A 57,671-nucleotide genomic window follows, 5' to 3' on the forward strand; every position below is an offset into this window, starting at 1 on the left:
CGATGGTACTGCAGGGGGGACCCTGTGGGAGAGTAGGACACCGCCGGACTTCCTTTAACGAAATGGCCACCCAACGCTGGGTGGCCATTTCGCATGTACGGGCACATTCCGCCCGCACGGTGACAGCGCCGGTACGCACCCCCCCCTTGTTTTCGGTATCGAAGGGGGACGCGTACCGGCGCTTCGCCGTACCCGGACGGCTAAGGTCGACGGAGTGAGCGAATTCGCGGGGCACCTTCCCGGCAGCCGCGACTATCGGCGGCTTCTCATCGGGCTTTTCTTCGGCGGAGTGGCCACCTTCGCGCAGCTGTATTCGACGCAGGCGCTTCTGCCGGCGATCTCGGCGGACGTGGGGACGCCTCCCGCCGGTGCCGCGCTGACCGTGTCGGCATCCACGATGGGTCTGGCTGCGGCAGTGATCCCGTGGTCGATCGTCGCCGATCGCATCGGACGCGTGCCTGCCATGGCCATCGGGCTCATCGCTGCGACGGTGCTCGGGGCGCTCACTCCCGTGGCGCACGACATCGTCGTCCTCCTCGTGCTGCGCTTGCTCGAGGGGGCCGCCCTCGGCGCCGTCCCGGCCGTCGCCCTGGCTTACCTGAGCGAGGAGGTCGATGCCCGCCACGTCGCCGCAGCGGCGGGCTCCTACATCGCGGGGACCACCGTCGGCGGCCTGAGCGGGCGCGTGCTGTCGGGCTGGGTAGGAGAGGCGGCCGGTTGGCGGTGGGGGGTGGCATCCGTCGTTCTTCTTTGCGTGATCGCGGCGGTGCTGTTCCTCACGCTGGTCCCGGCAGCCCGGGGCTTCGTCCCGGGCCGTCATCGCGCGGTGCGGGGGCCGTCGATCCGTCGCCGCCTGGCGGTGAATCTGCGTTCATCGATGCAGCTGGCCCTGTACGCGCAGGGCTTCCTGCTGATGGGGGCTTTCGTCGCGGTCTACAACTACCTCGGCTTCCACCTGAGCGCGCCACCGTTCTTGCTCGCCCCGGCGGTCATCACTCTGCTGTTCCTCGCATATCTGGCGGGGACGGTCTCGTCTCCTCAGGCAGGAGCACTGGCGGTGAGACACGGTCGCCTTCCCGTTCTCGTCGCGGGAATCGCGGTGATGGCAGCCGGGGCCGCACTGATGCTCGTGCCCGCGGTCGTCGCCGTGCTGGCGGGCCTGATCGCCTTCACCGCCGGATTCTTCGCGGCGCACGCGGTGGCATCCGGATGGACGCCGGTCGCGGCGGTACCGGAGGCGCGGGCGCAGGCCTCGTCGTTGTACTACCTCGGCTACTACGCCGGCTCGAGCCTGTTCGGCTGGGCACTGGGCATCGTGTTCGGCGCCGCGGGGTGGGGTTGGTTCCTGGGGGCGGTGCTGACGATGTGCGCGGCGGCCCTCATCCTGGCTCTGCTGGTGCTGCGCGGCGGGCGCCGGCCGGTCGCATCCGCCTGAGCATTCGTGCCGATTCATCGACACGCGGCATCCGGAGGTCAATGCCCACGTCCGACACGGAGGGAACCGACTAGCGTCGAAGGTGACGTGAGGGAGGTCGGGAGTGGACGACGCCGAAGAGCGCACCATGACGGATGACGAGCTGGTCGACGCGCAGCAGCACGCCGCCGCGGACGACATCGACGAGGCGGGCGAGACCGTCACCGAGATCAGTTACGACGAGCAGCGGTATCCGGCACGCCCGCGACGACTGCGTCCGCGGGATCAGTTCCGGGGCGGGACGCTGCGACGCTTCCTCACCGACCCGCGCAACGCCAACGGCGGCAATCCGTCGTACGTGGAGTGGCTGGTTCGTCAGTCGATGCTCAAGGACGCCGACGTGCTCAGTCGGCAGTTGTCGGGCCAGCCGTCGATGTGGCGGAACCCCTACGCGCGTCCGGACGCCCGACGGGCGATCGAGTCGACCGACGTCTGGTTCACCGCGTACCCCATCTCGCTGATCACTCGGCCGGGGGAGTCGTTCCTCGACGCGCTCGGTGACGAGGCGCTGTGGGAGGCGTTCGAATGGGTCGGGATCAACGGCATCCACACGGGTCCCGTGAAGCGGGCGGGCGGCATCACGGGCTGGCAGGAGACGCCCAGCGTCGACGGGCACTTCGACCGCATCAGCACGCAGATCGATCCCGAGTTCGGTGACGAGAACGCGTTCCGCCGCGTCGCGGACGTCGCGGAGTCGCACGGCGGCAGCGTGATCGACGACATCGTGCCCGGGCACACGGGCAAGGGGGCGGACTTCCGCCTCGCCGAGATGGCGTACAAGGACTACCCCGGGATCTACCACATGGTCGAGATCCCGCGCGAGGACTGGGCCCTGCTGCCGGAGGTCCCGGCCGGGCGCGACTCCGTCAACCTCGACGCGGAGACCGAGCGCGAGCTGAGCGCCCGGGGCTACATCATCGGCGAGCTGCAGCGCGTGATCTTCTACACGCCCGGCGTGAAGGAGACCAACTGGAGCGCCACGGCGCCCGTGGTGGGAACCGACGGGCTCGAGCGCCGCTGGGTGTATCTGCACTACTTCAAGGAGGGCCAGCCCTCGATCAACTGGCTCGACCCCACGTTCGCGGGGATGCGCCTGGTGATCGGCGACGCCCTGCACTCGCTCGGTGACCTGGGAACGAGCGCGCTGCGACTGGATGCCAACGGCTTCCTCGGCGTCGAGAAGAGCGCGGAGGGTCTACCGGCGTGGTCGGAGGGCCACCCCCTGTCGCACGCGGCGAACCACATCATCGCCGGGATGGTGCGCAAGGTCGGCGGGTTCACGTTCCAAGAGCTCAACCTCACGATGGAGGACATCCGCGATACGGGTGCCGTCGGAGCCGATCTGTCGTACGACTTCGTCACCCGGCCCGGGTACCACCACGCGCTCGCGACGGCGAACACGGAATTCCTCCGCCTCGCTCTGAACACCGCCCTCGAGACCGGTGTCGAACCCGTGCAGCTCGTGCACGGGATGCAGAACCACGACGAGCTCACCTACGAGCTCGTGCACTGGGCGACGACGCACCGCGACACCGTCTACCCGTTCCGCCACGAGGAGCACACCGGTGGCGAGATCGCCGAGATGGTGCGGGCCGACCTGACGCAGAAGCTCACGGTCGACGCGGACTACAACCTCGTCTTCACGCAGAACGGCATCGCCTGCACCACGGCATCGCTGATCGCCGCGACGCAGGGGAAAGCGACGCTCGACGACATCACGGATGCGGACATCCCCGCGATCCGCGACGCGCACCTGCTGCTGGCCAAGTACAACTCGTGGCAGCCGGGGGTGTTCGCGCTCTCGGGATGGGACCTCACGGGTTCGCTCACGCTGCCCGCTGACGACGTGCGCCATCTCATCGCGTCGGGCGACACCCGGTGGATCGAGCGAGGCGGCCACGACCTGCTCGACGTCGCTCCGGAGGCGGTGTCCTCGGTCTCGGGGATGCCGCGGGCCCGCTCGCTGTACGGATCGCTGGGCGATCAGCAGGCGAACCCGGAGTCGTTCCTCTCCGGGCTGCGCGACGTGCTCCGCATCCGCAGGGACCACGGCATCGCCATCGCCACGCAGGTCGACATCCCGCAGGTGGGGCACCCCAGCATGCTCGTGATGGTGCATCGCCTGGACGGCGGGGATCGACGCGCCGAGGACGCCCCGCTGCAGATCACGGTGCTCAACTTCTCGGGCGAGACCATCGAGGGCACCGTGCGTTCGGAGTTCCTCGTGCCGCAGAGCACGGCCGTCGACGCCGCCACCGGAGACGTCGTCGGTCGCGTGGACGAGCTGCAGAGCTTCTCGCTCGAACTCGGCCCGTACGCGGGGCTCTTCCTGGTGCTGGAGGCGCCCGAGACCGACGACTGAGTCGCGGCGGGGAGCGGTGGCCCGACCGGCCGCTCTCCCCGCCCCGTTCGGCGGGCGCGACGATGTCGGGGGCTCGGCGTAGCGTGTTCGCGTGCCCACCTCCGCCTGCCTCGTGCCCGGCTGTCGACGAGACGTCGATGCCGACGCTCCCGTGCGCGTCTGCACCTGGCACCTCGCCGTCGGGGCGGACTGGGCAGCGGCGACCGACGGCGTCACCGACCTGTTGCCCACGCCGTGCCGGCTCTGCGGGTCGCGGCTGGGCGTGCGCTGGCCGAGCGGCTGGTTGTGCGCCGTGTGCGAATGGCGTCACGGTGAACCCGTCGACGGGGAGCTCCCCCCGCCCCGGGTCGATATCGTCTACTACCTGAGATTCGAGGACCGCATCAAGATCGGAACGAGCGCGCAGCCGCGACAGCGTCTCGCCGCCGTGTGGCACGACGAGCTGCTCGCATTCGAGCCGGGGGACCGCCTCGTCGAGAGACGCCGTCACGCCCAGTTCGCCGACGCGAGGTTCGGCCGCACGGAGTGGTTCCGGCGCAGCGCGGCGCTGGACGCGCATGTCTCCGGGTTGTCCGCCGGGGTCGACGACCCGTGGGCGCTGTACGCGCGGTGGACGAGCGAGGCGATCGCGCGTCGCGGCTGACACCGTCGCGGCTGACATCGGTGCGGGTGACGGCGTCGGGGGAGTACGACGCGGTGAGCGCGGTGACAACCCCTCCCTCCTCCTCCGATCCGCGTCGTAGCGTGAAGCGACGACGAGGAAGGCCGAGACATGGGACTTTTCGACCGGTTGTTCGGATCAGGGGACGACGCGTCAGACCGCACCCCGCCCCCCGCACCCCGTGGCGGGGCGAGCGGGATGCGCGATGCGGGGGGACGATACGCGCCCCCGCCGCCCGCCCAGGCCGACTCGACGGCATCCGGTTCCCCGGACGACCAGCGGGCGATCGAGCGCTACCGCTATCTGCTGCGTACGGCGCCGCCCGAGACGGTGGAGCAGGTGCACGCCGAGGCCTTCGAACGCCTCACGCCGGCGCAGCGCCGTCAGGTGCTCGACGAGATGTCGTCGGGGTTGGCGGCGTCGGAGCGGCCGGCGAGCGATGACCCTCGGGCCCTCGCCCGTGCGGCCACGCGTGCGGAGTACTCGCAGCCGGGCTTCATGGAGCGGACGTTCGGCGGTCGCTCGTTCAGCGGCGGCGGGGCGGGGCCCGGGTTCGGGTCGATGCTCGGCGCGTCGATGCTCGGCACGATCGGCGGGTACGTCGTGGGCTCCGCCCTCGTGGGCGCGATGTTCGACCCCGGATACGACGCCGGCTACGCGGACGGCGTCGCCGCGGACGCGGGAACCGATGGCTCCGGAGGCGATGCTGCGGCGGATATGGGCGGCGGCGATGCCGGCGGCTTCGGTGGGGGAGATCTCGGCGGAGGCGATTTCGGGGGAGGGGACTTCGGCGGCGGAGACTTCGGGTTCTGATCCGTGAGACCCGCGCCGGCGGCGAACGTCGGCGTGCCGCGGTCCGAGGGCGCGTCCGAGGCTCGGTGAGACGATATCGTCGAGGCCATGGCGCCCCGCATCTCCCGTGTGCGCCTCGGCCTGCGGCGCAGCATCGTGGCGAACCAGATGCTCCTTTCGGCGGCCGCCCTCATCGGCATCCTGGTGTCGATCACGGTCGGGCACGTGGTCGACCCCACCCTGTTCCTCGCGGGTGCGTCCCTGCTCTTCGCCGGGGCGATCGCCGCGGTCCTGCTGCCCTGGGACCGCGTGTCCCAGCTGTGGGCCGCCCTGCTGCCGATCGTCGACGTCGTGGCCGTCGCCCTGATGCGCGAGAGCGCGCCGCTGGCGGGTCTCGGACTGCTCTGGGCCTTCCCGGCGCTCTGGATCGGCACGGTGTTCGGGGTGTGGGGCATCGTCGCGATCTCGGTCTCGGTGACGATCGTGATGGTCCACCAAGCCGTCGTCATCGACCTGCAGCGCTTCACCGCCTCCACGCTGCTGCTGCCGTTCGTCGTCGCCGCTCTGTCGACCATCGCCCACTTCACCGCGCGTCGCTCGCAGGCGCAGCGCGAGCTCCTCGAGAAGCAGTCCGCGGAGCTGCGCCGCGCCGTGGAGCGCGCGCGTCGGCAGGAGGATCTCGTCACGGAGGTTCTGGATGCCGTCGATTTCGGCGTCACCCGCGTCACGGCGGCCGGAGAGTTCGCCGTCACGAACGCCGCTCACGCGCGACTGCTGAACACCACCGACGTGCTGGGGCGGGAGGTCGAGGTCTTCGCCGCGGACGGCTCGACGCCGATCGCCGCGGATGCCACGCCTCTCGCCCGTGCGCGAGCCGGCGAGGTGTTCGAGGGCGAGATGGTCTGGTACGGCGGGCCGGGGGAGGACCGACGCGCGCTGAGCGTGACCGCGCGCCGCCTGCCGGCGGCCGAGACCGGCGAGATCAGCGCGGTCATCGTCTCGCGCGACGTCACGATCGAGGAGCAGGCGCGACGCGCACGGGAGGACCTCGTGGCGAGCGTGTCGCACGAGCTGCGCACGCCGCTCACCTCGATCATCGGCTACCTCGAACTCGCGCTCGACGACCCCTCCATCGCCCCCGGCACCCGCGACCGGCTGACCGTGGCCGAACGCAACGCGTCGCGTCTGCTGGAGTTGGTCGCCGACATCCTGGCTCTGTCGGCCACCTCGCGCGAAGGAGTGGGGGTGGAGCTCGAACTCCGGTCCGCCGATGTCGCGGCGGTGGTGCGGGCTGCGATCGAGTCGATCGCCCCACGCGCCGTGGACCACGGCGTGCACATCGACGCCTCGGGCGTCGTCGAGGCGCGAGCGGTGATCGACGCGCGCCGGGTGCGTCAGATCGTCGACAACCTCCTGTCGAACGCGATCAAGTACATCCCCCGCGACGCGGCGGTGAGCGTGTCCGTGCAGCAGGACCTGCACTCGGTCTCGATCGTCGTGGCCGACGACGGCCCCGGGATCTCCGTCACCGAGCAGGGCCGCCTGTTCGAGCGCTTCTTCCGCGGAGACGCCGTGCGCAATTCCTCTGCGCACGGCAGCGGCCTCGGTCTGGCGATCAGTCGCGACCTCGCCCGGGCCCACGGTGGCGAGATCACCGTGCGGACCGCCCCCGGCGAGGGCGCCGTCTTCACCGTGCGGCTGCCTCGAAACCCCCGGGAGGGCGAGTGATCTTCGACGTTCTGACGCTGCAGGCCTCGGCAGCCCTCGTGATCGTCGTCTCCGCGGTCATGTACCTGCTCGACACGATCATGCTCAAAGACGGCCTCCCGGGGCGGCTGTGGGCGAGCGCCTACCTGTCCGGCACCTTTTCCGCCGTCTGCTACCTCGCGTGGCTGCTGCTGCCCGACGTGTTCGTGGCGGTCGCCGTGGGCAACGGCGCGTTCGTCTGTGCGACGGCGTTCATCTGGCTGGGGTGCGTGGCCTTCAACGGCCGCCCCCTTCGCGTGCCCTCGCTTGTCGTCGGCGCGGTCATCCTCCTCGTGGTGGTGTCCGCCCTGGCAGCCGGTCCGGCCGGTGGCGACTGGGCAGGTGCCATCCCGTTCTTCCTGGGCAACGCGCTGTTCGCCGTTCTCGGAGCCGTCGAGACGCGCCGCGGCGCCATCGCGAGGCGGTGGAGCGCCGTGGGGCTCACCATCATCCTCGCGATCGAGGCGGTGTGGTTCGTCAGCCGCACGGCGGTGTTCGTCGTCAGCGGCCCCGAGAGCGACCTCTTCCGGACGGTGTTCGACACCCGCGTCTCCGCGCTGCTGACCATCACCCTCGTGATCGCCGCGGTGACGGTGACCTCCGTGCTCCGGGCGAACGAGTCGACGCTGCGCGGTTCGCCCGACGTCCGCCGACTGTCGGTGGATGCCAACGGCGTGCTGTTCCGCGAGTCGTTCGAGGCGACGCTCGCCATCGTCTGCGCACGGGCGGAACTGGCCGGTGAGGGCGTGTGCGTGATCGGCATCCGGATCGACGACCTGAAGCGCGTCTCGGTCGCCTTCGGCCCGGAGGATGCCGAGCAGCTCGCCCGTGAGCTGCGCGGAGCGGTGCGTCGGTACTCGCCCACGATGGCGCTGGTGGGGGAGGCCGATGCAACAGGCCTCGCGGTCGCCTTCACGACCGGTCCGACCACCGACATCGGGCGCGTCGCACGCGCACTGCACGACAGCGTCGTGAGCGATCTCTCGCGCCTCGGTACCGCGGTGGTGCCCGTGGTGGGGGTCGGCGTCGCTGTCACGGCGGACCACGGTCACGATTCCCGCGCGCTCACGCTGCGGGCCGACGAGGCGGCCGCGCGGGCCGCCGTCACGGGCGAGCAATCCTTCCGGATCGGCTGAGAGCGGCCGTCAGGCCCCGGCGGCCGCGGCCAAGTCTTCCACCCGCTGGCGCAGCTCGCGGGGTCGGAACGGTTTCGTCAGGTAGTCGTCGGCTCCGGCCTCCCGCCCCGTGCGCTGCTCCGCCTCGTCGGCGCGGGCGCTCACCATGAGGATGCGCGTGTCGCTGAAGGCCCTGATGCGCCGCGCGGTCTCGAAACCGTCGATTCCCGGCATGCTCACGTCGAGCGTCGTGACCACCGGCGCGTGGAGCCGGACCAGTTCGATGCCGTCGAGTCCGGTGCTCGCGGCGTGCACCGTGAAGCCCGCGCTCTCGAGCACGGTCGACACGAGCGTGCGGATGTCGAGGTCGTCCTCGATCACCACCGTGGTGCGGGCATCGGGCATGGCGGAGCTTTCGTCGGGCGGGTCCGGGAGCGATCCCACCTGGGGGAATCGTAGACGACTCAGCGCGGTGACGCTCGGGGGTGCCCGCGACGTCGCGATGTGGCATCCTCTTCGGGTGCCTCTTCTCGCGCTGACGGGTGGGATCGCCTCCGGGAAGTCCACCATCGCCGCCCTCCTGGCCGGACGCGGCGCCGTGGTCGTCGACGCCGACGCCATCGTGCGCGAGGTGCAGGCGCCCGGATCGCCGGTTCTGTCGGCCATCGCCCGTGAGTTCGGAGACGACGTGCTCACGGCCGAGGGAGCACTCGACCGGCCCGCTCTCGGAGCGCGGGTGTTCGGTCACCCCGACCGATTGGCCGTTCTCAACGCCCTCGTTCATCCCGCGGTGCGGGAGGAGTCGCAGCGGCGCTTCGAGGAGGCCTTCTCCCGCGACCCCGCGGCCGTCGTGGTCTACGACGTCCCGTTGCTCGCCGAGGCGCGCGCCGGGGACGCGTGGGATCTCGTGATCGTCGCTCATGCGCCGGCCGGGACGCGCGTGCGGCGACTCGTCGAGGGCCGTGGGCTCTCCGAGACGGACGCCCGCGCGCGCGTGGGCTCGCAGGCGTCCGACGAGGACCGCCTGGCGCTCGCCGACGTGGTGATCGACACCTCGACGACGATGGATGCCACGCGGAGCCAGGTCGACGACCTCTGGGCGCGGATCTCCCCGGCGGACTGACCGCGGTCACGGGGCACGTCGGCGCCGCGGTCGCATCCCGGCCGTCGACGGACCGAGGAGCGGCGAGAAACTCGCGCTCGCCCACGGCGAACGCAACCCGACCCCGATGTCGGAGGCCCCGCCTACGCTGGAATCATGCAGCCCACTCGCTCCGTGCGTCCCTTCGAGGTCATCAGCGAATACTCCCCGTCCGGCGATCAGCCGCAGGCCATCGCCGAGCTCGCGGGGCGCATCAACGCGGGCGAGACGGACGTGGTTCTGCTCGGCGCCACCGGAACCGGCAAGTCCGCGACCACCGCCTGGCTCGTCGAGCAGGTGCAGCGTCCGACCCTGGTGCTCGCGCACAACAAGACCCTCGCGGCGCAGCTCGCGAACGAGTTCCGCGCCCTCATGCCGAACAACGCGGTCGAGTACTTCGTGTCGTACTACGACTACTACCAGCCCGAGGCCTACGTGCCGCAGACCGATACGTTCATCGAGAAAGACAGCTCGATCAACGCCGAGGTCGAACGGCTGCGTCACTCGACGACGAATTCATTGCTGTCTCGCCGCGACGTCGTGGTGGTGTCGACGGTCTCGTGCATCTACGGCCTCGGTGCGCCCGAGGAGTACCTGCGCGCCATGGTCGCCCTGCAGGTGGGGGAGCGGTACGACCGAGACGCGCTCATCCGCAAATTCATCTCGATGCAGTACAACCGCAACGACGTCGACTTCTCGCGCGGCAACTTCCGCGTGCGGGGCGACACGATCGAGATCATCCCGGTCTACGAGGAGTACGCCATCCGCATCGAGATGTTCGGTGACGAGATCGAGGCGCTCTACACGCTCCATCCGCTCACGGGCGACGTCATCGAGAAGATGGACTCCGTGCCGATCTTCCCGGCGTCGCACTACGTCGCGGGGACCGAGACGGTGCAGCGCGCCATCGGCACCATCGAGCACGAGCTCGACGAGCGGCTCAAGGAGCTCGAGTCGCAGAACAAGCTTCTCGAGGCGCAGCGTCTGCGCATGCGCACGACCTTCGACCTCGAAATGCTGCAGCAGCTCGGCTTCTGCTCGGGTATCGAGAACTACTCGCGTCACATGGACGGCCGCATGGCTGGTGATCCGCCCCACACGCTGCTCGACTTCTTCCCCGACGACTTCCTGCTGGTGATCGACGAGTCGCACGTGACCGTCCCGCAGATCGGCGCGATGTACGAGGGAGACGCCTCGCGCAAGCGCACCCTGGTGGAGCACGGCTTCCGTCTGCCGAGCGCGATGGACAACCGTCCGTTGCGCTGGGACGAGTTCAAGGAGCGCGTGGGGCAGACCGTCTACCTCTCAGCCACCCCGGGGCGCTACGAGATGGGGATCGCAGACGGAGTCGTCGAGCAGATCATCCGCCCGACCGGACTCGTCGACCCCGAGATCATCGTCAAACCGTCGAAGGGGCAGATCGACGACCTGCTCGAGGAGATCCGGGTGCGCGTCGAGCGTGACGAGCGCGTGCTGGTCACCACCCTCACCAAGAAGATGGCGGAGGAGCTCACCGACTTCCTGGGCGAGCACGGAGTGCGCGTGCGCTATCTGCACTCGGACGTCGACACCCTGCGCCGCGTCGAACTGCTCACGGAGCTGCGCGCCGGCGTCTACGACGTGCTCGTCGGCATCAATCTGTTGCGCGAGGGTCTCGACCTGCCCGAGGTCTCGCTGGTGGCGATCCTCGACGCCGACAAGGAGGGCTTCCTGCGCAGCGGCACTTCCCTCATTCAGACGATCGGCCGTGCCGCGAGAAACGTCTCGGGCGAGGTGCACATGTACGCCGACAAGGTGACCGACTCGATGCGCAACGCCATCGACGAGACGGAGCGCCGTCGCGAGAAGCAGATCGCGTACAACACCGAGCACGGCATCGATCCGCAGCCGCTGCGGAAGAAGATCGCCGACATCACCGAGGTTCTCAACCGCGAGGCGACGGACACCAAGAAGCTGCTCGCCCGTAACGACAAGGCGGGCAAGGGCAAGTCGCCCACGCCCTCGCTGCGTCGCACGGGGATCGCGGCCGAGGGCGCGGACCAGCTCGAGTCGACGATCGCCGATCTCACCCAGCAGATGCTCGCCGCCGCGGCGGAACTCAAGTTCGAGTTGGCCGGGCGTCTGCGCGACGAGGTGCAGGACATGAAGAAGGAGCTTCGCGCGATGGAGCGGGCCGGGCACGCCTGAGCCGGGGGAGCGACCGGTGGACCAGCGCGTCACCCTGATCACCCTCGGAGTGCAGGATCTCGCCCGTGCGATCACCTTCTACGGGGCGCTCGGTTGGCAGGCCCATCCGACGTCCGTCGATGGAGAGGTGGCTTTCTACGACACCGGCGGGCTCGTCGTCGCGCTGTGGGCTCGAGATGCCCTCGCCGCGGACTCCGGGGTCACCGACGGCGGCGGGTGGGGTGGCGTCACCCTCGCGCACAATGTCGGCACCCCGGCCGAGGTCGACGGCATCCTGGAGGCGGCTCGATCGGCCGGGGCGCGGCTCGCGCGCGGCGGAGCCCTCACCGTCTGGGGCGGCTACTCCGGGGTCTTCGTCGATCCGGACGGCCACCTCTGGGAAGTGGCGGTCAATCCTGGATGGCCGTTGGACGACGGGGGCCGTCCACAGCTGGGGTGACGAAGGCGAACGAGGAGCTCGCCGTGGTCAGGGGCAATGCAGCAACGGCTTCGGTCCCGTCCGGTCCACCGAATGCTCGGCCATCGCGTGGCCGCACAGGGGGCAGGGGCGTCCGGTTCGCACGGGCTCGGGCGTGGTCTCGTAGGGGCCGACCGACGCCGGCCCCGCGACGCGGATGAGGCGGGTGTTGAGGTACTGGTACCAGCCGCCGGCCTCGCGTACGCGTGCGCGCAGGGACGGGCGGTCGGCATCCTTTCGTGTCATGATTATTAGTGTACTAACTGTTCGAAGGAGAAGGCCGTGGACGATCCGCTGAAGCTGGAGAACCAGGTGTGCTTCGCCCTCGTCACGGCCGCACGGAACGTCGTGTCGATCTACCGGCCCGTGCTGGAGCCGCTCGGGCTGACGCACCCGCAGTATCTCGTGATGCTCGCCCTGTGGGAGGACGCGCCGCGGTCGCTCGGGACGCTGGCCGCGGAACTCGCCATGGAGCCGGCGACCCTTTCACCCTTGGTGAAACGCCTCGAAGCGCAGGGGCGGGTCGTGCGTCGGCGTCGTGTCGACGACGAGCGCGTCCTCGACATCGACCTCACCGACGAGGGGCGGGCGCTCCGCGCCGCGGCGCTCGAGGTGCCGGGCAAGATCATGGAGCGCATCGGCGCCGACGAGCGCTCGCTCATCGCCCTGCGCGACGGTCTCGCGCCGTTCGCGTCTCCCGTGCGGGACTGAGCGACCTCGCCTTCCGAGCACGGCGACGGTGCGCGAGCCTCGCACATCCGTGCGCTCGGGGCGAACCCGGGGCCGATGTCGGAGGGTCGACCTAGACTTAACAGGTGCCGATCGTTCCTGTCTCTTCGCCCTCGTCGTCCGCGAATTCCGCCACCAGCGGCAAGCTCAGCGTCCGGGGTGCGCGCGTCCACAACCTCAAGGACGTCGACCTCGACATCCCCCGCGACTCGCTGGTCGTCTTCACGGGACTCTCGGGCTCGGGCAAGTCGAGCCTCGCCTTCGACACGATCTTCGCGGAGGGTCAGCGGCGGTACGTCGAGTCGCTGAGCGCCTACGCCCGTCAGTTCCTCGGGCAGGTCGATCGCCCCGACGTCGACTTCATCGAGGGCCTCAGCCCCGCGGTGTCGATCGACCAGAAGTCGACGAACCGCAACCCCCGCTCAACGGTCGGCACGATCACCGAGATCCACGACTACATGCGTCTGCTGTGGGCCCGTATCGGTGTGCCCCACTGCCCGGACTGCGGCGCGCGCATCCAGCGCCAGACCGTGCAGCAGATCGCCGACCAGCTCATGGAGCTGCCCGAGCGCACGCGGTACCAGATCGTCGCCCCCGTGGTGACGCAGAAGAAGGGCGAGTTCGTCGACCTCTTCAAGGAACTCAGCGCGAAGGGGTACGCCCGCGCGGTCGTCGACGGCGACCTCGTGCAGCTGTCCGAGCCGCCGACTCTCAAGAAGAGCTACAAGCACGACATCGCCGTCGTGGTCGACCGTCTCGTGGCATCCGGAGACATCCTCAGCCGCGTCACCGACTCGGTCGAGACGGCGATGGGGCTGGCCGGCGGCATCATGCAGGTCAACTACGTCGACGAAGAGGGCGACGACGCCTGGCAGTCGTTCTCCGAGAAGCTCGCGTGCCCGAACGGCCACCCGCTGCAGCTGACCGAGATCGAGCCGCGGACGTTCTCGTTCAACGCCCCCTTCGGCGCCTGCCCCGTCTGCTCGGGCCTGGGCACCCGCATGTCGGTCGACGTCGACCTCATGCTCGGCGACGAAGAGCTCTCGATCCGCGACGGCGCCATCCTTCCCTGGACGACGCAGGGCAAGGGCCTGTTCCAGTACTACGAGCGGCTGCTCGAAGGTCTCGCGCGCGACCTGAAGTTCTCGCTCGACACCCCGTGGAAAGACCTGTCGAAGGACGTGCAGCAGGCGGTGCTGCGAGGCGAGAACTACAAGGTCACGGTCAAGTGGAAGAACCGCTACGGGCGTGAGATGCGGTACTCCTCCGGGTTCGAGGGCGTCGTGCCCTACATCGAGCGTCAGTACCTGCAGGCGGAGTCCGACACCCAGCGGCAGCGCTGGGCGGAGTACCTGCGCGAGGTGCCCTGCGCGGTGTGCGACGGCGACCGCCTGAAGCCCGAGGTGCTCGCGGTGCTCGTCGACGACACGTCCATCGCCGCAGCCTCGCGCATGAGCCTGGCCGACGCGCGCGAGTTCTTCTCCCAGCTCACCCTCACCGACCGCGAGGCGACCATCGCCGCGGCCGTGCTGCGCGAGATCCGCGCACGCCTCGATTTCCTGCTCCAGGTGGGTCTGAACTACCTGAGCCTCGGCCGCGCGGCCGGCACGCTGTCCGGCGGCGAGGCGCAGCGCATCCGTCTGGCCACCCAGATCGGCTCGGGCCTGACGGGCGTGCTGTACGTGCTCGACGAGCCGTCGATCGGTTTGCACCAGCGCGACAACCGCCGCCTCATCCAGACGCTCGAGACCCTGCGCGACCTCGGCAACACGCTCATCGTCGTCGAGCACGACGAGGAGACCATCCACGCGGCCGACTGGGTGGTCGACATCGGACCCCGCGCCGGCGTCGACGGCGGCAACGTCGTGCACTCCGGGCCCCTCGCCGAACTGCTGACCGACGAGCGCTCACTGACGGGGGCGTACCTGTCGGGCCGTCGCGCGATCGAGGCGCCCCAGACGCGTCGCAAGATCGACAAGAAGCGTCAGGTCACCGTCGTCGGGGCGCGGGAGAACAACCTCAAGAACGTCACCGTCGACTTCCCCCTCGGCGTGCTCACCTCGGTCACCGGCGTGAGCGGTTCGGGCAAGTCGACGCTGGTGAACGGCATCCTGTACGAAGTGCTCGCCTCGAAGCTGAACGGCGCGCGCCGCGTTCCGGGCAAGCACACGCGGGTCACCGGTCTCGACAACCTCGACAAGGTCGTGCACGTCGACCAGGCGCCGATCGGCCGCACCCCGCGCTCCAATCCCGCGACCTACACGGGTGTGTTCGACCGGATCCGCACCCTCTTCAGCGAGACCCCCGAGGCGAAGGTGCGCGGCTACCAGGCGGGGCGCTTCAGCTTCAACGTCAAGGGCGGTCGCTGCGAGGCGTGCTCCGGCGACGGAACGCTGAAGATCGAGATGAACTTCCTCCCCGACGTCTACGTCGACTGCGAGGTGTGCCACGGCAAGCGGTACAACCGCGACACGCTGTCGGTGCACTACAAGGGGAAGAACATCGCCGAGGTGCTCGAGATGCCGATCTCGGAGGCCGCGGAGTTCTTCGAACCCATCCAGGCCATCCACCGCTACCTCAAGACGCTGGTCGACGTGGGCCTCGGCTACGTGCGGCTCGGGCAGTCGGCCACCACGCTCTCGGGCGGCGAGGCGCAGCGCGTCAAGCTCGCCACCGAGCTCCAGCGTCGCAGCAACGGCCGCTCGATATATGTGCTCGACGAGCCCACCACGGGTCTGCACTTCGAAGACGTGTCGCTGCTGCTGAAGGTGCTGAACGGCCTGGTCGACAAGGGGAACACCGTCATCGTCATCGAGCACAACCTCGATGTCATCAAGAGCAGCGACTGGGTCATCGACCTCGGACCCGAGGGCGGCGCCGGCGGCGGCACGATCGTCGCGACCGGAACGCCCGAGCAGGTCGCGAAGGTCGAGGAGAGCCACACCGGCGCCTTCCTGGCCGAACTGCTCGAGACCGGACGCACGGGCGCGCAGCGCAACACCGCATCGGATGCGGACAGCACCGAGCGGGAGCTCGTGAGCGCGGCGGGCTGAGTCATGGCCCCTGCACCTGCATCCCGGGAGCGGATGTCGCAGCTGCCCTATCGCCCGAAGGCGGGGGAGATCCCGACCAATCCCGGGGTCTACCGGTTCCGGGATGCCGACGGGCGCGTGCTGTACGTCGGTAAGGCGAAGAACCTCCGCGCGCGACTGTCGAACTACTTCGCGCCGCTGTACTCGCTGCACGAGCGCACCCGCCGCATGGTCACCACGGCGGCCAGTGTGGAGTGGACGGTCGTGCCCAGCGACGTCGATTCGCTGCAGCTCGAGTACATGTGGATCAAGGAGTTCGATCCGCCCTTCAACGTGCGCTACCGCGACGACAAGTCGTACCCGTTCATGGCCATCACCCTCGCGGATGAGGCGCCGCGCGTCATCGTCACCCGCAATCACAAGATCCGCGGGGCCAAATACTTCGGGCCGTACCCGAAGGTCTGGGCGGTGCACGACACGATCGACCTGATGATCAAGGTCTTCCCGATCCGCACGTGCAGCGACTCGTCGTACAAGAAGGCGATGGCCTCGGGTCGTCCCTGCTTCCCGGGGCAGATCGGCCGCTGCGGCGGACCGTGCTCGATGAAGGTGACCGTCGAGGAGCATCGCGCCGTCGTGAACGACTTCATCTCCTTCATGTCGGGCGGCGATCAGCGCTTCACGCGCGAGCTGACGGCGCGCATGAAAGAGGCGTCGGCGGCGATGGACTACGAATCGGCCGCCCACTACCGCGACCGTCTGCAGGCGATCGACGCGGTGCTGGGCAAGAGCGCGCTCGTTCTGGCTCCCGACACGGATGCCGACCTCTTCGGCATCGCGGAGGACGAACTCGCCGCGACCGTGCAGCATTTCGTCGTGCGCGGAGGCCGCGTGCGCGGTGTGCGCGCGACGACGATCGAGAAGGAGATCGACATCTCCGGAGCGGAGCTCGTCGATCAGGTGCTGCAGCGCACCTACGGCGACGCCGATGCGTCGGACATCCCCCGCCAGGTGCTCGTACCCGAGCTGCCCGATGACGCCGAGCAGCTGGAGGACTGGCTGCGCGAGCGACGGGGCCGGCCGGTGACGCTGCAGATCGCGCAGCGCGGGCGCAAGGCCGATCTGCTCAAGACCGCGACCCTCAACGCCCAGCAGGCGCTCATGCTGCACAAGACCCGCCGCACGAGCGATTACGTCGCCCGGTCGCAGGCCCTCACCGACCTGCAGGAAGCGCTCGGGATGAGCGAGGCGCCGCTGCGCATCGAGTGCTTCGACGTCTCGCACCTCGCGGGCACCAACGTCGTGGCATCCATGGTCGTGTTCGAGGACGGGCTCCCGCGAAAAGACCAGTACCGTTCTTTCGGCGTCGCCGAGACCACCGACGACACCGACTCGATGTACCAGGTGCTCACGCGTCGTCTGGCCTACCTCGACCGTCCCGATGAGATCGAACCCGAGACGGTGAACGGCGCGATCGTCGCCGCCCCCGAGTCGGAGGAGGCCACGAGCGACGGCGACGTTGTCACCGCCCGCAAGCGTCCGCGCTTCGCGTACCGCCCGCAGCTGCTCGTGGTCGACGGAGGACAGCCGCAGGTGGCCGCCGCGGCGCGGGCGCTGGCCGACGCGGGTCACGAGGAGATCGCCCTGTGCGGCATCGCCAAGCGCCTCGAGGAGGTGTGGCTGCCGGGGGAGGAGTACCCCGTCATCCTGCCCCGCACCTCGGAGGCGCTCTATCTGCTGCAGCGACTGCGCGACGAGGCCCACCGTTTCGCCATCGTGCACCAGCGCAAACGTCGCAAGCGCGACATCACCAGCGTGCTGTCGGAGGTGCCGGGTCTCGGTGATGCCCGCATCAAGGCTCTGCTGCGCCACTTCGGCTCGGTGTCGGCGCTCAAGAACGCCAGCCCGGACGAGATGACGGTGCTGCCCGGTATCGGGCCGACCCTGGCAGAGGCCATCCACACGCATCTGTCTCGATAGGCTGAGGACGAGGACGGGAGACGATCACCATGGAACCGGCACGCGACGAGCCAGGTGAGGTGCTGATCGTCACGGGCATGTCGGGCGCCGGCCGCTCCACGGTGGCGAATGCGCTCGAAGACCTCGACTGGTACGTGGTCGACAATCTGCCGCCGCGCATGCTGCGCCCTCTGCTCGAACTCACCGAACTCGCCGGTGGCGCCGTCCCCCGCGTGGCGGTCGTGGTCGACGTGCGCGGGCGCTCGTTGTTCGGCGACCTCCCCGAGGCGATGCGGACGCTGCAGGCCGGACGCCAGGTGCGCGTGGTCTTCCTCGACGCCTCCGATGCGGTGCTGGTGCGCCGCTTCGAGGCGGTGCGACGGCCGCACCCGCTGCAGGGCGACGGCACGATCCTCGACGGCATCCGTCGGGAGCGCGAGCGCCTGGCTCCGGTTCGCGAGGCCGCCGACGTGGTCATCGACACGTCGAGCCTGAACGTCCACCAGCTGTCGTTGCGCACGGTCGCGCTGTTCGGCGAGGAAGGGGCGGCCCGTCACACGATCACCCTGATGAGTTTCGGCTTCAAGTACGGGCTGCCGCCCGACGTCGACCTCGTGGCCGACATGCGCTTCCTGCCGAACCCGTTCTGGAACGACGAGCTGCGTCCGTTGACCGGTGAAGACCCCCGCGTGCGGGAATACGTGCTGGGGCAGGAGGGCGCCTCGGCGTTCCTGGACGCGTATTCGGCCGCGCTGCGGCCCGTGCTCGAGGGTTATCAGCGCGAGAACAAGCGGCATTCCGTGGTCGCCGTGGGGTGCACGGGGGGTAAGCACAGATCGGTGGTGATGGCGCGCGAGCTCGCTGCACGTCTGGCCGATGTTCCGGGGGTGGCCGTCCGCGTGGCTCACCGCGACCTCGGTCGCGAGTAGGCTGTAACGTCGTCCCCGCCGCCCCCCACCCGAGGAGAATCGTGCCCCTGACCGCCGACGTGAAGGCCGAGCTCATCACCGTCCGCGACCCGCGCCCGACCGCGCGCGTCGCCGAGCTCACGGCCCTCCTGCGCTTCTCCGGTGGTCTGCACTCCATCGCCAATCGCGTCGCCGTCGAGGCTGAGTTGGACTCCGACATCCTCGCGCGTCGCGTCGCCCGCGACCTGATGGAGCTGTACGGCGTTCGCCCCGAGCTGCACCACGTGCAGGGCTCCGGCGGTCGCAGCGGCGGTCTCTTCGCCGTGCGCGTGATCGAGGCGGGTGAGACGCTCGCCCGTCAGACGGGGCTGCTCGATCAGCGACGTCGCCCCGTGCGCGGTCTCCCGAACAAGCTCACGACCGGCTCGCGCCCCGACCTCAGCGCCATCTGGCGCGGCGCGTTCCTCGCGAGCGGCACGCTGAGCGATCCCGGCCGGTCGGCTGCGCTCGAGATCTCCTGCCCCTCGTCCGAGGCGGCGATGGCCCTCGTCGGCGCGGGGCACCGCATCGGCATCCCGGCCAAGGCCCGTGAGGTGCGCGGCGTCCCCCGTGTCGTCGTGCGCGACGGCGAGGCCATCCGCGGCGCCCTCTACGAGATGGGTGCCCGCCGCACCGCGGGGGAGTGGGATCAGATGCGCCAGCGCCGCGAGGTGCGCGCCGGCGTGAACCGTCTCGTCAACTTCGACGACGCGAACCTCCGCCGATCGGCCCAGGCCGCCGTCGCCGCGTGCGCGCGCGTCGAGCGCGCCCTCGAGATCCTCGGTGACGAGGTCCCCGACCACCTGCAGCAGGCGGGCGAGCTGCGTCTGGCCCATCGCGATGCGAGCCTGGACGAGCTCGGCCACCACGCCGATCCGCCGCTGACCAAGGACGCCGTCGCCGGGCGTATCCGCCGTCTGCTCGCGATGGCCGACAAGAAGGCCGAGACCGAGGGCATCCCCGGGACCGAGGCCGCGGTCCCCGTCGGCGCCGACGACTGACGGATCTATTCCGGATGCCGCGTTCCCGGCATCCGTGATCCGTTCGCGCACGGTGTGCGGCCGAGCGCCGCGCTCTCCGACTGCCCCGGCCCCGGGCATCCGATCCGGCCCGCGCGAGGGGAGCCCGCCCGGACCGAGTCCGCGCCGGCTCGGGTGCGCCGACACGCCACCGGTCCGCGAGTCCCCGACGCCCGACGACGCGCCCGGGCCGCTACCTTCCGTCACGCGGGGAAGCAACCCTGTGGGTTGCGCGTTGGCCCTCAATAGGATGAAGACGTCACCCTCGCTGCGCGATCCCTCAGCTCGTCGTCTTGGCGGAGAGGTTTCGGCGGCGCCCGATTCGGAAGTAGAGAACATGGCGAAGTACACGCTGCCCGAACTGCCCTACGACTACTCGGCGCTGGAGCCGCACATCAGTGCGACGATCATGGAGCTGCACCACAGCAAGCACCACCAGACCTACGTCAACGGCGCCAACACCACCCTCGACCTCCTCGCCGAAGCGCGCGAGAAGGGCGATTTCGCCAACATCAACCGCCTGCAGAAGGACCTCGCGTTCAACCTCGGCGGTCACACCAACCACTCGATCTTCTGGACGAACCTCTCGCCCAACGGTGGCGACAAGCCCACCGGCGACCTCGAGTCGGCCATCGACGACCAGTTCGGCTCGTTCGACGCCTTCCGCGCGCAGTTCACCGCCGCCGCCCTCGGCGTGCAGGGCTCGGGCTGGGCCGGCCTGTTCTGGGATTCGATCGGGGAGAACCTCGTCATCCAGCAGTTCTTCGACCAGCAGGGGCAGATCGTCGCCGGTACCGTTCCGCTGCTGCTTCTCGACGTCTGGGAGCACGCGTACTACCTCGACTACAAGAACGTGCGCGCCGACTATGTGAAGGCCTTCTGGAACATCGCCAACTGGGCCGATGCGCAGGAGCGCTTCGCCGCCGCCCGCGAGAAGACCGCGGGTCTGCTGGTACTGTCGTAAACGGTGCGGAGTCCCGGTGGGACACCCACCGGGACGCCGTTGTCCGCCAGCGAAACCGCAATCACGCGCTCATCGCGCACAACTGATTCAGGAGATATTCCGTGACCGTCAAGATCGGAATCAACGGCTTCGGCCGTATCGGACGCAACTACCTCCGCGCGGCTCTCGCGCAGGGTGCCGACCTCGAAATCGTGGCGGTGAACGACCTCACCGACAACAAGACCCTCGCGCACCTCCTCAAGTACGACTCCGTGGGCGGCGTGCTGTCCGAGGACGTCTCGTACACCGAAGACTCCATCACCGTCGGCGACAAGACCATCAAGGTCTTCGAAGAGCGCGACCCCGCCAACCTCCCCTGGGGCGAGCTGGGCGTCGACATCGTCATCGAGTCGACCGGCCGTTTCACCAAGGCCGAGGACGCCAAGAAGCACGTCGCCGGTGGCGCCAAGAAGGTGCTCATCTCGGCTCCCGCCACGGGTGACGACGCCACCATCGTCATGGGCGTGAACGAAGAGACGTACAACCCCGAGACCGACGTCATCATCTCGAACGCGTCGTGCACCACGAACTGCCTCGCGCCCCTCGCGAAGGTGTTCAACGACGCCTTCGGCATCGAGCGCGGCTTCATGATGACCGCTCACGCCTACACGGCCGACCAGAACCTGCAGGACGGCCCGCACAGCGACCTGCGTCGTGCCCGCGGTGCGGCGATCAACATCGTCCCCGCCTCCACCGGCGCCGCGAAGGCCATCGGCCTCGTCCTGCCCGAGCTGAACGGCAAGCTGAGCGGCTCGTCGTACCGCGTTCCGGTTCCCACCGGCTCCATCGTCGACCTCACGATCGTCACCCCCACCGAGGGTCTGACCGTCGATCAGGTCAACGAGGTCTACAAGAAGGCCGCCGCCGAGGGGCGCCTCAACGGCATCCTGCAGTACACCGAGGACCCGATCGTCTCGAGCGACATCCAGGGCAACCCGCACTCGTCGATCTTCGACGCGGAGCTGACCAACGTCAGCGGCAACCTCGTCAAGGTGTCGTCGTGGTACGACAACGAGTGGGGCTACTCGAACCGTCTCGTCGACCTGACCGAGTACGTCGCCGAGCGTCTCTGACCCTCCATGGCTCTGCGCACCCTCGATTCGCTGGGGTCGCTCGCCGGCACGCGCGTCATCGTCCGTTGTGATCTGAACGTCCCCCTCAAGGACGGCGTCATCACGGACGATGGCCGCGTGCGCGCGTCGCTGCCGACCCTCAATGCACTGATCAACGCCGGCGCGCGCGTGGTCGTGTGCTCGCACCTGGGCCGCCCCGACGGGGCGCCCGACCCGAAGTACTCGCTCGAGCCGGTCGCGCAGCGCCTGTCCGAGCTGCTCGGCCAGCCGGTCGCGTTCGCGCGCGACACGGTCGGCGAGTCGGCTCAGGATGCCGTCGCCTCGCTCGAGGACGGAGAAGTCGCGGTCATCGAGAACCTCCGCTTCAACGCGGGGGAGACCTCGAAGGACGAGTCCGAGCGTCAGGCCTTCGCTCGCGAGCTCGCCGGTCTCGGCGATGCCCTCGTGTCGGACGGCTTCGGCGTCGTGCACCGCAAGCAGGCGAGCGTCTACGACCTCGCCCAGTTGGTGCCCTCGGCCGCGGGCCTGCTCATCCAGAAGGAGCTCGAGGTCCTCGACCGCCTCACCGAGAACCCCGAGCGTCCGTACACGGTCGTGCTCGGCGGATCGAAAGTGAGCGACAAGCTCGGCGTCATCGAGCACCTATTGCCCCGCGTGGACAAACTCCTCGTCGGCGGCGGCATGATGTTCACGTTCCTCGTCGCCGAGGGGCACAAGGTCGGATCGAGCCTGCTCGAGCAGGACCAGATCGACACCGTGAAGGGCTATCTCGCCACGGCGAAGGAGCGCGGCGTCGAGATCGTGCTGCCTGTCGACGCGGTCGTGGCGGCGTCGTTCTCGGCGGATGCCGAGCACGTGGTCGCCGATGCCGACGCCCTGGAGGACACCGCCTTCGGCGCCTCCGGTCTCGGCCTCGACATCGGGCCGCGCACGGCGGAGATATTCGCTGACGCGATCCGGGGCTCGCGGACCGTCTTCTGGAACGGCCCGATGGGCGTGTTCGAGATGAAGGCGTTCGAAGCCGGCACCAAGACCGTCGCCCAGGCGCTCACCGAGGTCGACGGCCTCAGCGTCGTCGGCGGCGGCGACTCCGCGGCGGCCGTGCGTCAACTCGGTTTCTCCGACGACCGATTCGGTCACATCTCCACCGGCGGAGGCGCCAGCTTGGAGTTCCTCGAAGGCAAGAAGCTCCCCGGACTGGAGGTCCTCGGATGGCAACAGTGAACAGAACCCCCCTCATCGCGGGCAACTGGAAGATGAACCTCGACCACCTGCAGGCGGTCGCGTTCGTCCAGAAGCTTCACTGGACCTTGAAAGAGGCCAAGCACGAGAACGGCAGCGTCGAGGTCGCGGTGTTCCCGCCGTACACCGACCTGCGCACCGTGCAGACGCTCCTCGATGCCGACAAGATCGAGTTCGCGCTCGGCGGTCAGGATTTGTCCGCGCACGACTCCGGTGCCTACACCGGTGAGATCTCGGGCCAGTTCCTGGCGAAGCTCGACGCGACCTACGTGATCATCGGTCACTCCGAGCGACGTCAGTTCCACCACGAGACCGACGAGGTCGTCGCGGCCAAGACCCAGGCGGCGCTCCGTCACGGTCTCGTGCCCGTGATCTGCGTGGGCGAGACCTCGGAGGACCTCGAGAAGTTCGGCGCCAGCGCCGTTCCGGTCGGGCAGCTCGAGGTCGCACTCGAGGGCGTGTCGGCGGACGCCGACATCGTCGTGGCGTACGAGCCGGTCTGGGCCATCGGTTCCGGCCAGGCGGCGACGCCCGACCAGGCCCAGGAGGTCTGCGCCAAGCTGCGTGCCGTCGTCGCCGACAAGCTCGGTGCCGATGCGGCCGCGCGCACCCGCGTGCTCTACGGCGGCTCGGTCAAGTCCGGTAACATCGCCGGGTTCATGCGCGAGCCCGATGTGGACGGCGCGCTGGTGGGCGGTGCGAGCCTCGTCGTCGACGAGTTCGCGGCGATCATCCGCTTCCAGAAGCACGTCGGCGTCTGACGCCCCTCCGGATGCCCGCGGCAGCACGCCGCGGGCATCCGTGCGTCTGAGACGCGTCCCCGTATACTTGACGCTTGTGCGGTCGTCCCGTCCGCTCGCGAAAGGCTTTCGACAGTGCAGATTCTCGAGTTCGTCCTGCAGGTGCTCCTGGGCGTCACCAGCCTCCTGCTGACCCTGCTCATCCTGCTCCACAAGGGTCGCGGCGGCGGTCTGTCCGACATGTTCGGCGGCGGCATGAGCTCCGCCCTCGGTTCGTCGGGCCTGGCTGAACGCAACCTCAACCGTTTCACGATCGTGCTCGCGCTGGTGTGGTTCATCACCATCGTCGGTCTCGGTCTGCTGACCAAATTCGCGGAGATCTGACATGGCCACTGGCGGCAATGCCATCCGTGGCTCGCGCGTCGGCGCGGGCCCCATGGGCGAACAGGACCACGGCTTCCACGCCGACCGCGTCGCCGTGTCGTACTGGGACGCCCTCGGCAACGAGACCGTTCGCTACTTCGCGGCGGGCATCCCCGACGACGAGATCCCCGAGACGATCGACTCGCCTCACTCGGGTCTTCCCGCGGGTCGCGACAAGGCGAACCCCCCGGCACTGGCCAAGGCTGAGCCCTACAAGACGCACCTCGCCTACGTGAAGGAGCGCCGCAGCGACGAAGAGGCCGCTTCGCTCCTCGACGACGCCCTGCAGCAGCTGCGCGAGCGTCGCGGACAGTAAGCCCGCGTCGCCTCGTTTTCCACGGAGGGGCCGGATGCCATGGCATCCGGCCCCTCCGCGTTCACGGCGTCCGGGAACGGACGTCGTCTTCGCACGCCTTCCCGCACCGGTCGCCTTTCTCGGCTCGGCCTCACGGGGCGTACGCGTGCCGCACGGCGTCCGCTCAGCGGACGGGGGAGTCCGTGACGATCGTGGTCCACGGGCCGGGCGGGACGTCGGCGTCATCGATGAACGCCCAGTCGACGCGGTCGCCGTCGCCGTCGAGCTCCGCGTAGCCGAGACATCCATTGAGGGCGGGAGAGACATCGAGGCCCGCTCCGTTGTAGCGCTCGTTGGCGGGTCGGCGGTCCTCGGAGCCGAAGACGTAGGCGCTGTCGCGGTATTCGCCGGGTCCGGCATCCTGGATCTGCCCGTAGCAGAGGCGGTCGCCCTTGCGGAGGACGACCCAGCGGTTCTTCATCAGGCTCGCGCGGCGGTCGTCGACGACCGCGGCGTAGGGCGATCGGTCGGCCCAGGGGATGACCTGACCGCGCATCGCGAACCCCTCGTCGTCGTTGACGTCGTCGAAGGGGAGATCGAGGTAGAACGGGTTCTGCCGCGGCGTCATGCGGGTGGGGAAGTACCCGTTGCCGGCGGTGCGGGTCTCGGTGCGGCAGTCGTCACCGTCGACGACGCCGTCGCACCCGCCGTACGAGGCGAGCCAGTCGGAATCGTACGTCGAGATGCGCTGACTGCCGTCGGAGGCCTGGGGGTCGAAGACCTCGCCGACCCAGAAGGTCGTCGAGACGATCCCGGTGTGCCAGGGATAGCCGGTGTCGGGCAGCGGCGCGAGCGTGGGCGCGCAGCCGGTCGCGCCGACGACGGCGACCACCGCGAGGGCGATCGCCGCCGTCGAGCGCGAGCGGGGTGTCATCCGGTGACGTCGCTCTCCGTCGGACGGAACACTTCGAGCGGACCCTGTGGCGTCGACGGTGCCGACGTGTCGATCGGGGCCGTGGCGCTCATGACGGTCAGCGGCGGGGCGCTGGAACTGTCGTACAGGCCGAGGTCGTCGGTGCGGAGCGTGCCGTTGCCGAAGATGTTCAGCGCGAAGCTGATGCCGCTGTATCCCGACGGGATGGGAGCCGTGGTCCAGTCGGCTTCGGTCCAGGCATCGGCCGCGGCGAACCAGGGGCTCGATGTCCAGTACGACCACGACCCGCTCGCCGACCGGAGGTAGACGGCGAACTGCGTCGGCCCGCTCGCCTGGTACCACTCGCGCAGCGTGTACGTCCGTCCGGGGGTCACCGTCGGCGAGCACTGGCCGAGGTCGAACTGCGGCAGGAGCTTGGCGTCGCCGTCGACGTACCCCGTCATCGAGATGCCGCTGGCGATGTTGCCGGTGTGCGCGGGGGAGCCCGTGCTGAAGGAGGGCGTGTTGGTGCCGTAGCCCCCTCGCATCCAGCAGTCGGGGGCGCCCGTCTCCATGCCGGGGTTGACGATGCCGTTCGTCGAGCCGGTGGCCGCCGGCACGGCGGGACCGTCGACGACGGGCTTCGTGGTCCCGCCGATGACGCTTCCGATGGTCTTCACGACCGTGCCGGCGGACTGCCGGGTCTTCAGCCACGACAGGAACTGGCTGAAGGTCGACGTCGTCACGGCGAGGTCGCTGCAGGCGTCGTCGCACACGTCGTGGAACGTGTACTGCACCCACCCGCCGCCGTTCTTCTCGGCGTTGGTCACGCCCTGCTTCAGGTCGGCGAGCGTCCAGGTGGCGTCGACCTGATCGAGCGCGGCGAGGGCGAACGGATCGGGCGGAGGCGTCTTCTCGGCGTAGGCGCAGTCGGGGCAGCCGAAGCGGCTCTTGATGTCGCCGAGCAGGCGACCGCTGTTGTATCCGCATGCGGCGACCGCCTTCTCGACGTCGGGCGTGCTCGAGGCGAAGGGGTAGGCGAAGCTCTTGACCGTGAAACCCCACGAGGTGAGGTTCTTGCGGTCCAGGCAGATCTGCCGGGTCGCCTCGTCGACGCTCACGTCGGCGAGGTCGGGGTGGTTGACGGTGTGCCCGCCGATCTCATGCCCGGCGTTCTTGAGCTTCGTGAGGTCGGCGCGCGTCATGTGCCCGGCAGCGCCGATGTAGCCGGAGGGGACGTAGAAGGTCGCCTTCATCGCGTTGGCCTGCAGGGCGGGCAGAGCGTTCAGCTGGTCGGCGTTGGCGTCGTCGAAGGTGAGGCTGACCACGGTGCGGGTCGCCGCCTCGGCGGGCGGGGGCGCGAGCGCGACCGAGGCTCCCGCCACCACCGCGAAGGCCGAGACGACGGCGAGGACGCGCCGCCATCTCGGGGGCGCGAGGGTGGGCGGGCGTCGGCGTTCGATCCGGAGGTCTCGTCGGAGCATGGGCTCTGCCTTTCGTGGGGGGTGCGGAGGGTTCACGACACCGTCACCGACTTGGCGAGGTTGCGGGGCTTGTCGACGTCGCGATGCAGACGCAGGGCGAGCTCGCGCGCGAACATCTGCAGCGGAACCACGGTCTCGAGCGGTCCCCACGAGGGCCCGGTGCGCGGCAGATGCAGCGGCACTCCGCCCACCGTGAGCACGCGTTCGCCGATCCGGATGACGCGACCTCCGCGTGCGGCGACTTCGGCGATGTCGACATCGAGCCGCGGATCGCCGTTGTCGACCACGAACACGGGTGTGCCGGCATCCACCAGGGCGAGGGGACCGTGCTTGAGCTCGCCGGCGGGGTGGGACTCCGCCCAGCGGTACGACAGCTCCTTGAGCTTGAGGGCACCCTCGGCGGCGTAGATCAGACCCGCGCCGCGGCCGAGGAAGAGGAACCCCGACGCCCGGGCGTACTCGGCGGCCAGCTGCGCGCTGGGGCCCCGCCAGGCGTCGAGGGCGGCGGCGAGCGCATCGGGCGTCGCGGCCAGGGCGCGGAGGTCTGCGCCCAGGCACGCCGAGTCGGCGCGGTCGAAGGCGGACAGTCCCGACAGGGCCACGCAGACCCCGGTCAGCACCTGCGCGACGAACGTCTTGGTCGCGGCCACCCCCACCTCCGGGCCGGCGAGGCAGTCGATGACCGCGTCGGAGCGGCGGGCCAGGGTGGAGGAGGAGCTGTTGGTCAAGGCGAGTAGGGTGCCGTGCCGGGGCGGCAGGGCCTCGAGGGCGCGCAGGACGTCGGCGGTCTCGCCGGACTGGCTCATCGCGATCACGAGGGTGCGCGGCTCCCACACCTCGTGCGCGGCCTCGCTGGCCACGAGCGTGCGCGTGGGCAGACCGCCGAGACGCCCGAAGACCCCCGCGACGGCTCGCCCGGCGTGCAGCGAGGTGCCGCAGCCGATCACCGTGACCCGGTCGATGTCGTCGAGCGACGGCAGGCCCAGGCCGCGCCACAGCGACCCGTCGACGATGCCCGGGCCGAGGGCCTCGAGCACCCGGCGGGCGACCACGGGCTGTTCGTCGATCTCGTTGCCCATGTGGTCGCGGTGGCGACCGGTGCTGGCCAGCAGCGCCGTGCGGGGGACCGGCCACAGCCCGCGCGGTCGGCAGCTGCCCCCGTCGCGGTGCCAGCGGATGCCCGCGGCGTCGACCTCGACCACGTCGTCGTCTTCGAGCACGCGGAACTCGGTGACCTCGGGAGCCACCGCCCCGACATCGCTCGCAAGGTAGGTGCCCGTGCCGTCCTGGGCGGAGATGAGGGGAGAGCCGTGCGCCGTCGCAGCGAGGGTCCCGGTGCGCGCGTCGAGGGCGACGACCGCCCACGAGCCCGAGAGGTGGCCGGCCGCGTCGGCGAGCGCGTCGCCGAGTCCCACCCCGGGGCGCTGAGCCTGCTCGATGAGGTGCACGATCACCTCGCTGTCGACGCCCGTGGCGAAGCGGTGCCCGGCGGCGACGAGTTGCGCCCGGAGGACCTCGGCGTTGTCGATGATGCCGTTGTGCACCACGTAGAGCCGGCCGCTGCAGTCCTCCAGCGGGTGGGCGTTCGCCTCGCTCACCTCTCCGTGCGTCGCCCACCGGGTGTGCCCGATGGCCGCGGTCGTGGCATCCGTGCTCTGTTCTCCGGTCACCACCGCGAGGGCCGCCACGCCGCTGAGCGTCCGCGCGTGCAGGGTGGTGCCGTCGGGCCGTCGCGCGGCGATCCCGGCGGAGTCGTAGCCGCGGTACTCGAGGCGTTCGAGGGCGGAACGCGCACGGGATGCCGCGGCGGCGGGGCCGCGGTAGGCGGTGATCCCGCACATCAGACGACGCCCCGGAACGAGCCGGCGCCGGCGAGGGGCATGGCATCCGACCCGAGACGCTCCCGAGAGAGCAGATCGGCAGCCACGCGCATGATGGTCGTGGTGAGCGGGGTGGTGGGCTCGTAGCCGACGAGGTCGTGCGCCTTGGTGTTGTCGGGGACGCGGCGACGCATGTCCTCGAAACCGGCGGCGTAGGCCTGCTCGTAGGGGACGAGCTCGATCTCGCTGCGACTGTCGAGGGTCGCGATGATCTCGCGCGCCAGGTCGAGGATCGAGATCTCCCGCGACCCGCCGAGGTTGTAGGCCTGTCCGCGGGCACGGGGGTCGCGTTCGATGCGCACCATGGCGGGGACGACGTCTTCGACGGCGGAGAAGCAGCGCGTCTGCAGACCGTCGCCGAACACCGAGAGGGGGTGCCCGCGCAGCGCCTGGCCGACGAGGTTGGGCAGCACCATGCCGTAGCGGCCTGTCTGACGCGGACCCACGGTGTTGAACAGGCGGACGATCGCGACGTCCAGCCCCTCCTGGTCGCAGTAGGCCTTGGCGAAGGCTTCGTCGATGCCCTTGGCGCCGGCGTAGGTCCACCGGGAGAGCAGGGGATCGCCGAGCACGCGGTCGGAATCCTCACGCAGGCGATCGGCGGTGTTCTTGCCGTAGACCTCGCTCGTGGACACCAGCAGCACCGACGCCTTGTGCTCGATCGCCGCGGTGAGCACGTTCTCGGTTCCGTGGATGTTGATGCGCAGGCCCCGCAGCGGCTGCTCGACGATGAGCTTGACCCCGACGGCGGCGGCGAGGTGGAACACCCGATCGCAGGAGTGCATCGCCTGGGCGACGGTCCTGCTGTTGAGGATGGATCCGTGGATCATCTCCAGCCGGGGGTTGTCGGCGACACCGGCCAGGTTGCGCGCCGACCCGGTGGAGAGGTCGTCCAGGACGACGACGTCGTCGCCGGCCGCGAGGAGGTGCTCGACGAGGTGGCTGCCGACGAAGCCGGCGCCGCCGGTGACCAGCGTGCGCGTGCGTCCGCCCGCCGACGCGGGGAAGACCGGGACGCCGCTCACAGCAGCACCCGCCCTGCGATGTCGGTGCTGCGGTAGGTGCCGTCGACCACGAGGGCGTCGCCGTCGAGCCACGCCAGGTCGCAGTCGTGATGCCGCGTGTGCACGAGTACGACGTCGGGATGGAATCCGCCCGGGTCGGCGAGGGAATCGCGCTCGCGCCCCGAGTCGAGGTGGATGTGCGGGGCGTGGGTGTCGACGTACTGCACCTCGGCACCCACGTCGATCAGATGGTCGATGATCTCGAGGGCCGGCGACTCGCGCAGATCGGCGACGTCGGGCTTGTACGTCACCCCGACCACCAGGACGCGGGCCCCGAGCGTACCCTTGCCGGCGCGGCCCAGCACGTCGCGGATGCGTTCGACGACGCGGCGCGGACGGGCGGCGATGCGCGTCATCGCCTCGGTGATGACGCCGGCGTCGACGTGCAGCGCCTTCAGCTGCCAGAGCAGGTAGTGCGGATCGCACGGGATGCAGTGCCCGCCCACCCCGGGACCGGGATAGAACGCCATGAAGCCGTAGGGCTTCGTGCTCGCCGCCTCGATCACCTCCGTGACGGGCACATCGAGCGCGGTGCAGATGTCGGCGAACTCGTTGGCGAGCGCGATGTTGACCGCGCGGAAGGTGTTCTCGAGCAGCTTCGTCATCTCGGCGGTCGCGAGGGAGGAGACCCGGTGGACGCGGGCGGCGTAGCGCGCGAGCAGCTGCGCGCCCTGCTCCTCGCAGCGGGGGGTGGCCCCGCCCACGACACGCGGGACGACCTCCTGCGCGAAGCCGACGTTGCCGGGGTCGATGCGCTCGGCGCTGAAGGCGACGAAGACGTCGTGGCCGATTTCGAACCCGCGCTCGCGCAAGGGCTGCTCGACCAGGTCGTGCGTGCAGCCGACGTAGGTGGTGGAGGTCAGCATGATGAGCTGCCCCGGGCGGGCCGCGGCGACGACGGTGGCGCACGCGGCCCGCAGGGGAGCGAGGTCGGGGACCTGCTGGTGGTCCACCGGCGTGGGGACGCACACCACGATGGCTGCCGCCCGCGACAGCTCGGTCACGTCACCGGTCAGGCGGAACGCGCCGGGACGCCGCAGCGCGGCATCCAGTCGTTCCCGATCGGTGTCGATGAGGTCGGCGCCGCGGGCGGCGATCGTGCGCAGCCGGCGCGATGAGACGTCGAGCGCCAGGACGCGAGAGCCGCTGGCGTGATAGGCCAGCGCCGTCGGCAGCCCCACGTACCCCAGGCCGACGATCGCGACGTCGAAGTCGAATCGGGGCGGAGCGGCGGCGACCGGGGGCGGCGACACGGGGGTCGCTTCGGCGCGCACATCGAGTGTGGACATCGTCATCCTCCAACAGCGGGGTCCGAGGGGGCGATGGGGGGCCAGGCCCCCTCGGACGATTCGGGTGGTGCGGGTGGGAGGCGGCCGATCGGGTGGGTCGGCGCTGATCCGGGGCCCACACTGATGCGGGCCCGGTGGGATGGTCAAGGACGCCGGGCGGATCGTGCGGGATACCGCCGACCGCACCGTGCCGTGCGGGAAACCGCATCGACGAGTGCGGGCCGGCTGCGGCGCCGCGGGCCCGTTCTGCGCGTACCGTCGGGCGCAGCCTCGACCCGAAGAGGAGGACCCCGTGAGCCCCGCCCTGCCCGCGCACGACCTCGCACGCCCCCCTGCCGTGCCCCCCTCGCACGCCGCCGACGAGGGGCGGATGCCGTGACAGCGACGTTCGCCGTCGTCGTCGCCGTCGCGACGGTGGGCGTGTCGACGCTGGCGTGGGGGACCGTCGGCATCTCGCGCCTCCTCGCCGAGTTCCGTATCGCGTCGCCGTGGGGCGCACCGTCGATGTTCTACCGGTCCGACGAGGTGGCCGTGCTGATCGCGGCGCACAACGAGGAGCTGGTCATCGCGGAGGCGGTCGGCGCCGCGCGGCGCCTCGTCCCGCCCGGCAACGTCTTCGTGGTCTCGGACGGGTCGAGCGACGACACCGTCGGGCGGGCGCGGCGCGCCGGAGCGACGGCCGTCGACCTCGTTCCGAACCGCGGCAAGGCCGGCGCCATCCGGGCCGGGCTCGAGCGCTTCGGCATCGCCGCCCGCTTCCCCCTCCTGCTCCTGCTCGACGCCGACTCCCGCCCCCGCCCGGACTACCTGCGCACCGCCCTCCCCTTGTTCACCGACGACGGGGTGGTCGCTGTCGCGGGCCGCGCCACGACCGCGGCCGACACCCCGCGCACCGTCGTCGGCCGCGTGCTCACGGCGTATCGCGAGCGCACCTACGTCTGCACCCAGTACCTGCACAAGTTCGGCCAGGCTGCGCGGGGCGCCGACGCGGTGGCGATCGTGCCGGGCTTCGCGAGCCTCTACCGCACCGACGTGCTGGACCGCATCGACATCGATGCCCCGGGGCTCTCGATCGAGGACTTCAACATGACGTTCGAGGTGCACGCGAAGCGCTTGGGGCGCATCGCTTTCCATCCCGACTGCGCGGTGGCCGAAACGCAGGACCCGGCGACCCTGCGCGACTACACCGCACAGGTGCGCCGGTGGAGCCTGGGCTTCTGGCAGACGGTGCGGCGGCACGGTGTGCGGTACGGGCTGTTCTGGGCCTCGGTGGGCGTCTTCGCGATCGAGACCGTCGTCTCCAGTCTCGTGCTCGCCGCGGCGCTTCCGGTACTGCTGGTCGCCGGTCTCGCGGCGGTGGCCGCGGCCGTTGTCACCGGACCGGCGGCGCAGACCGCGGCGGCGCTGTCGGCCGCTCTGCCGGTCGGTCCGCTCGCGCTGGCCTTCCTGCTCGTGGACGCGCTGATGACGGTCTTCGCCTGCGCCCTCTCGCGCACGCGGCCACGCGTGTGGATGCTGCTGTTCCCGCTGCTGCGGGTGTGGGACGCGCTGCTCTGCCTGCGGGCGCTGGTGTCGGCGTGGGGGCGTCCCTCCGACGGGCGCTGGCGCAGCCCGGACCGCCGGCCCGCCGCTGTCGCGCCGGCGGCGGGGGGAGCGGATGCCGTGGCCTCGGCATCCGTGTCGGCCCCTCGCCGCGAGTCCCGGCGCCGGACCTCCGCGGCGCCGTCGCCCGGAGCGATCACGGCGTCGCCGCTCCGCGCAGCAGCGAGACGAGGTGGACGCGCGAGGTGACGCCGAGCTTGCGGTAGATGCGCGTGAGGCGCAGTTCGACCGTGCGCAGCGAGACGAACAGCGCCGACGCGATCTCGCGGTTGCGCAGACCCTGCTCCACCAGGGCCACGACCTCCTGCTCCTGCGGCGACAGCGCGCGACCGCGCGCCGGAATCGTGCTCGCGCGCGCCGCGGGGGAGCGGTTCGCCGTCGGCAGGCACCGCTCGCGCGTCGCGTGCAGGGCCGAGTGCTCCGAGGGGGCGTCGGTGCTGCGCAGGACGGCGTCGGCGTCGCGGAACGCCCGCGCGCCGTCCTCCGCGCAGCGGCAGACGGCGCGGGATCGCGCCACGGCGAGGGTCGTCCATCGACGCGGATGCCGGGCCGCGGCCGCTTCGAACCGCGCGAGCTCGCGGCGGGCCTCGGCCTCGCGCCCGGTCAGCCACAGCGCCTCGATCAGATCGGCGTCGATGCGCAGCAGCGACGGATCATGCGTCGCCGCAGCGTCGCCGGCCCCGCGGAGCAGGTCCACGGCATCCTCGTACCGTCCCTCGGCGAGGGCGAGGCTCCCCTCCAGCGCCGCGAAGAACGGCAGGAGGGCCGTCGTCCCCTCACGTCGGCACAGGTGGCGTCCCCGTGCGATCAGGTCGCCCGCGCGCGCGTCGAGAGGGTCGGCTGCGGCCGCCTCGGCGCACAACAGGGTCGTCGCGGCGTCCTCCGCGCGGCCCGGGGCCCACTCGTGGCGCCAGGCCGCGACGGCCTCGCGCACTGCCGACGCGTCGCCGCCCCGCACCTCGCAGACCACGAGCAGGCGCAGCACCCGCTCGCGCCACAGCGGGGCCACCCGGGGAACGCGCTCCAGCAGTTCGGTCGCCTGACGACGCGCCGCGGCGTACTCCTCGCGCAGCATGCGCACGCTCGCCGACAGCGAGGCGATCTCGACCGGCGCATCCGCCGCGACGGCGGCCGTCTCGAAGGGCGGCGGCACGTCGCGACCCGGCGCCGGGGCGCCGCAGCCGAGTTCGGCGAGGAGCAGGCGCAGCATCGCGGTCTCGGTCGACGCGGCACCCGCCGCGGCGATCGCGTCCAGAGCCTGAAGCGCCGCGGCGAGCTCCCCGCGCCCCAGATGCAGCCGGGCGCTCTCGCAGAGCAGGCGCTCCACGCCGGCGGTCCATCCCTCGGCCTCGACGCGGACGAGGACGTCATCGATCACGTGGTCGACGTTCGCCCCCGCGCGCAGGCGGGCGATCGCCGCGCGCACACGCACGGCGGCGTCGTCGCTGCGACCCGCGCGCCGCAGATAGTGCTGTCCGAGCAGGTCGAGCCCCTGGAGCACCAGCGCGCCGCCGAGATCGACGAGTCCTCGGGTGCGGCTCTCGGGGTCGAGTCGACCCGACAGGGCGCGTTCGGCGAACTCCACAGCGGATGCCGTCTCCCCGGCGCGCGCGAAGCCCACCGCCGCGGCGAGGAGCGAACCGCGATCGCCGTCGGGCTCGAGGAAGCTCTCGTGCCACAGCTGGGTGGCACGGTCGCGGTCGCGATGATCGTCGGCCGCTTGGGCGTGCAGTCGGCGCCGGTCCTCCGGCGCCATCGCCGCGTGTCGCCGCAGACGGAGCGCGGGATCGCTCATGCGGGCCAGGTCGTCGTGCACGCGGACCGTGCCGTCGTCGATGAGCTGGTCGACGTCGGCGCCCTCGGCGAGGGCGGTGAGGCGCAGCCGGTCGTAGTCGTAGACGGGGCCGATCGACAGCAGGTCGAGCACCGCGTCCGCCCGTGCGCCGCGCGGGGAGTATGCCTCGCGCCGTGGGCGACCGCTCCGGTCGTCCGACAGGCGCAGGGGGAGGGGCAGCGCGTCCTCCCCCACCGCCTCCGCCGCCGTCAGCCGCACGCGAGACAGCACGCCGGGGTCGCCGCCGGTGAACATCACGACGAGATGGCGTACGGCCGCCGCGCTCGCGGGACCGACGATCTCGCGTGCGAGGTCCGACGCGGCCTCGAAGGCGAGGGGCTCGAGGCGCACGTGCGGCAGCGCGGCGACTTCGCAGCGGTGCCCGGGAGCCCCCACGGTGGCGAGGATCGTGACCCCCGTGCCGCGAAGACGCCCGAACACGTACGACAGCACCGTGAGGCTCGCACCGTCCATCTCATCGAGGTCGTCGATGACGAGCACGCCCGCATCGTCGCGGATGAGATGCAGTGTCCGGCTCACCTCCTCGGCCATCAGGTGCTCCGGCCAATCGCGACCGCGGTCCAGGATGCCGTCGATCGCGGCGCCGCGCGCGCCGCCGAGTCCGGCGGCGACGGCCGACAGGCCCGAGTACGGCCACATCCGCTCGCTCGGACTGACCGCGACCAGGTTCGCCCGGTGCTCCCGGGCGAGTTCGGCCGCCAGGGCCGATTTGCCCATTCCCGCCTCGCCGACGAACACGCACGCGGCTCCCGTGCGCAGTCCGACGGTCGTCCGTGCGATGTCGAGCTCGCGCCCACGACCGAAGAATGGCATCCCACGCTCCCTCTCGCGCGAACCGGCGGGCGACGATCACGATCGTCGCGCCGGTTCAGGATGCCCCCCTGCAGGAAGGGTAAGCCGCCGCACCGTCGAAGACAAGAGCCGGAGGATTTCTCCCCGTTCGCACGGAAGGGGCCCGGATGCCGGGCATCCGAGCCCCTCGTGCCGTCAGGGTTCCGTCGATGAATTCTTCTCACCGCGGCCGCGGTTCGAGAATTCCCGCCGTCGGGCCGTCGGGGTGCCGGAAGTCAGTACTCGCGATCGATGAGCTGCGGCGGAACCTGATCGGCGGCGACCTCGTCGACGAAGAAGGCCGTGCGACGACGGCCCTTCGCACCCGCCGCGGGGACGCTCTGATAGCTGGCCCCGGCGAGGGCCAGCCCGAGGGCGGCGGCCTTGTCGGCGCCGGCGATGACCATCCACACGCGCTTCGAGGAGTTGATGACCGGTCGCGTCAGCGAGACGCGGTCGCTCGGCGGCTTCGGTGAATCGCGCACCGGCACGGTGGCGCGATCGGTGACCGAGATCTCGGGCCGGTCGGGGAACAGCGAGGCGATGTGCGCGTCGGGGCCCACTCCGAGGAAGCAGATGTCGAACGACGGCCAGGGGCCGGTCTCGCTGCGGTCGGAGGGGGCGAACTGCGCCAGTTCGTCGGCGTACGCGATCGCCGCGGCATCCAGATCGAGTCCGTCGTCGCTCGAGGCGACCACGTGGATGTTCTCGGCCGGGATGTCGAGGTGGTCGAGGAACGCCTCGCGCGCCTGCTTCTCGTTGCGGTCGTCGGAATCGCGCGGAACGAAGCGCTCGTCGCCGAACCAGAAGTGCACGAGCGACCAGTCGACGTCGGCGACGCGCGCATCGCTTGCCGCGGTGCGCAGCACCGCTCCGCCCATGGTCCCGCCGGTCAGACAGACGTGCATGCGCTTGCCCTCGGCGACGCGCTTGACGATCCGGTTCATGAAGCGGGTCGCGACGTACTCGGCGAGCGTGTCGGCGTCGCGCTTGATGATGACGCGCTTGGCCGAGCCGTTGTCGGTCATGACGCGTCCTGCTCGCTCGCCGCGAGCAGCAGGTCGTGCCCCTCGGTGATGACCCGCCCGTACAGCAGGTCGGGGTCGAGACGCCGCAGCTCCTCCGCCAGGCACTCCCGCAGGGTGCGGCGGGGGAAGGCGAGGTCGTGCGTGGGCTGCCCGGGCTGCGTGAGTACCGCGATGCCCGCCTCGGGACGCTCGAGGAGCGTGTCGCCACTCGGGCGCGTGAGGCGTACCGACTTGATGCCGCTCGCCCACTCGTCGGCGGGCAGGTAGGCGTAATCCACCGGAGCCTCGAGCTTCATGCCCAGCCACGCCGCCAGCAGGGCGGTGGAGGGGGAGTCGGCCGCACCGCGCACCTCGACGGCGGTGACCGGCTCGAACGGTGGCTGGTCGAGCACGGCGGCCAGCTGCTCGCGCCACCGGGTGACCCGCGTCCAGGCGAAATCGGTGTCGCCGGGCGCGTAGTGCTCGCCGAGCTGCGCGACCCAGGCGGCGGGATCCGCCTGCGACGAGGCATCGGTGATGCGACGCTGGGCGATGCGGCCGATGGCCGAGCGCGAGGGGTTCTCGGGGGCTTCGGCCGGCCACCACGCCACGACGGGCGCGTCGGGCAGGAGCAGGCCCGTCACGAGGCTCTCGGCGTTGGAGCCGGCCGCGCCGTGGGCGCGGAGCACGACCACCTCGCTCGCACCGGCGTCGCCGCCGACGCGGATCTGCGCGTCGAGGCGCGGCTCCTCGTCCTCGTCGCCGAACAACACGGCGATCACGCGCATCGGGTGCTCGCGCGAGGCGTCGTTCGCGGCCTCGATGACTTCTTCCTCGGCACCGTGGTGGGTGACGATGATGAGCGTCAGCACGCGCCCGAGGGCGACGGCGCCGCCCTCTTCGCGCACGCTCACGAGGCTCTTCGAGATCGCGCTGACGGTGGTGTCGGGCAGATCGATGATCACGGGCGCCTCCAGGTGCGGCCGTCGCGGGCGAGGAGCTCGTCGGCGGATGCCGGCCCCCACGACCCGGGCGAATACTGTTCGAGGGGACCGCCCTCGGCGGCCCAGAACTCCTCGATCGGGTCGAGGATCTTCCAGCTGAGCTCGACCTCTTCGTGGCGCGGGAACAGCGGCGGGTCGCCGAGGAGCACGTCGAGGATCAGACGCTCGTAGGCCTCCGGGCTCGCCTCGGTGAAGGCGTGGCCGTAGCCGAAGTCCATCGTGACGTCGCGCACCTGGGTGCCGTCGCCGGGGACCTTGGATCCGAACCGGATCGTGACGCCCTCATCGGGCTGGACGCGGATGACGAGCGCGTTCTGCCCGAGCTCCTGCGTCTGACTGCGGGAGAACAGCTGCTGCGGCGCCCGCTTGAACACCACGGCGACCTCGGTCACGCGGCGTCCCAGACGCTTTCCGCTGCGCACGTAGAACGGCACGCCCGACCAGCGGCGCGTGTTGATCTCGAGCTTGATCGCCGCGTACGTCTCGGTGACCGACTCGGGGTTCATCCCGTCCTCCTCGAGGAAGCCGAGCACCTTCTCGCCGCCCTGCCATCCGCCGGCGTACTGACCGCGCGCGGTGGCCTCGGCCAGGTTCTCCGGCAGCCGGACGGCGGCGAGCACCTTCTCCTTCTCGGCGCGCAGGTCTGCGGCGTTGAAGCTGATGGGCTCCTCCATCGCGGTGAGGGCGAGCAGCTGCAGGAGGTGGTTCTGGATGACATCGCGCGCCGCGCCGATGCCGTCGTAATACCCCGCACGACCGCCCACGCCGATGTCTTCCGCCATGGTGATCTGCACGTGGTCGACGTAGTTGCGGTTCCAGATGGGCTCGTACAGCTCATTGGCGAAGCGCAGCGCGAGGATGTTCTGCACGGTCTCTTTGCCGAGGTAGTGGTCGATCCGGAAGATCGAGTCGGCGGGGAACGCGCTCTCGACGACCTCGTTCAGCTCGCGGGCCGAGGCGAGGTCGTGGCCGAAGGGCTTCTCGATGACCACCCGGCGCCAGCCCGAGGTGTCCTCGGCCTTGTCGCCCACGAGACCCGACGCCTTCAGCTGGGTGGTGACCAGCGGGAAGGCCTTCGGCGGGATCGACAGGTAGTACGCGTGATTGCCCATGGTCCCGCGCTCGGTGTCGAGCTTGTCGACGGTGTCGCGCAGGCGCACGAACGCCTCGGGGTCGTCGAACTCGCCCTGCACGAAGCGGATGCCCTCGAGGAGCTCCTTCCACGTCTCCTCGCGGAACTCCGTGCGCGCGTACTTCTTCACCGACTCGTAGACGACCTTCGCGAAGTCCTGGTCCTCCCAGTCGCGGCGGGCGAAGCCGACGAGCGCGAATCCGGGGGGCAGGAGCCCACGGTTCGCGAGGTCGTAGACGGCCGGCATGAGCTTCTTGCGCGAGAGGTCTCCCGTCACGCCGAAGATGACGAGCGCGCTGGGCCCCGCGATGCGGTTGAGTCGGCGATCCTCGGGATCGCGCAGAGGGTTGTGACCCGGTGTGATCTCTACGACCATGCTTACTGTGCCGCCTCGAAGAGTGAGAGCACCTCGACCTGCGGGTCGGTCAGCGTCAGCGTGACGACGGGACGGCCATGAGCCTCCGCCAGCACGCTCGCGTCTCCCGCGGCCTGTGCCTGGATGAGTTGTCCGAACGTGAACGGCCGCCCCGGGATCTCCAGGTCGACATCGGTGCGTTCGGTGATCTGGAGGAACACCCCGTTGGCGGGTCCGCCCTTGTGGTACTGCCCGGTGGAGTGCAGGAACCGCGGACCCCATCCGAACGTGGTGGGACGACCCGTGTCGGCCGCCACCAGCTCGCGGAGCCCCGACAGCTGAGCGAGGTCGAGACGGTTCACGTACGCCTGCACGCTGACGTACCCGTCTGCGGGGACGCGGGCCCAGAGCGCGGCGAGTACGCCGGCGACGGTGCCGCTCTCGGCGAGGGCCGGGTCGGAGACGCGCACCTCGACGCCGTCGGCGACGAAGGCCGCGGCGGTGGGGGCGGGCTGCGACTCGAGAAGGCCCCGCGTCGCCTCCTTCGCCGACTCCACGTCGGGCTGGTCGAACGGATCGATGCCCAGGAGGCGGCCGGCGACCGCCGTCGCATACTCCCACACGACGAACTGCGCGCCCAGCGAGCCGCTGACCAGCACCTCGCCGGTGTGGCGCTCGAAGAGGTGGAACGCATCGGCGTCGTCGACGAAGCGCACGACCTGCAGATCGTCGGGCTTCGCCTCGAGCTCGGGCGAGACGGGGAGCAGCACGACGGGCAGGATGCCGGTGCCGTCCTTGCCCGTGGACTCGGCGACGAGCTGTTCGATCCAGTCGGGCAGGCCGATGATGTGGCTGCCGTCGGTGACGAGACCGAGCTTGTCGCGGCGGTGCGCCCCGCCTCCGGCGATGGCCGCGGCGAGCACGAGGGCCGGGTTCTCGGGGGAGTCGATGGCGACCTCGAGGAGGGTCGCGTCGGCTTCGTCAAGCAGGTCGTCGATGTCGACGCCGGCGAGACCCGCCGGCACGAGTCCGAAGGCGGTGAGCGCGGAGTAGCGTCCGCCGACCTCGGGGTCGGCGAGGAACACGCGGTAGCCGTCGGCGCGGGCCGACTGCTCGAGCGGGGAGCCGGGGTCGGTCACGACCACGATGCGCCCCGTGGGGTCGATACCCACGTCGCGGAAGGCGGCCTCGAAGGCGCGCTTGGCGGAGTCGGTCTCGATCGTCGACCCCGACTTGCTCGATACGACGAGCACCGTCTGCTCGAGTCCGCCCGACTCGGCGTCGCCGTCGATCGCGGCGAGCACCTGGCCGGGGGCCGTGGAGTCGAGGATGACCAGCGGTACGCCGGACGACTGCGCGATGACCTCGGGCGCGAGGGACGATCCGCCCATGCCGGCCAGCACCACCCGGGTCACGCCCTGCGCGACGAGCTCGTCGCGCAGGGCGGTGATCTCGGGCACGAGCGGGCGCGAGACGGAGACCGCCCGCACCCACCCGAGCCGACGAGAGGCCTCGTCTTCGGCAGCCGCGCCCCACAGGCTCGCATCGCCCGCAGTGATGCCCGACGCGATGAGCGACCCGGTCAGACCGGGAAGCTCGGCGTCGACCACCGACTTGACGTGGCCGGTGACCTTGACGGCGAAGCTCACTGGGCGGCCTGGGCGCTTCCGGCGTCGAGGGCGGTCTTGACCGTGTCCTGCAGCTCGTGCCACGACGCGATGAACTTCTCGACGCCCTCGTCTTCGAGCGTCTGCGTGGCGTCGGCCACGTCGACGCCCGCCGCGGCGAGGCGGTCGAACACCTCGTGCGCCTCGGCGTAGGCACCGGTGACGGTGTCTCCGGTGATGACGCCGTGGTCGAACGTGGCCTCGAGCGTCTTCTCGGGCATCGTGTTCACGGTGCCGGGGGCGACGAGCTCGGTCACGTAGAGCGTATCGGGCAGGGCGGGGTCCTTGACACCCGTCGAGGCCCAGAGGGGACGCTGCACGGTCGCACCGGCATCCAGGAGCTTCTTGGCACGGTCGTCGGAGAACTTCTTCTCGTAGAGCTCGTACGCCAGACGGGCGTTGGCGATGCCGGCCTTGCCCTTGAGCGCGGCGGCCTCGTCGGTGCCGATGGCGGCCAGGCGCTTGTCGATTTCGGTGTCGACGCGCGACACGAAGAACGACGCCACCGACTGCAGGGTCGTGATGTCGTGGCCGGCGGCCTGCGCCTTCTCGACTCCGGCGAGGTAGGCGTCGATGACCTCTTCGTACCGCTCGAGGCTGAAGATGAGCGTGACGTTGACCGAGATGCCCGCACCGATGACCTCGGTGATCGCCGGCAGGCCGGCCTTGGTCGCGGGGATCTTGATGAGGACGTTCTTGCGGTCGACGCGCGCCGAGAGGTCCTTCGCCTGCGCGACGGTGCCCTCGGTGTCGTGGGCGAGGTCGGGGGAGACCTCGATCGACACGCGACCGTCGACGCCGTTCGTGGCCTCGAAGACGGGCAGGAAGATGTCGCATGCGTCGCGCACGTCGTCGGTGGTGATCGAGAAGATCGCCTCGTCGACGTCGGCGCCCGCCGCGGCGAGCTCCTTGACCTGGCCCTCGTACGCCTCGCCCTTCGAGAGGGCTCCGGCGAAGATGGTCGGGTTGGTCGTGACGCCCGAGACGTTGCGCGACTCGATCAGCTCGGCGAGGTTGCCGGACTGGATGCGCTGACGCGACAGGTCGTCGAGCCAGATGCTGACGCCCTGAGCGGCGAGGTCTGCGGTGGGAGTGCTCATGTGTGTCGGTCCCTCTCGATTACTTCTTCGCCGCGGCGAGCGACTCGCGTGCGGCCTCGACGACGTGCTCGGTCGTGATGCCGAACTTCTGGAACAGGGTCTTGTAGTCGGCCGACGCACCGAAGTGGTCGATCGCGACGGAGCGGCCGGCGTCGCCGACGATGCCCGCCCAGCTGAGCGCGGAGCCCGCCTCGACCGAGACGCGCGCCTTCACCGACGACGGCAGCACCGACTCGCGGTAGGCCTCGTCCTGCTCGGCGAACCACTCCAGCGACGGAGCCGACACCACGCGGGCGTGCACGCCCTCGGCGGCGAGCGTCTCGCGCGCCTCGACGGCCAGCTGCACCTCGGAGCCGGTGGCGATGAGGATCACGTCGGGCTCGCCGTTCTTCGCTTCGGCCAGCACGTAGGCGCCCTTGACGGCGCCTTCGGCGGAGGCGAACTCGTCGCCGGATGCCGCGCCCTCGCCGCGGGCGAAGACCGGGATGTTCTGACGGGTCAGGGCGATACCGGCGGGACCGGCGGTGCGGCGCAGCATCTCGAGCCACACGACGGAGGTCTCGTTGGCATCCGCGGGACGCACGAGGGCGAAGTTCGGGATGGCGCGGAGCGTCGCGAGCTGCTCGATCGGCTGGTGCGTGGGGCCGTCCTCGCCGAGCGCGACGGAGTCGTGCGTCCAGACGAAGATCGTCGGGATGTTCATCAGCGCGGCCAGACGCACCGGCGGGCGCATGTAGTCGCTGAAGATGAGGAAGGTGCCGCCGAACGGACGGGTGGGTCCGTGCAGGACGATGCCGTTGAGGATCGCGCCCATGGCGTGCTCGCGGATGCCGAAGTGCAGCACGCGGCCGTAGGGGTCGCCCGACCACTCGTGCGTCGACCACGAGGCGGGGATGAAGGACTTGGCATCCTTGATCGTCGTCAGGTTGGACTCGGCGAGGTCGGCCGAACCCCCCCAGAGCTCGGGGAGCGAGGCGGCGAGGGCGTTGATGACGGTGCCCGAGGCGGCGCGGGTGGAGACGTCTTTGCCGGCCTCGAAGGCGGGCAGCGCCTCGGCGATGTCGGCCGGGAGCTCGCGGGCCTGCAGGCGGTCCCACAGCTGCTTGCGCTCGGGGTGGGCGGCGGCCCACGCGTCGAACTTGTCCTGCCAGGCGGCCTTCTCGGCCTCGCCGCGCTTCACGAGCTCGCGCGTGTGCTCGAGGACGTCGTCGGCGACGGCGAAGTGCTGCTCGGGGTCGAAGCCGAGCACCTCCTTCGTGGCCTTGAGCTCGTCGGCGCCGAGGGCGGAGCCGTGGATCTTGCCGGAGTTCTGCTTGCCGGGCGAGGGCCAACCGATGATCGTCTTGAGGATGATGAGCGAGGGCTTGCTCGTCTCGCCCTTGGCGGCCTCGATCGCGGCGTGCAGCTCGGCGACGTCCTCGACGTACTGACCGGTCTTCTTCCAGTCCACGGTCTGCACGTGCCAGCCGTACGACTCGTAGCGCTTCTGGACGTCTTCGGTGAAGGCGACGTTGGTGTCGTCCTCGATCGAGATCTGGTTGGAGTCGTAGATCGCGATGAGGTTGCCGAGCTCCTGGTGGCCGGCGAGCGAGGAGGCCTCGCTGGTCACGCCCTCCTGGAGGTCGCCGTCGCCGGCGATCACGTAGACGAAGTGGTCGAAGGGGCTCTCGCCGGCGGGGGTCTCGGCGTCGAAGAGACCGCGCTCGTAGCGTGCGGCGTAGGCGAAGCCCACCGAGGAGGCCAGACCCTGGCCGAGGGGGCCGGTGGTGATCTCGACGCCGTCGGTGTGTCCGTACTCGGGGTGGCCGGGGGTCAGCGAGCCCCAGGTGCGCAGCGCCTCGAGGTCCTTCAGCTCGAGGCCGAAGCCGCCGAGGTAGAGCTGCACGTACTGGGTGAGCGACGAGTGCCCGGCGGAGAGGATGAAGCGGTCGCGACCGGGCCAGTGCGTGTCGGCCGGGTCGTGGCGCAGCACACGCTGGTACAGCAGGTAGGCGGCGGGGGCCAGCGACATGGCCGTTCCCGGGTGGCCGTTGCCCACCTTCTCGACGGCGTCAGCCGCCAGGATGCGTGCGGTGTCCACCGCGCGCCGATCGATCTCGTCCCATTCGAAGTCCGACAACACGGTGCCTTTCTCGATCCTGCGCCCGATTCACAAACCGACGTCCGCGCTCGTCACCGTAGGAGTGGGAGGGGGGTGGGGTGTCGGCGCGGGGCGCGCGTTCTTCGCCAGCATAGCGAGAACGACCGACGCCGTTGCCGTTCGTGACGGGGGTCGACAGGCGGCCGTGCGTGTGGTGGGGATGGCATAGAATCGTGGGGATTACATACGCGCTACCCCGGGGGACGATGGACATCTCGACGACGTCGCACGTCATTGCGACGACCGATCGCCGCTCCGTCGGACGCACCCTCCGGGCCTACGTCGCTCTGACGAAGCCCCGCGTCCTCGAGCTGCTGCTGGTGACCACCGTTCCGGTGATGATCCTCGCGCAGGGCGGACTGCCGAACCTCTGGCTGATCCTCGCCACCGTGATCGGCGGCTCGCTCAGCGCCGGTTCGGCGGCCGCGTTCAACATGTACCTCGACCGCGACATCGACGCGCACATGCAGCGCACGGTGAACCGACCGCTGGTCACCGGCGAGGTCTCGCCCCGGGGGGCTCTGACGTTCGCCTGGACGCTCGCGGTGTTCTCCACCGTGTGGCTGCTGGTGTTCACCAACCCGCTGGCGGCGGGCCTGTCGGCGGTCGCGATCTTCTTCTACGTCGTGATCTACACGATGATCCTCAAGCGCCGCACCGAGCAGAACATCGTGTGGGGCGGCATCGCGGGGTGCTTCCCGGTGCTCATCGGCTGGTCGGCGGTGACGGGCTCGCTCTCCTGGGCGCCGTTCATCCTGTTCGCGCTGGTGTTCCTATGGACGCCGCCGCACTACTGGCCGCTGTCGATGAAGTACGCCGCGCAGTACGACGAGGTCGACGTCCCCATGCTCGGCGCCACCCGCAGCGGTTCGCAGGTCGGCCTGCAGGTCATCCTCTACGCCTGGGCGACCGTCGCCTGTTCGCTCCTTCTCATCCCCGTCGCGTCGATGGGCCTGGTCTACAGCGTGTCGGCCCTCGTGTTCGGCGGCTGGTTCATCTACGAGTCGCACCGCCTCTACGCCCGTGCGGTGCGCGGCGGCGAGCCGCGGCCGATGCGCGTTTTCCACGCCTCGATCACCTATCTCACGCTGCTGTTCGTGGCGATCGCGGTCGATCCGCTCCTCCCGTTCTGAGCACGAGTCTTCAGAAAGCGCCCGCCCCGTCTCGGGGCGGGCGCTTCCTCGTGCGGATGCCGGGTCCTCGGCGTCATGCGCCACCAGCGACCTGCGCGCCGCGAGGTCAGAGAGCGGCGGCCATCGGGGTGGTGTCGCCCGTCAGGGGGCGGCTCATCTCGAGGAGCCCGCCGTCGTCGGGCTGCGGCTCCCGCCCGAGGACCCGCAGCTCCTCGACGCGCCCCGTGGGGACGAACCCGTTCCGCGCGTAGAACCGGCGAGCGGGCACGGCGTGCTCGGCCACCCAGAGGCGGAGGACCGTTCCGCGCGAGCCCGCCCAGCGCAGGATCGACTCGAAGAGCGCGTCGGTGACGCCGGCGGCCCTCCCTCGCGCGTCGGGTGTCACGTAGACGCCCGTGAGGACGGGCTCGGGGCCGTGGGCGTCGCCGATCTGCGCGCACATCATCCCGAGCCAGCGGCCCGTCTCGTCGTCGGTCGCCACGACGCTGGTGGTGTCGGGCTGACCGCCCCGTCGGGCTCGCATCCGCCATCCGCCTTCAGGGATGCGCAGCGTCTCGTCGACCGTCGCCGTCCAGGAGACCGGGTTGTCGGTGGCGTTTCCGAGACGGAACGTCCGCAGCTGCGGCCAGTCTTCTTCCCGCGTCGTTCGGAGGGTGAACATGTCTTCAGCGTAGGCACCCTCGTCGGCGCCCCTGGACGCGGAAGCGCCCGCCCCCGAGGGGAGCGGGCGCTTCCGGGACAGCGTCAGCGACGCGTGGCGTCGTCTCCGGTGTCGATCGTGGGCTCGTCGTGGCGGGCGGCCGTCGCGGCCGCCGGAGGAGCCGTGGCGGTCGACGGGGTCTCGACGTCGGCATCCTCCACCGCGAGGGGCGCGGCGGTCGTGGCCGGCGCGAAGGGAGCGGCGGGAGCGGTGCTCTCGGCGGCGGTCTCGTCGTCGCTGTTCCAGTCGATGGTCTCGATTGCGACGTCGGGACGACGGGTCAGTGTGGCGGCGGCGCCCAGGGCCAGCACGAGGGCGATGCCGATCGCACCGGCGCCGAGTACGGCGGCGCCGACGACGACCCACGACTGACCGACGTAGACCTGCACGACGGTGGCGTTCGGGTCGTTGAGCACCTGCTCCATCGCGTCGATCCCGTTCAGGACGATCGCGAGTCCACCGGCGATGGCGGCCAGGGAGGCGACGACGAGCACCCAGAACGGGATGCTGGTCACCAGGCGGGGGCGGGTCTTCATGGGGAGTACTCCTTGTCGTTCCGGCGCGGGGGCACCGGACTGGCGTTCCCCGACGCGGTGGCATCGGGAATGCCCGGGCTGAACCCGGAACGTCAAGGTTCTCTCACCGGTCCTGGCGGGGCCTAGGGGTCGCCGATGAATGCCCTATGAGCGTATAAGGGGGAGCGGGGCGTCAGGCGCGGGCGTCGGCGGTGGCGCGACCGCTCTCTGCCGAGGCGGCGACGACCGGGGTCTTCAGCCGCAGCACGACGACCGTCATGGTCGCCGCCGCGAGGGCCGCGAGCACCATGTGCGTCCCGACGGCGATCTCGGGGAGGCCGTTGCGCGCCTGATAGAGGCCCACCGCGATCTGCACGAGTTCGACCGCCAGCAGCGCGGTCGCCCAGCGGCGGACGGGCAGTCGGAGGCGCCAGGCGGCGACGACGACGACGAGCGTGAGGGCGAACAGGGCGTATCCGGGCCAGGCGTGCACGTGCTCCAGCACCTGCGCGTCGAAGCCGTTGCGCACCGAGGCCTCGTCGCCGGAATGGGGACCCGCACCGGTGGTCAGCACCCCGAAGACGATGGTCAGCGCCAGCACGCCGGTGGTCGCGTGCACGAGCCCGGCGAACCAGCGGGGCACCGACAGCGTGCGGGGCCCGGCCGGCTGGTACATGCGCACCAGGAAGGCGGCGCACACGGCCACGAGCACCACCGAGGCGACGTAGTGGAAGCCGACGATGAAGGGGTTCAGGCCCGTGAGCACCGTGATACCGCCCACGACCGCCTGCGCGATGATTCCGCCGAGGACGATCAGCGACAGTACGAACAGGACGCGGCGCTCGTGACGCATGCGCCACACGAGCACGACCACGGCGAGGGCGAGGATGCCGACCAGGCCGGTGAGTGTGCGATTGCCGAACTCGATGATGCCGTGGATGCCCATCTCGGGGGTGTTCACGAGCGAGTCGGGGGTGCAGCGCGGCCACGTGGGGCAGCCCAGGCCCGATCCCGTCAGACGCACGGCCCCGCCGGTGCCGATGATGAGCACCTCGGCGATGAACGACAACCACGCGAACACCTTCACCCGGCGGTCGACCCGCGTGGGCAGCCACGCGCCGAGACGCTGCAGTACCGCGGGGAGGCGGGACGAGGAGGGGGAGGACGGGGCGGAGGGCATGCGTACGGCTTCCTGGCGTCGGGGCCGTCCCGGCGTTCGGGAGAGCGGGACTGCCATGCCGGGAGCGGGTGTTGCCTGTAGAATCGAAGGGTCCGTGTGCAGCGCTCACGCGATCCGCACAGCAGACAGTCTAGGCGCGCAGCCAGCGCCTTCGAGCGGGCCCACCAGCGACGAACCTGGGACTTCGACCGGAGTCCGGAATGTCGGGGCGGATGACACCGTTGAGGCCCGAGAAGGAGAGTGATCACCATGTCCGATGTCCTCATCGACCGACCAGAGCTCGAGAGCCTGGGGCAATACGAGTTCGGCTGGCACGACACCGACGCCGCGGGCGCCGTCGCGCAGCGCGGCATCAACGAGGACGTCGTGCGCGGCATCTCCTCGCTGAAGTCCGAGCCGGAGTGGATGCTGAAGACCCGTCTGAAGGGGTACCAGCTCTTCGGCAAGAAGCCCATGCCGACCTGGGGCGCCGACCTCAGCGACATCGACTTCGACAACATCAAGTACTTCGTGCGCTCGACCGAGAAGCAGGCGCAGTCGTGGGAGGACCTCCCGGAGGAGATCCGCAACACGTACGAGAAGCTCGGCATCCCCGAGGCCGAGCGTCAGCGCCTCGTCGCCGGCGTCGCCGCGCAGTACGAGTCCGAGGTGGTCTACCACCAGATCCGCGAGGACCTCGAGCAGCAGGGTGTCATCTTCATGGACACCGACACGGCGCTGCGTGAGCACCCCGAGTTCTTCGAGGAGTACTTCGGCACGGTCATCCCCGCCGGCGACAACAAGTTCGCGGCGCTGAACACCGCCGTGTGGTCGGGCGGCTCGTTCGTCTACGTCCCCAAGGGCGTGCACGTCGAGATCCCGCTGCAGGCGTACTTCCGCATCAACACCGAGAACATGGGTCAGTTCGAGCGGACGCTGATCATCGCCGACGAGGACAGCTACGTCCACTACATCGAGGGCTGCACCGCCCCGATCTACAAGAGCGACTCGCTGCACTCGGCCGTGGTCGAGATCATCGTGAAGAAGAACGCCCGCGTGCGCTACACGACGATCCAGAATTGGTCGAACAACGTCTACAACCTCGTCACCAAGCGCGCCGTCGCCCACGAGGGCGCGACCATGGAATGGGTCGACGGCAACATCGGCTCCAAGGTGACGATGAAGTACCCCTCCATCTACCTCATGGGCGAGCACGCCAAGGGCGAGACCCTGTCGGTCGCCTTCGCCGGTCCCGGTCAGCACCAGGACGCCGGCGCGAAGATGATCCACATGGCGCCGTACACGCAGTCGTCGATCGTGTCGAAGTCCATCGCCCGCGGTGGCGGTCGCGCCGGTTACCGCGGTGAGGTGCGAGTGGATGCCAATGCGCACCACTCCGCCAACACCGTGCGCTGCGATGCGCTGCTCGTCGACACGATCTCGCGCAGCGACACCTACCCCGCGATCGACATCCGCGTCGACGACGTGCAGCTCGGCCACGAGGCGACCGTCTCGAAGGTCAGCGAGGAGCAGCTGTTCTACCTGCAGTCGCGTGGCCTCCCCGAAGACGAGGCCATGGCGATGATCGTGCGCGGGTTCATCGAGCCCATCGCCCGCGAGCTCCCGATGGAGTACGCGCTCGAACTCAACAAGCTCATCGAGATGGGCATGGAAGGCAGTGTTGGTTAAGTGACGACTGCGACCGAAACTCCCACGGCACAGTCGACTGGCGCCGGTAGGGGCCACATCGACCCGGCTACCCTCGTGGCATCCGTCGTCCCGGTGCAGACGCGCTCGGAGCGGAAGACCTCGTTCGACCCGGCCGACTTCGGCACCCCCACGGGCCGCGAGGTCAACTGGAAGCTCAGCCCGATCGACCGGCTCGCGCCGCTCTTCGTCGACGAGGCCGGTCCGACCGGCGTCATCACCGTCGACGTCGAGGCGCCGGCCGCGGTCGAGCAGCTGCGCCTCGCCGCGGGCGACGCCCCGCGCGGCGAGCACTTCCGCCCGGAGGACCTCCCCGCCGCCCTCGCGTGGACGCACGAGGCCGAGGCGCCGCTGCTGCGGATCCCCGCGAACGTCGAGCTCGACGAGCCCGTCGTGGTGCGTCTGACCGGCACCGGCGGCCTCGCGCACGCTCATGTCGTCGTCGAGGCGCAGCCCAACTCGCGCGGCACCGTCGTGCTGCGACACGAGGGCACCGCGACCCACGCGCAGAACGTCGAGATCATCGTGCGCGACGGAGCCGACCTCACCGTCGTCTCAGTGCAGCGGTGGGACGACGACGCGGTGCACGCGGCATCCCACCAGGCGCGCGTCGACCGCGACGCCAAGCTCACGCACGTCGTGGTGAGCTTCGGCGGCGGCGTCGTGCGCGTGAACCCCTCGGTCGAGCTCTCGGGCCCCGGCGCCGAGGGGCGTCTGTACGGCCTGTCGTTCTCCGACGCCGGTCAGCACCTCGAGTCGCAGGTGTACCTGCACCACAAGGGACCGCACACGGTCGGCGACGTGCTCTACAAGGGCGCGTTGCAGGGGGAGAGCGCCCGGAGCGTCTGGATCGGCGACGTGCTGATCGGACCGGATGCCACGGGCACCGACTCCTACGAGGCCAACCGCAACCTCGTGCTCACCGACGGCGCGCGCGCGGATTCGATCCCGAACCTCGAGATCGAGACGGGCGACATCCAGGGCGCCGGCCACGCCAGTGCCACGGGTCGTTTCGACGACGAGCAGCTGTTCTACCTGCAGGCCCGCGGCATCGCCGAGGACGAGGCGCGCCGCCTGGTCGTGCTCGGCTTCCTCAGCGAGATCGTGCAGCGCATCGGCATCCCCGAGCTCGAGACCGAGCTCATCGAGGCGATCGAGCACGAGCTGGCCGAGGGGACCGCCGCGTGAGCGCGATGCGCGTCTGCGCCCTGAGTGATCTCGTGCAGGACGAGGCGCGTCGCGTCGAGATCGACGGCGTCGCGATCGCCGTCGTGCTCGACGGCAACGGCGACGTGCACGCGATCGGAGACGTCTGCACGCACGGCGACATCTCGCTGTCCGACGGTTTCGTCGAGGGCGAGACGCTGGAGTGCTGGGCCCACGGCTCGGCGTTCTCGTTGAAGACCGGCCGTCCGCTGAACCTCCCGGCCTACGAGCCGGTTCCCGTGTACGAGGTCGTGATCGACGGAGACGACGTGCTCATCGATCCGTCCGTCACCAAGGCGACGGCCTGAGCCGCGCCGACACCAGAGACTTTACGAGTAAGGAACACCATGTCTGTCCTCGAGATCCGCGACCTCCACGTGACGGTCGAGACGGAGAACGGTACGACCCCGATCCTCAACGGCGTGACGCTGACCATGCGCACCGGTGAGACCCACGCCATCATGGGCCCCAACGGCTCCGGCAAGTCGACCCTGGCGTACACGATCGCCGGTCACCCCAAGTACACCGTCACGAGCGGCTCGATCACGCTCGACGGTGAGGACGTGCTCGAGATGAGCGTCGACGAGCGCGCTCGCGCCGGTCTCTTCCTGGCGATGCAGTACCCCGTCGAGATCCCCGGCGTCACGGTCACCAACTTCCTGCGCACGGCCAAGACGGCCATCGACGGCGAGGCGCCGGCGATCCGCAGCTGGACCAAGGACGTCAAGGGCGCCATGGAGAACCTGCGCATGGACGCGAAGTTCGCCTCGCGCAACGTCAACGAGGGCTTCTCCGGCGGCGAGAAGAAGCGCCACGAGATCCTCCAGCTCGAGCTGCTCAAGCCGAAGATCGCGGTGCTCGACGAGACCGACTCGGGACTCGACGTCGACGCGCTGAAGATCGTGTCGGAGGGCGTGAACCGCGCGAAGCAGCAGACCGACCTCGGTGTGCTGCTCATCACGCACTACACGCGCATCCTGCGCTACATCCGTCCCGACTTCGTGCACGTGGTGGTCAAGGGCCGCATCGTCGAAGAGGGCGGGCCCGAGCTCGCCGACCGACTCGAGGAAGAGGGCTACGACCGCTTCCTCGAGGCCGGTACGCCGATCGACGCGTAAGATCGTTACATGACCGCAACCCTCGCTCCCGAGAAGTACGACGAGGTCACCGAGGCCCTGAAAGACGTCATGGACCCCGAACTGGGGATCAACGTCGTCGACCTCGGCCTCATCTACGACCTCGCGTGGGACGACGATAATGACGCGCTCGTCATCCACATGACCCTCACCTCGGCCGGGTGCCCCCTGACCGACGTGCTCGAAGAGCAGACGGCTCAGGCCCTCGACAACGTGGTGGACCGCTTCCGCATCAACTGGGTGTGGATGCCGCCGTGGGGCCCCGAGCGGATCACCGACGACGGCCGCGACATGATGCGCGCCCTCGGTTTCGCGATCTGAGACCCGACTCTCGAACGCCCATCCCTTCGGGGGTGGGCGTTCGTCGTCGCGGCCCTTCGTCGTTGCCGGCCTGCGCCGTGTGTCGTCGTCTGACGCGCGCGCTGCGGGCCCTCGGGGCCGTCGTTAGGCTTTTCGCATGAGCGTCACCCCCCTGCAGGCCCTGCCCCTGGACCTCCTCCGTCAGCGCTCCAGCACGAAGTGGCGCTCGTACGGCGACGACGTCATCCCCATGTTCGTCGCCGAGACCGACTTCCCGCTCGCCCCCGCTATCACCGCGGCACTGCAGCGTGCGGTCGAGATCGGCGACACCGGGTACACGCCGCCCCGCCCCGGCATCGATCTCGATTTCGCCGCCTACGCCGACCGGCGGTGGAGCTGGACGATCGACCCGGCACGCGTGCGCTGGACGGGGGACGTGATGATGGGCGTGGTCGAGGTGCTCCGCGCGGTGACGTCGCCGGGCGATCGCGTCGTCGTGACACCGCCGGTGTACCCGCCCTTCTACGACACGGTCGAGGAGGCCGGGGCCGTCGTGGAGCGCGTCCCCCTCGTCGACAACGGGGAGCGATGGAGCCTCGACCTCGGCGGGATCGAGGACGCTCTGGCATCCGGGGCCCGCGCGGTGCTGCTGTGCAACCCGCACAATCCCACGGGCACGGTGCACACGCGCGACAGCCTGGCCGCGCTCGCCCGGCTCGCCCAGCGGTACGGCGCGAGCGTCGTCAGCGACGAGATCCACGCGCCGCTCACGCACGCGCCGGCGGTGTTCACCCCCTTCCTGGATGCCGGGTCGGAGGCCGCCGCGGTCGGGTACGCGGTGACGAGCGCGAGCAAGACCTACAACCTCGCCGGGCTCAAGTGCGCGGTCATCGTCACCGGGGCGGAGGAGACCGCGCAGGTCGTGCGCGCGCTGCCGTGGGAGGTCGAATGGCGCGCGGGTCTGTTCGGCGTGATCGCCAACCGGGCGGCGTTCGCGGCGGAGAGCGACCCCTGGCTCGACTCCCTGCTGGCGGCTCTCGACGAGAACCGACGACTGCTCGCCGACTTGCTCGCCGAGCACCTCCCGCTGGCCCGCTACCGTGTTCCCGAGGCCGGCTTCCTCGCGTGGGTCGACATGTCGGCCTACGGGTGGGGCGACAATCCCGCGCCCTTCCTCCGCCGCGAGGCCAAGGTCGCGTTGCACCACGGCCCGCTGTTCGGCACGGAGGGGATCGGCCACGTGCGCATCAACGTCGGGTGCGCGCCGGAGGTGCTGCGCGAAGCGATCGAACGCGTCGGGGCGCTGGTACCGCGACCCTGACGGCGGCGGGCGTCGTGCACGCAGGCCCCGCCCCGGGGCGCCGCGTCGGGCAGTGGTCGTCCACCGGCGAGGCTTTTGGGGCATCGCGCCTGGCATCCGAGGATAGGTAAGGATATCCTTATCGGGTGAAGACCGCCACGCGCCCCGCTTACCGTCCGTACGTCGCCGTGGTGAAGTCCGCCCGCCGCCTGTCGCCCCACTTCGCCCGCATCACCTTCACCTCTCCGGATTTCGAGGTCTTCGGCATCGATCGGCGCGACCAGCGCGTGAAGATCGTCCTCCCCGGCGCCGACGGTCGCCTCTGCGACATCGGGCAACACGACCCCGAGGCCATCGACAACGGCGAGTGGTACACGCGGTGGCGTGACCTGCCGGAGGACGAGCGGATGCCGTTCCGCACCTACACCGTGCGGCGCATCGATCCCGCGGCGCTCGAGCTCGACATCGACTTCGTGCTGCACCACGACGCCGGCCCTGCCGGTGCCTGGGCGGAGTCGGCAATGGCGGGTGACAGCATCCTGGTCGTCGGTCCCGATGCGCGCAGCGACGATTCCGCGCAGGGCATCGACTTCCACCCGGGGACGGCGCAGCGTCTGCTGCTCGCGGGTGACGAAACGGCGGCGCCGGCGATCTGCGCGATTCTCGAGGGACTCGGTCCCGGTTTCGTCGTCGACGCCTTCGTGGAGGTGCCGACGATCGACGACGCGCTCTCCGTCGGCCCGGGCGCCCTGCCCGTCACCTGGCTCGCCCGCGACGACCGCCCGCACGGCGAGGCCTTGATCGAGGCGGTCGAGGCGTGGGCCGCGGGATCCCGGGCGGTGCTGGAGCGCGCTGCCGCGCCGCGCCCGCAGGAGCTCGAAGACATCGACCTCGACGTCGATCTGCTGTGGGACAGCCCGGCAGACGGCGAAGGGGAGTTCTACGCGTGGATCGCGGGGGAGTCGCAGACGGTGAAGACCCTGCGACGGTTGCTCGTCCAGGGGCACGGCGTCGATCGCAAGCGCGTGGCGTTCATGGGGTACTGGCGCGAGGGCCAGGTCGAGCGGACCGCCTAGGCGACCCGCACGAAAGGGCCCGGACGGGGATGCCGTCCGGGCCCTTTCGCATGCGCGAACCCGCGTTCGCGTCCCGTCGCGTCAGCGCGAGGGCGTCGCGGTCTCGTGCAGGGTGTGGTGGCGCCCGATCGGCACGATCATCGGGCGGCCCGTGAGGGGGTCGGGGACGACGCGACTGCGCAGCCCGAAGACCTCCTGCACGGTGGCTTCGGTGAGCACCTCGGCCGGGTCGCCCGCGGCGACGATACGCCCCTCCGCCATCGCGACGAGGTGGTCGGCGTACCGCGCGGCGAGGTTGAGGTCGTGCAGCACCATCGCGACGGTGGTCCCGCGTTCGCGGTTGAGGTCGGTGAGCAGGTCGAGCACGTCGATCTGGTGGCTGATGTCGAGGAAGGTCGTCGGTTCGTCCAGCAGCAGGACATCGGTCTCCTGCGCGAGGGCCATCGCGATCCACACGCGTTGACGCTGTCCGCCGCTGAGCTGATCGACGTGCCGGTCGGCGAGGTGAGCGGTGTCGGTGGCGTCGAGCGCGCGCGCGACGGCGTCGTCGTCGGCGCGCGTCCAGCGGGACAGCGCGCCCTGGTGCGGGTGGCGACCGCGACTGACGAGGTCGGACACCGCGATGCCGTCGGGAGCGACCGGTGACTGGGGGAGCAGCCCCAGCACGCGCGCGACCTGCTTCGTCGGCATCCGATGGATCGCCTTCCCGTCCAGCAGCACCTGACCGGTGGTCGGGGAGAGCAGACGGGCCATGGCCTTCAGCAGCGTCGACTTGCCACACGCGTTGGCGCCGACGATGGCCGTCACCCTTCCCGGCGGGAGGGAGAGGTCGAGCGCGTCGACGATCGTGCGGTCTCCGTATCCGAGGGTGACGCCCTCGGCGGTCAGGCTGCGCTCGACGGTCATCGTGACGTTCCTTCCACGCGGGAGAGGGGAGGGACCGGCTGTCCAGGGAGAGTCATAGCGACGTTCCTTCGGATCGGCTGCTGCGGACGAGCAGGAAGATGAGGTACGGCGCGCCGAGCACGCCGGTGATGACGCCGACCGGAAGGCGGGTGCCGAAGGCGTACTGCGCGGCGAAGTCGGCGACGAGCACCAGCAGGGCGCCGACGAGACCCGCGGGCACGATCGGTGAGCCCACCGGGCCGAGCAGGCGCACCGCGATGGGCCCGGCCAGGAACGACACGAAAGCGATGGGGCCCGCCGCCGCCGTTCCGAAGGCGAGGAGCCCGACGGCGGCGACGATCAGCAGCAGGCGGCTGCGCTCGACGGGGAGCCCGATCGCCGCGGCGGTGTCGTCGCCCATGCGCAGGATCTCGAGGCGCCCGGAGAGGATGACCAGCACCGGGCCGAGCACGACGACCGCGAAGAGCACCGGCAGGGCGCGGTCCCAGGTGGCGTCGTTCAGATTGCCGGTGATCCAGCGCATCGCGGCGGGGAGATCGTATTGAGCGGCGCGCGCGATGACGTACGAGACCACGGCCTGACACATGGCGGCCACGCCGATGCCGATGAGGATGAGGCGCGCCCCCGAGCTGCCGTCGCGGTAGGCGAGGAGGTAGATGATCAGCGCGGCCGCGAGAGCCGCGGCCATGGCCAGGAACGACACCGCCGTCTCGCCGAGGCCCAGCACGACGATGCCGATCACCGCGGCGGCGCTGGCGCCGGTGTTGATGCCGATGACGTCGGGACTCGCGAGCGCGTTGCGCAACATCGTCTGGAACACGACGCCGCCCATGCCGAAGCACAGGCCGGTCAGCAGTCCGGTCATCGCGCGCGGAAGGCGCAGCTCGCCGACGGTGAACGAGGCCCCCGCGACGCGCTGGCCGGTCAGGACGCCCCAGACCTCCGCCGGGGAGTAGAAGGTCTGCCCGAGCATGAGGCTGAGCACGAACGCCACGACGACGGCAGCGGCGAGCGTGCCGGTGACGGCCGCCCAGCGGCGGCGGCGACGACGTCGACCGGACGAGACGGATGCCAGGGTGTCGGGCGCGGCGGGCGGCAGAGCACCGGGGTGGGTCAGAGACGCGCTCACAGGGCCCTCATCTTCTGTCGGCGGACGAGGGCGATGAAGAACGGGGCGCCGATGAGCGCGGTGACGATGCCGACCTCGATCTCCTCGGGGCGGGCGACGACGCGTCCGACCACGTCGGCGAGGGTGAGCAGGGTCGCCCCGCCCAGCGCCGAGACGGGGAGCAACCATCGGTGGTCGACGCCGACGACGAGGCGGAGCATGTGCGGGACGACGAGTCCGACGAAACCGATGGGGCCGGCCACGGCGGTCGCGGCACCGCACAGCACGACGGCGCCGCCGGTGGAGATGAGACGGGCGGTGCGCACGCGGGCACCCAGGCCGGTGGCGAGCTCGTCGCCGAGGGCGAGGGTGTTGAGGGCGGTGGCGGCGCCCAGGCAGACGAGGAGGCCGACGAGAAGGAACGGCAGGACCTGACCGATGGTCTCGAACGTCGCGCCCCCGACGCCGCCTATCTGCCAGAACCGGAACACGTTCAGCACGTCGGTGCGCGGGAGCAGGATGGCGCTCGTGAGGGAGCTGAACGCCACGGCGGTGACCGCGCCGGCGAGGGCCAGGCGCAGGGGAGTGGCGCCTCCGCGCCCGAGTGAGCCGATCGCGTAGACGAGGACGGCGGCGGCGCCGGCCCCGAGCAAGCCGATCCAGATGTACATCGAGGGCGAGCTCAGGCCGAAGAAGGCGATGCCCGTGACGATGGCGAGACCCGCGCCGCCGTTGATCCCGAGGATCTGCGGATCGGCGAGGGGGTTGCGGGTCGCGCCCTGCAGGACGGTGCCCGAGACGGCGAGGGCGGCGCCGACGAGGATCGCGAGGACCGTGCGCGGGATGCGCTTGGCAACGGCGGCGCTGGAGGCGGTGTCGGTGGACCCGCCGAGGCCGGCCCAGACGTCGGCGGCCGTGACGTCGCGCGCGCCGAAGGTGACGGACAGGATCACCGCGACGACGAGGAGCACGACGAGCGCGGCGATACCGACGACGCGTCGCCGCCCCCAGTGACGCACGGGTGCGCCGCCGGGGGCGGTGACGGTCGGAGCGAGAGCGGTCATCGCGCCGACTGACGGAGGACCTGCATCAGGATGCAGCCTTCTCGGCGGCCGCGCCCACCAGCGCGATGTAGTCGTCGCCATAGGTGGTACCGATGTTCAGCGGGGTCGGGGTGATGGCCGACGACAGGGTCGATCCGCTCTCGATCACGGCGATCGCGCCGTTCTGCACGGCGGGCACCTTCGACAGCAGCGGGTCGGCCTGCATCGCCGCGATCATGTCGTCGCTGCCGTACGCGACCATCAGGTCGACGTCGGAGAACTTCTCGATCTGTTCGGTGCTGGGCGTGAACCAGAACGTCTCCGACGCGGCCGACTCCTCGGACACGTACGACGAGGGGGCGAGGCCCAACTCCTGCAGGTATCCCATGCGCGGGTCCAGCGTGCTGTAGAAGCCGAGCGTCGACAGGTTCGTCGGGTCGAAGTACGTCAGCAGCGACTTCTTGTCCGCGAGGGCGGGGAACTTCGCCGCCTCGGTGCTGATGTGCTGCTCCTTCTCGGCGACGAGCGCGTCGGCTTCGTCCTTCAGTCCGAGCGCGGTGCCGTCGATGACCGTCATCTCCTGCCAGGTCGTGCCCCAGGCGACGTCCTGATAGGTCACCACCGGTGCGATCTTGCTCAGCGTGTCGTACTGCTCCTGCGTC

Annotated in this window: 50 protein-coding genes (1 of these 50 running past the window's edge); 29 read left to right on the forward strand and 21 right to left on the reverse strand. The window is 70.4% G+C overall.

Annotated features, from left to right (window positions below; translation table 11 throughout):
- Positions 1–214 precede the first annotated feature (214 nt).
- The 6 genes from ACFZA2_RS08925 to ACFZA2_RS08950 all read left to right on the forward strand — a co-directional run bounded on the left by ACFZA2_RS08925 (position 215) and on the right by ACFZA2_RS08950 (position 8,171).
- Positions 215–1,435, forward strand: a complete 1,221-nt coding sequence (locus ACFZA2_RS08925) for an MFS transporter (protein ID WP_391403443.1) — start codon at positions 215–217, stop codon at positions 1,433–1,435.
- Between the two features lie 127 nt (positions 1,436–1,562).
- On the forward strand, positions 1,563–3,836 hold the full coding sequence (treS, locus tag ACFZA2_RS08930; protein WP_391405256.1) for a maltose alpha-D-glucosyltransferase: 2,274 nt from the start codon (positions 1,563–1,565) through the stop codon (positions 3,834–3,836).
- Between the two features lie 91 nt (positions 3,837–3,927).
- A complete protein-coding gene (locus tag ACFZA2_RS08935; protein ID WP_315995885.1) occupies positions 3,928–4,479 on the forward strand; it encodes a GIY-YIG nuclease family protein in 552 nt (183 codons plus the stop codon).
- A 216-nt stretch (positions 4,480–4,695) separates the two neighbouring features.
- On the forward strand, positions 4,696–5,310 hold the full coding sequence (locus tag ACFZA2_RS08940; RefSeq protein WP_391403447.1) for a hypothetical protein: 615 nt from the start codon (positions 4,696–4,698) through the stop codon (positions 5,308–5,310).
- An 87-nt stretch (positions 5,311–5,397) separates the two neighbouring features.
- Positions 5,398–7,017, forward strand: a complete 1,620-nt coding sequence (locus tag ACFZA2_RS08945) for an ATP-binding protein (protein WP_391403450.1) — start codon at positions 5,398–5,400, stop codon at positions 7,015–7,017.
- A complete protein-coding gene (locus tag ACFZA2_RS08950; RefSeq protein WP_391403453.1) occupies positions 7,014–8,171 on the forward strand; it encodes a hypothetical protein in 1,158 nt (385 codons plus the stop codon). The genes ACFZA2_RS08945 and ACFZA2_RS08950 overlap by 4 nt, the downstream gene beginning before the upstream one ends.
- 9 nt (positions 8,172–8,180) lie before the next feature.
- Here ACFZA2_RS08950 and ACFZA2_RS08955 read toward each other — a convergent pair whose 3' ends face one another.
- Entirely contained in the window at positions 8,181–8,555 is a 375-nt protein-coding gene (locus ACFZA2_RS08955) for a response regulator (protein WP_315995881.1), read from the reverse strand.
- Positions 8,556–8,670: 115 nt separating this feature from the next.
- Between ACFZA2_RS08955 and coaE the strand changes: the two genes are divergently transcribed.
- From coaE to ACFZA2_RS08970, 3 genes are all read left to right on the forward strand, one after another.
- On the forward strand, positions 8,671–9,273 hold the full coding sequence (coaE, locus tag ACFZA2_RS08960; RefSeq protein WP_391403457.1) for a dephospho-CoA kinase: 603 nt from the start codon (positions 8,671–8,673) through the stop codon (positions 9,271–9,273).
- Between the two features lie 135 nt (positions 9,274–9,408).
- Positions 9,409–11,478: an excinuclease ABC subunit UvrB gene (uvrB, locus tag ACFZA2_RS08965; protein WP_391403460.1), complete on the forward strand. Its 2,070-nt coding sequence runs from the start codon at positions 9,409–9,411 to the stop codon at positions 11,476–11,478.
- Positions 11,479–11,494: 16 nt separating this feature from the next.
- The gene (locus ACFZA2_RS08970) at positions 11,495–11,917 is read left to right on the forward strand and encodes a VOC family protein (RefSeq protein WP_391403463.1); all 423 of its coding nucleotides are present in this window, start codon (positions 11,495–11,497) and stop codon (positions 11,915–11,917) included.
- Positions 11,918–11,944: 27 nt separating this feature from the next.
- Here ACFZA2_RS08970 and ACFZA2_RS08975 read toward each other — a convergent pair whose 3' ends face one another.
- Positions 11,945–12,181 (reverse strand): hypothetical protein, encoded by a 237-nt coding sequence (locus ACFZA2_RS08975; RefSeq protein WP_315995877.1) that lies wholly within the window; start codon positions 12,179–12,181, stop codon positions 11,945–11,947.
- Between the two features lie 36 nt (positions 12,182–12,217).
- On the opposite strand from ACFZA2_RS08975, the gene ACFZA2_RS08980 reads away from it, so the two are divergent.
- The 11 genes from ACFZA2_RS08980 (at position 12,218) to ACFZA2_RS09030 (ending at position 24,418) form a co-directional block, all read left to right on the forward strand.
- Positions 12,218–12,646, forward strand: coding sequence for a MarR family winged helix-turn-helix transcriptional regulator (locus ACFZA2_RS08980; RefSeq protein ID WP_391403467.1), 429 nt, complete (start codon positions 12,218–12,220; stop codon positions 12,644–12,646).
- A 104-nt stretch (positions 12,647–12,750) separates the two neighbouring features.
- Positions 12,751–15,717: an excinuclease ABC subunit UvrA gene (gene uvrA / locus ACFZA2_RS08985; protein WP_391403470.1), complete on the forward strand. Its 2,967-nt coding sequence runs from the start codon at positions 12,751–12,753 to the stop codon at positions 15,715–15,717.
- 3 nt (positions 15,718–15,720) lie between these two features.
- Positions 15,721–17,676: an excinuclease ABC subunit UvrC gene (uvrC, locus tag ACFZA2_RS08990; protein WP_391403473.1), complete on the forward strand. Its 1,956-nt coding sequence runs from the start codon at positions 15,721–15,723 to the stop codon at positions 17,674–17,676.
- 29 nt (positions 17,677–17,705) lie between these two features.
- Entirely contained in the window at positions 17,706–18,584 is an 879-nt protein-coding gene (gene rapZ, locus ACFZA2_RS08995) for an RNase adapter RapZ (protein ID WP_136585809.1), read from the forward strand.
- 41 nt (positions 18,585–18,625) lie between these two features.
- Positions 18,626–19,603, forward strand: coding sequence for a DNA-binding protein WhiA (whiA, locus tag ACFZA2_RS09000; RefSeq protein WP_315995873.1), 978 nt, complete (start codon positions 18,626–18,628; stop codon positions 19,601–19,603).
- Positions 19,604–19,958: 355 nt separating this feature from the next.
- The gene (locus ACFZA2_RS09005) at positions 19,959–20,585 is read left to right on the forward strand and encodes a superoxide dismutase (protein WP_076675340.1); all 627 of its coding nucleotides are present in this window, start codon (positions 19,959–19,961) and stop codon (positions 20,583–20,585) included.
- Between the two features lie 101 nt (positions 20,586–20,686).
- Positions 20,687–21,697 carry a type I glyceraldehyde-3-phosphate dehydrogenase gene (gene gap / locus ACFZA2_RS09010; RefSeq protein WP_076675342.1) on the forward strand — a complete coding sequence of 337 codons (1,011 nt, stop codon included), beginning with the start codon at positions 20,687–20,689 and terminating at the stop codon, positions 21,695–21,697.
- Between the two features lie 6 nt (positions 21,698–21,703).
- Entirely contained in the window at positions 21,704–22,921 is a 1,218-nt protein-coding gene (locus ACFZA2_RS09015; protein ID WP_315995871.1) for a phosphoglycerate kinase, read from the forward strand.
- Positions 22,909–23,700, forward strand: coding sequence for a triose-phosphate isomerase (tpiA, locus tag ACFZA2_RS09020; protein ID WP_315995870.1), 792 nt, complete (start codon positions 22,909–22,911; stop codon positions 23,698–23,700). The genes ACFZA2_RS09015 and tpiA overlap by 13 nt, the downstream gene beginning before the upstream one ends.
- Before the next feature lie 114 nt (positions 23,701–23,814).
- Positions 23,815–24,063, forward strand: a complete 249-nt coding sequence (gene secG, locus ACFZA2_RS09025) for a preprotein translocase subunit SecG (RefSeq protein WP_315995869.1) — start codon at positions 23,815–23,817, stop codon at positions 24,061–24,063.
- A 1-nt stretch (position 24,064) separates the two neighbouring features.
- Positions 24,065–24,418, forward strand: coding sequence for an RNA polymerase-binding protein RbpA (locus ACFZA2_RS09030; protein ID WP_055955187.1), 354 nt, complete (start codon positions 24,065–24,067; stop codon positions 24,416–24,418).
- A gap of 163 nt (positions 24,419–24,581) precedes the next feature.
- Here ACFZA2_RS09030 and ACFZA2_RS09035 read toward each other — a convergent pair whose 3' ends face one another.
- From ACFZA2_RS09035 to ACFZA2_RS09055, 5 genes are read right to left on the reverse strand one after another with little or no spacing between them, the layout of a single operon-like run.
- The gene (locus ACFZA2_RS09035; RefSeq protein ID WP_391403483.1) at positions 24,582–25,331 is read right to left on the reverse strand and encodes a hypothetical protein; all 750 of its coding nucleotides are present in this window, start codon (positions 25,329–25,331) and stop codon (positions 24,582–24,584) included.
- Positions 25,328–26,794 carry a polysaccharide deacetylase family protein gene (locus ACFZA2_RS09040; RefSeq protein WP_391403486.1) on the reverse strand — a complete coding sequence of 489 codons (1,467 nt, stop codon included), beginning with the start codon at positions 26,792–26,794 and terminating at the stop codon, positions 25,328–25,330. The genes ACFZA2_RS09035 and ACFZA2_RS09040 overlap by 4 nt, the downstream gene beginning before the upstream one ends.
- A 32-nt stretch (positions 26,795–26,826) precedes the next feature.
- Positions 26,827–28,635: a glutamine--fructose-6-phosphate transaminase (isomerizing) gene (gene glmS / locus ACFZA2_RS09045; protein ID WP_391403489.1), complete on the reverse strand. Its 1,809-nt coding sequence runs from the start codon at positions 28,633–28,635 to the stop codon at positions 26,827–26,829.
- On the reverse strand, positions 28,635–29,699 hold the full coding sequence (locus tag ACFZA2_RS09050) for an NAD-dependent epimerase/dehydratase family protein (protein ID WP_391403492.1): 1,065 nt from the start codon (positions 29,697–29,699) through the stop codon (positions 28,635–28,637). The genes glmS and ACFZA2_RS09050 overlap by 1 nt, the downstream gene beginning before the upstream one ends.
- The gene (locus tag ACFZA2_RS09055) at positions 29,696–31,027 is read right to left on the reverse strand and encodes a nucleotide sugar dehydrogenase (RefSeq protein ID WP_391403495.1); all 1,332 of its coding nucleotides are present in this window, start codon (positions 31,025–31,027) and stop codon (positions 29,696–29,698) included. Before ACFZA2_RS09055 ends, ACFZA2_RS09050 begins: the two co-directional genes overlap by 4 nt.
- Positions 31,028–31,402: 375 nt before the next feature.
- Here ACFZA2_RS09055 and ACFZA2_RS09060 point away from each other — a divergent pair, with 375 nt between their 5' ends.
- Positions 31,403–32,818 (forward strand): glycosyltransferase family 2 protein, encoded by a 1,416-nt coding sequence (locus tag ACFZA2_RS09060; RefSeq protein ID WP_391403498.1) that lies wholly within the window; start codon positions 31,403–31,405, stop codon positions 32,816–32,818.
- Here the strand turns inward: ACFZA2_RS09060 and ACFZA2_RS09065 are convergent.
- The 7 genes from ACFZA2_RS09065 to tkt all read right to left on the reverse strand — a co-directional run bounded on the left by ACFZA2_RS09065 (position 32,766) and on the right by tkt (position 43,699).
- Complete coding sequence (locus ACFZA2_RS09065) at positions 32,766–35,297, reverse strand: LuxR C-terminal-related transcriptional regulator (protein WP_391403501.1); 2,532 nt, start codon at positions 35,295–35,297, stop codon at positions 32,766–32,768. The two genes, ACFZA2_RS09060 and ACFZA2_RS09065, sit on opposite strands and share 53 nt — an antisense overlap.
- 254 nt (positions 35,298–35,551) lie before the next feature.
- Positions 35,552–36,343, reverse strand: coding sequence for a 6-phosphogluconolactonase (gene pgl / locus ACFZA2_RS09070; RefSeq protein ID WP_391403504.1), 792 nt, complete (start codon positions 36,341–36,343; stop codon positions 35,552–35,554).
- Entirely contained in the window at positions 36,340–37,287 is a 948-nt protein-coding gene (locus ACFZA2_RS09075) for a glucose-6-phosphate dehydrogenase assembly protein OpcA (RefSeq protein WP_315995860.1), read from the reverse strand. The genes pgl and ACFZA2_RS09075 overlap by 4 nt, the downstream gene beginning before the upstream one ends.
- Complete coding sequence (gene zwf, locus ACFZA2_RS09080; RefSeq protein WP_363578958.1) at positions 37,284–38,834, reverse strand: glucose-6-phosphate dehydrogenase; 1,551 nt, start codon at positions 38,832–38,834, stop codon at positions 37,284–37,286. Before zwf ends, ACFZA2_RS09075 begins: the two co-directional genes overlap by 4 nt.
- A gap of 2 nt (positions 38,835–38,836) precedes the next feature.
- On the reverse strand, positions 38,837–40,462 hold the full coding sequence (locus ACFZA2_RS09085; protein WP_391403509.1) for a glucose-6-phosphate isomerase: 1,626 nt from the start codon (positions 40,460–40,462) through the stop codon (positions 38,837–38,839).
- A complete protein-coding gene (tal, locus tag ACFZA2_RS09090) occupies positions 40,459–41,580 on the reverse strand; it encodes a transaldolase (protein ID WP_391403512.1) in 1,122 nt (373 codons plus the stop codon). Before tal ends, ACFZA2_RS09085 begins: the two co-directional genes overlap by 4 nt.
- A 19-nt stretch (positions 41,581–41,599) precedes the next feature.
- Positions 41,600–43,699, reverse strand: a complete 2,100-nt coding sequence (tkt, locus tag ACFZA2_RS09095; RefSeq protein ID WP_363579390.1) for a transketolase — start codon at positions 43,697–43,699, stop codon at positions 41,600–41,602.
- Between the two features lie 227 nt (positions 43,700–43,926).
- Here tkt and ACFZA2_RS09100 point away from each other — a divergent pair, with 227 nt between their 5' ends.
- Positions 43,927–44,853 (forward strand): heme o synthase, encoded by a 927-nt coding sequence (locus tag ACFZA2_RS09100; RefSeq protein ID WP_315995856.1) that lies wholly within the window; start codon positions 43,927–43,929, stop codon positions 44,851–44,853.
- A gap of 106 nt (positions 44,854–44,959) precedes the next feature.
- Here the strand turns inward: ACFZA2_RS09100 and ACFZA2_RS09105 are convergent, their stop codons facing one another.
- From ACFZA2_RS09105 to ACFZA2_RS09115, 3 genes are all read right to left on the reverse strand, one after another.
- Positions 44,960–45,514 (reverse strand): GNAT family N-acetyltransferase, encoded by a 555-nt coding sequence (locus ACFZA2_RS09105; RefSeq protein ID WP_391403516.1) that lies wholly within the window; start codon positions 45,512–45,514, stop codon positions 44,960–44,962.
- Positions 45,515–45,597: 83 nt separating this feature from the next.
- Entirely contained in the window at positions 45,598–46,089 is a 492-nt protein-coding gene (locus ACFZA2_RS09110; protein ID WP_391403519.1) for a dinucleotide-utilizing enzyme, read from the reverse strand.
- A 172-nt stretch (positions 46,090–46,261) separates the two neighbouring features.
- The gene (locus ACFZA2_RS09115; protein ID WP_391403522.1) at positions 46,262–47,248 is read right to left on the reverse strand and encodes a heme A synthase; all 987 of its coding nucleotides are present in this window, start codon (positions 47,246–47,248) and stop codon (positions 46,262–46,264) included.
- Positions 47,249–47,497: 249 nt separating this feature from the next.
- On the opposite strand from ACFZA2_RS09115, the gene sufB reads away from it, so the two are divergent.
- The 7 genes from sufB (at position 47,498) to ACFZA2_RS09150 (ending at position 53,952) form a co-directional block, all read left to right on the forward strand.
- On the forward strand, positions 47,498–48,916 hold the full coding sequence (sufB, locus tag ACFZA2_RS09120; protein WP_315995852.1) for a Fe-S cluster assembly protein SufB: 1,419 nt from the start codon (positions 47,498–47,500) through the stop codon (positions 48,914–48,916).
- Positions 48,917–50,122, forward strand: coding sequence for a Fe-S cluster assembly protein SufD (sufD, locus tag ACFZA2_RS09125; RefSeq protein WP_391403525.1), 1,206 nt, complete (start codon positions 48,917–48,919; stop codon positions 50,120–50,122).
- Positions 50,123–50,127: 5 nt separating this feature from the next.
- Positions 50,128–50,448, forward strand: a complete 321-nt coding sequence (locus ACFZA2_RS09130; RefSeq protein WP_391405259.1) for a non-heme iron oxygenase ferredoxin subunit — start codon at positions 50,128–50,130, stop codon at positions 50,446–50,448.
- Between the two features lie 39 nt (positions 50,449–50,487).
- Complete coding sequence (gene sufC / locus ACFZA2_RS09135; RefSeq protein WP_391403528.1) at positions 50,488–51,258, forward strand: Fe-S cluster assembly ATPase SufC; 771 nt, start codon at positions 50,488–50,490, stop codon at positions 51,256–51,258.
- Positions 51,259–51,267: 9 nt separating this feature from the next.
- Positions 51,268–51,597, forward strand: a complete 330-nt coding sequence (locus ACFZA2_RS09140; RefSeq protein ID WP_391403531.1) for a metal-sulfur cluster assembly factor — start codon at positions 51,268–51,270, stop codon at positions 51,595–51,597.
- Positions 51,598–51,733: 136 nt separating this feature from the next.
- Positions 51,734–52,897 carry a MalY/PatB family protein gene (locus ACFZA2_RS09145; protein ID WP_391403534.1) on the forward strand — a complete coding sequence of 388 codons (1,164 nt, stop codon included), beginning with the start codon at positions 51,734–51,736 and terminating at the stop codon, positions 52,895–52,897.
- A 125-nt stretch (positions 52,898–53,022) separates the two neighbouring features.
- The gene (locus ACFZA2_RS09150) at positions 53,023–53,952 is read left to right on the forward strand and encodes a siderophore-interacting protein (RefSeq protein ID WP_363391318.1); all 930 of its coding nucleotides are present in this window, start codon (positions 53,023–53,025) and stop codon (positions 53,950–53,952) included.
- An 81-nt stretch (positions 53,953–54,033) separates the two neighbouring features.
- Here ACFZA2_RS09150 and ACFZA2_RS09155 read toward each other — a convergent pair whose 3' ends face one another.
- The 4 genes in view from ACFZA2_RS09155 to ACFZA2_RS09170 are tightly spaced (at most 52 nt apart) and all read right to left on the reverse strand, a layout consistent with a single transcriptional unit that may run on beyond the window.
- Complete coding sequence (locus ACFZA2_RS09155; RefSeq protein WP_391403539.1) at positions 54,034–54,858, reverse strand: ABC transporter ATP-binding protein; 825 nt, start codon at positions 54,856–54,858, stop codon at positions 54,034–54,036.
- A gap of 52 nt (positions 54,859–54,910) precedes the next feature.
- Positions 54,911–55,987 carry a FecCD family ABC transporter permease gene (locus ACFZA2_RS09160; RefSeq protein ID WP_391403542.1) on the reverse strand — a complete coding sequence of 359 codons (1,077 nt, stop codon included), beginning with the start codon at positions 55,985–55,987 and terminating at the stop codon, positions 54,911–54,913.
- A complete protein-coding gene (locus ACFZA2_RS09165; RefSeq protein WP_391403544.1) occupies positions 55,984–57,030 on the reverse strand; it encodes a FecCD family ABC transporter permease in 1,047 nt (348 codons plus the stop codon). The genes ACFZA2_RS09160 and ACFZA2_RS09165 overlap by 4 nt, the downstream gene beginning before the upstream one ends.
- 25 nt (positions 57,031–57,055) lie before the next feature.
- Positions 57,056–57,671: the 3' portion of an iron-siderophore ABC transporter substrate-binding protein gene (locus ACFZA2_RS09170; RefSeq protein WP_391403547.1), read on the reverse strand. The gene runs 416 nt beyond the window's last position; only the last 616 of its 1,032 coding nucleotides appear in the window; its start codon lies off the right edge, out of view; the stop codon is at positions 57,056–57,058.

Origin of the sequence: Microbacterium sp. NPDC007973 (assembly GCF_042958465.1) — a bacterium.
Lineage (GTDB): Bacteria > Actinomycetota > Actinomycetes > Actinomycetales > Microbacteriaceae > Microbacterium > Microbacterium galbum.

Bases quoted from the DNA above. Each gene is read 5' to 3' on its own strand.
- ACFZA2_RS09165 (WP_391403544.1), bottom strand. From the start codon at position 57,030: ATGACCGCTCTCGCTCCGACCGTCACCGCCCCCGGCGGCGCACCCGTG.
- ACFZA2_RS09015 (WP_315995871.1), top strand. From the start codon at position 21,704: ATGGCTCTGCGCACCCTCGATTCGCTGGGGTCGCTCGCCGGCACGCGC.
- uvrB (WP_391403460.1), top strand. From the start codon at position 9,409: ATGCAGCCCACTCGCTCCGTGCGTCCCTTCGAGGTCATCAGCGAATAC.
- ACFZA2_RS08975 (WP_315995877.1), bottom strand. From the start codon at position 12,181: ATGACACGAAAGGATGCCGACCGCCCGTCCCTGCGCGCACGCGTACGC.
- ACFZA2_RS09100 (WP_315995856.1), top strand. From the start codon at position 43,927: ATGGACATCTCGACGACGTCGCACGTCATTGCGACGACCGATCGCCGC.
- ACFZA2_RS09065 (WP_391403501.1), bottom strand. From the start codon at position 35,297: ATGCCATTCTTCGGTCGTGGGCGCGAGCTCGACATCGCACGGACGACC.
- tal (WP_391403512.1), bottom strand. From the start codon at position 41,580: ATGAGCACTCCCACCGCAGACCTCGCCGCTCAGGGCGTCAGCATCTGG.
- sufC (WP_391403528.1), top strand. From the start codon at position 50,488: ATGTCTGTCCTCGAGATCCGCGACCTCCACGTGACGGTCGAGACGGAG.
- ACFZA2_RS09155 (WP_391403539.1), bottom strand. From the start codon at position 54,858: ATGACCGTCGAGCGCAGCCTGACCGCCGAGGGCGTCACCCTCGGATAC.
- ACFZA2_RS09035 (WP_391403483.1), bottom strand. From the start codon at position 25,331: ATGACACCCCGCTCGCGCTCGACGGCGGCGATCGCCCTCGCGGTGGTC.
- ACFZA2_RS09140 (WP_391403531.1), top strand. From the start codon at position 51,268: ATGACCGCAACCCTCGCTCCCGAGAAGTACGACGAGGTCACCGAGGCC.
- ACFZA2_RS09105 (WP_391403516.1), bottom strand. From the start codon at position 45,514: ATGTTCACCCTCCGAACGACGCGGGAAGAAGACTGGCCGCAGCTGCGG.
- ACFZA2_RS09055 (WP_391403495.1), bottom strand. From the start codon at position 31,027: ATGTCCACACTCGATGTGCGCGCCGAAGCGACCCCCGTGTCGCCGCCC.
- uvrC (WP_391403473.1), top strand. From the start codon at position 15,721: ATGGCCCCTGCACCTGCATCCCGGGAGCGGATGTCGCAGCTGCCCTAT.
- zwf (WP_363578958.1), bottom strand. From the start codon at position 38,834: ATGGTCGTAGAGATCACACCGGGTCACAACCCTCTGCGCGATCCCGAG.
- ACFZA2_RS09040 (WP_391403486.1), bottom strand. From the start codon at position 26,794: ATGCTCCGACGAGACCTCCGGATCGAACGCCGACGCCCGCCCACCCTC.
- sufB (WP_315995852.1), top strand. From the start codon at position 47,498: ATGTCCGATGTCCTCATCGACCGACCAGAGCTCGAGAGCCTGGGGCAA.
- ACFZA2_RS09005 (WP_076675340.1), top strand. From the start codon at position 19,959: ATGGCGAAGTACACGCTGCCCGAACTGCCCTACGACTACTCGGCGCTG.
- treS (WP_391405256.1), top strand. From the start codon at position 1,563: ATGACGGATGACGAGCTGGTCGACGCGCAGCAGCACGCCGCCGCGGAC.
- pgl (WP_391403504.1), bottom strand. From the start codon at position 36,343: ATGACCGACAACGGCTCGGCCAAGCGCGTCATCATCAAGCGCGACGCC.
- rapZ (WP_136585809.1), top strand. From the start codon at position 17,706: ATGGAACCGGCACGCGACGAGCCAGGTGAGGTGCTGATCGTCACGGGC.
- ACFZA2_RS08940 (WP_391403447.1), top strand. From the start codon at position 4,696: ATGCGCGATGCGGGGGGACGATACGCGCCCCCGCCGCCCGCCCAGGCC.
- tpiA (WP_315995870.1), top strand. From the start codon at position 22,909: ATGGCAACAGTGAACAGAACCCCCCTCATCGCGGGCAACTGGAAGATG.
- ACFZA2_RS09130 (WP_391405259.1), top strand. From the start codon at position 50,128: ATGCGCGTCTGCGCCCTGAGTGATCTCGTGCAGGACGAGGCGCGTCGC.
- ACFZA2_RS09145 (WP_391403534.1), top strand. From the start codon at position 51,734: ATGAGCGTCACCCCCCTGCAGGCCCTGCCCCTGGACCTCCTCCGTCAG.
- ACFZA2_RS09110 (WP_391403519.1), bottom strand. From the start codon at position 46,089: ATGAAGACCCGCCCCCGCCTGGTGACCAGCATCCCGTTCTGGGTGCTC.
- ACFZA2_RS09115 (WP_391403522.1), bottom strand. From the start codon at position 47,248: ATGCCCTCCGCCCCGTCCTCCCCCTCCTCGTCCCGCCTCCCCGCGGTA.
- ACFZA2_RS08945 (WP_391403450.1), top strand. From the start codon at position 5,398: ATGGCGCCCCGCATCTCCCGTGTGCGCCTCGGCCTGCGGCGCAGCATC.
- ACFZA2_RS08955 (WP_315995881.1), bottom strand. From the start codon at position 8,555: ATGCCCGATGCCCGCACCACGGTGGTGATCGAGGACGACCTCGACATC.
- glmS (WP_391403489.1), bottom strand. From the start codon at position 28,635: ATGTGCGGGATCACCGCCTACCGCGGCCCCGCCGCCGCGGCATCCCGT.
- ACFZA2_RS09030 (WP_055955187.1), top strand. From the start codon at position 24,065: ATGGCCACTGGCGGCAATGCCATCCGTGGCTCGCGCGTCGGCGCGGGC.